The organism is Streptomyces sp. FIT100, assembly GCF_024584805.1.
Lineage (GTDB): Bacteria > Actinomycetota > Actinomycetes > Streptomycetales > Streptomycetaceae > Streptomyces.
Map to the genome: position 1 here is coordinate 3,407,833 of NZ_CP075715.1, position 55,317 is coordinate 3,463,149.

56 protein-coding genes and 2 pseudogenes (2 of these 58 cut by a window edge) are annotated in these 55,317 nt (G+C 71.2%); 26 read left to right on the top strand and 32 right to left on the bottom strand.

Going from position 1 to position 55,317, the window contains the following annotated elements; genetic code table 11:
• Together KK483_RS14925 and KK483_RS14930 are read right to left on the bottom strand one after the other, a co-directional pair.
• On the bottom strand, positions 1–540 hold the beginning of the coding sequence (locus tag KK483_RS14925) for an acyl-CoA dehydrogenase family protein (RefSeq protein WP_262005723.1). It extends 594 nt beyond the left edge of the window; 540 of the gene's 1,134 nt are visible here — the first part of the coding sequence; the start codon lies at positions 538–540; its stop codon lies off the left edge, out of view.
• A complete protein-coding gene (locus tag KK483_RS14930; RefSeq protein WP_262005724.1) occupies positions 540–1,736 on the bottom strand; it encodes an amidohydrolase family protein in 1,197 nt (398 codons plus the stop codon). Before KK483_RS14930 ends, KK483_RS14925 begins: the two co-directional genes overlap by 1 nt.
• A 124-nt stretch (positions 1,737–1,860) precedes the next feature.
• Between KK483_RS14930 and KK483_RS14935 the strand changes: the two genes are divergently transcribed.
• Entirely contained in the window at positions 1,861–3,474 is a 1,614-nt protein-coding gene (locus KK483_RS14935; RefSeq protein WP_262005725.1) for a class I adenylate-forming enzyme family protein, read from the top strand.
• Here the strand turns inward: KK483_RS14935 and KK483_RS14940 are convergent.
• Positions 3,410–4,342: pseudogene (locus KK483_RS14940) on the bottom strand (serine hydrolase domain-containing protein); the annotation flags it as partial. The gene KK483_RS14935 and the pseudogene KK483_RS14940 sit on opposite strands and share 65 nt — an antisense overlap.
• Positions 4,343–4,710: 368 nt before the next feature.
• Here KK483_RS14940 and KK483_RS14950 point away from each other — a divergent pair.
• Positions 4,711–5,274 (top strand): HD domain-containing protein, encoded by a 564-nt coding sequence (locus tag KK483_RS14950; protein ID WP_262005727.1) that lies wholly within the window; start codon positions 4,711–4,713, stop codon positions 5,272–5,274.
• Here the strand turns inward: KK483_RS14950 and KK483_RS14955 are convergent.
• Together KK483_RS14955 and KK483_RS14960 are read right to left on the bottom strand one after the other, a co-directional pair.
• Positions 5,262–5,729, bottom strand: coding sequence for an NUDIX hydrolase (locus tag KK483_RS14955; RefSeq protein ID WP_262005728.1), 468 nt, complete (start codon positions 5,727–5,729; stop codon positions 5,262–5,264). The two genes, KK483_RS14950 and KK483_RS14955, sit on opposite strands and share 13 nt — an antisense overlap.
• Positions 5,716–6,489, bottom strand: a complete 774-nt coding sequence (locus KK483_RS14960; RefSeq protein ID WP_262009500.1) for an XRE family transcriptional regulator — start codon at positions 6,487–6,489, stop codon at positions 5,716–5,718. Before KK483_RS14960 ends, KK483_RS14955 begins: the two co-directional genes overlap by 14 nt.
• Before the next feature lie 98 nt (positions 6,490–6,587).
• On the opposite strand from KK483_RS14960, the gene KK483_RS14965 reads away from it, so the two are divergent.
• From KK483_RS14965 to KK483_RS14985, 5 genes are all read left to right on the top strand, one after another.
• Positions 6,588–7,313, top strand: a complete 726-nt coding sequence (locus tag KK483_RS14965) for a haloacid dehalogenase-like hydrolase (RefSeq protein ID WP_262005729.1) — start codon at positions 6,588–6,590, stop codon at positions 7,311–7,313.
• Positions 7,314–7,386: 73 nt separating this feature from the next.
• Entirely contained in the window at positions 7,387–8,289 is a 903-nt protein-coding gene (locus KK483_RS14970) for a radical SAM protein (protein WP_262005730.1), read from the top strand.
• Positions 8,282–8,923 (top strand): hypothetical protein, encoded by a 642-nt coding sequence (locus tag KK483_RS14975; protein ID WP_262005731.1) that lies wholly within the window; start codon positions 8,282–8,284, stop codon positions 8,921–8,923. The genes KK483_RS14970 and KK483_RS14975 overlap by 8 nt, the downstream gene beginning before the upstream one ends.
• Entirely contained in the window at positions 8,841–9,518 is a 678-nt protein-coding gene (locus KK483_RS14980; protein ID WP_262005732.1) for a class I SAM-dependent methyltransferase, read from the top strand. Before KK483_RS14975 ends, KK483_RS14980 begins: the two co-directional genes overlap by 83 nt.
• Positions 9,515–10,102: a class IV adenylate cyclase gene (locus KK483_RS14985; protein WP_262005733.1), complete on the top strand. Its 588-nt coding sequence runs from the start codon at positions 9,515–9,517 to the stop codon at positions 10,100–10,102. The genes KK483_RS14980 and KK483_RS14985 overlap by 4 nt, the downstream gene beginning before the upstream one ends.
• A 732-nt stretch (positions 10,103–10,834) precedes the next feature.
• Here KK483_RS14985 and KK483_RS14990 read toward each other — a convergent pair.
• On the bottom strand, positions 10,835–11,347 hold the full coding sequence (locus KK483_RS14990) for an EF-hand domain-containing protein (protein ID WP_262005734.1): 513 nt from the start codon (positions 11,345–11,347) through the stop codon (positions 10,835–10,837).
• Positions 11,348–11,386: 39 nt separating this feature from the next.
• Positions 11,387–11,758: an STAS domain-containing protein gene (locus KK483_RS14995; RefSeq protein WP_262005735.1), complete on the bottom strand. Its 372-nt coding sequence runs from the start codon at positions 11,756–11,758 to the stop codon at positions 11,387–11,389.
• A 183-nt stretch (positions 11,759–11,941) separates the two neighbouring features.
• On the opposite strand from KK483_RS14995, the gene KK483_RS15000 reads away from it, so the two are divergent.
• Positions 11,942–12,526, top strand: coding sequence for an RNA polymerase sigma factor (locus KK483_RS15000; RefSeq protein WP_262005736.1), 585 nt, complete (start codon positions 11,942–11,944; stop codon positions 12,524–12,526).
• On the top strand, positions 12,523–13,914 hold the full coding sequence (locus KK483_RS15005) for a maleylpyruvate isomerase N-terminal domain-containing protein (protein WP_262005737.1): 1,392 nt from the start codon (positions 12,523–12,525) through the stop codon (positions 13,912–13,914). The genes KK483_RS15000 and KK483_RS15005 overlap by 4 nt, the downstream gene beginning before the upstream one ends.
• A gap of 7 nt (positions 13,915–13,921) precedes the next feature.
• On the opposite strand, the gene purU is transcribed toward KK483_RS15005, so the two are convergent.
• Together purU and KK483_RS15015 are read right to left on the bottom strand one after the other, a co-directional pair.
• A complete protein-coding gene (purU, locus tag KK483_RS15010) occupies positions 13,922–14,773 on the bottom strand; it encodes a formyltetrahydrofolate deformylase (protein WP_262005739.1) in 852 nt (283 codons plus the stop codon).
• A gap of 46 nt (positions 14,774–14,819) precedes the next feature.
• A complete protein-coding gene (locus tag KK483_RS15015; RefSeq protein WP_262009502.1) occupies positions 14,820–15,266 on the bottom strand; it encodes an SCO4402 family protein in 447 nt (148 codons plus the stop codon).
• A gap of 204 nt (positions 15,267–15,470) precedes the next feature.
• Between KK483_RS15015 and KK483_RS15020 the strand changes: the two genes are divergently transcribed.
• Positions 15,471–16,769: an ABC transporter substrate-binding protein gene (locus KK483_RS15020; protein ID WP_262005740.1), complete on the top strand. Its 1,299-nt coding sequence runs from the start codon at positions 15,471–15,473 to the stop codon at positions 16,767–16,769.
• A 460-nt stretch (positions 16,770–17,229) separates the two neighbouring features.
• Here the strand turns inward: KK483_RS15020 and KK483_RS15025 are convergent, their stop codons facing one another.
• Both KK483_RS15025 and KK483_RS15030 read right to left on the bottom strand, forming a co-directional pair.
• Entirely contained in the window at positions 17,230–18,684 is a 1,455-nt protein-coding gene (locus KK483_RS15025) for a hypothetical protein (protein ID WP_262005741.1), read from the bottom strand.
• 112 nt (positions 18,685–18,796) lie between these two features.
• Positions 18,797–20,182, bottom strand: a complete 1,386-nt coding sequence (locus KK483_RS15030; protein ID WP_262005742.1) for a transcriptional regulator — start codon at positions 20,180–20,182, stop codon at positions 18,797–18,799.
• Positions 20,183–20,509: 327 nt separating this feature from the next.
• Here KK483_RS15030 and KK483_RS15035 point away from each other — a divergent pair, with 327 nt between their 5' ends.
• The 4 genes from KK483_RS15035 to KK483_RS15050 all read left to right on the top strand — a co-directional run bounded on the left by KK483_RS15035 (position 20,510) and on the right by KK483_RS15050 (position 24,457).
• Positions 20,510–21,199, top strand: coding sequence for a bifunctional DNA primase/polymerase (locus KK483_RS15035; RefSeq protein WP_262009504.1), 690 nt, complete (start codon positions 20,510–20,512; stop codon positions 21,197–21,199).
• A gap of 45 nt (positions 21,200–21,244) precedes the next feature.
• The gene (locus KK483_RS15040; RefSeq protein WP_262005743.1) at positions 21,245–22,081 is read left to right on the top strand and encodes an ABC transporter ATP-binding protein; all 837 of its coding nucleotides are present in this window, start codon (positions 21,245–21,247) and stop codon (positions 22,079–22,081) included.
• Positions 22,078–23,667, top strand: coding sequence for a transporter (locus tag KK483_RS15045; RefSeq protein WP_262005744.1), 1,590 nt, complete (start codon positions 22,078–22,080; stop codon positions 23,665–23,667). Before KK483_RS15040 ends, KK483_RS15045 begins: the two co-directional genes overlap by 4 nt.
• Positions 23,668–24,004: 337 nt before the next feature.
• Positions 24,005–24,457: a subtilase-type protease inhibitor gene (locus KK483_RS15050; protein WP_262005745.1), complete on the top strand. Its 453-nt coding sequence runs from the start codon at positions 24,005–24,007 to the stop codon at positions 24,455–24,457.
• Positions 24,458–24,567: 110 nt separating this feature from the next.
• Here the strand turns inward: KK483_RS15050 and KK483_RS15055 are convergent, their stop codons facing one another.
• From KK483_RS15055 to KK483_RS15065, 3 genes are all read right to left on the bottom strand, one after another.
• On the bottom strand, positions 24,568–25,431 hold the full coding sequence (locus KK483_RS15055; RefSeq protein WP_262009506.1) for an alpha/beta fold hydrolase: 864 nt from the start codon (positions 25,429–25,431) through the stop codon (positions 24,568–24,570).
• A gap of 410 nt (positions 25,432–25,841) precedes the next feature.
• A complete protein-coding gene (locus KK483_RS15060) occupies positions 25,842–26,093 on the bottom strand; it encodes a hypothetical protein (protein ID WP_262005746.1) in 252 nt (83 codons plus the stop codon).
• A gap of 91 nt (positions 26,094–26,184) precedes the next feature.
• Positions 26,185–26,877, bottom strand: a complete 693-nt coding sequence (locus KK483_RS15065) for a metal-dependent transcriptional regulator (protein WP_242337910.1) — start codon at positions 26,875–26,877, stop codon at positions 26,185–26,187.
• Between the two features lie 175 nt (positions 26,878–27,052).
• Between KK483_RS15065 and KK483_RS15070 the strand changes: the two genes are divergently transcribed.
• Entirely contained in the window at positions 27,053–27,811 is a 759-nt protein-coding gene (locus KK483_RS15070) for an SIS domain-containing protein (protein WP_262005747.1), read from the top strand.
• A 166-nt stretch (positions 27,812–27,977) separates the two neighbouring features.
• Positions 27,978–28,150, top strand: a pseudogene (locus tag KK483_RS15075) (NADH:flavin oxidoreductase/NADH oxidase); the annotation flags it as partial.
• 67 nt (positions 28,151–28,217) lie between these two features.
• On the opposite strand, the gene KK483_RS15080 reads toward KK483_RS15075, so the two are convergent.
• From KK483_RS15080 to pdxH, 3 genes are all read right to left on the bottom strand, one after another.
• Complete coding sequence (locus KK483_RS15080; RefSeq protein WP_262005748.1) at positions 28,218–29,618, bottom strand: PAS domain-containing protein; 1,401 nt, start codon at positions 29,616–29,618, stop codon at positions 28,218–28,220.
• 450 nt (positions 29,619–30,068) lie between these two features.
• Positions 30,069–30,269, bottom strand: a complete 201-nt coding sequence (locus KK483_RS15085; RefSeq protein ID WP_262005749.1) for a hypothetical protein — start codon at positions 30,267–30,269, stop codon at positions 30,069–30,071.
• A gap of 171 nt (positions 30,270–30,440) precedes the next feature.
• Complete coding sequence (pdxH, locus tag KK483_RS15090) at positions 30,441–31,073, bottom strand: pyridoxamine 5'-phosphate oxidase (protein ID WP_262009508.1); 633 nt, start codon at positions 31,071–31,073, stop codon at positions 30,441–30,443.
• Between the two features lie 315 nt (positions 31,074–31,388).
• Here pdxH and KK483_RS15095 point away from each other — a divergent pair, with 315 nt between their 5' ends.
• On the top strand, positions 31,389–32,489 hold the full coding sequence (locus KK483_RS15095) for a citrate synthase 2 (RefSeq protein WP_262005750.1): 1,101 nt from the start codon (positions 31,389–31,391) through the stop codon (positions 32,487–32,489).
• Between the two features lie 57 nt (positions 32,490–32,546).
• Here the strand turns inward: KK483_RS15095 and KK483_RS15100 are convergent, their stop codons facing one another.
• Positions 32,547–32,960, bottom strand: coding sequence for an NUDIX hydrolase (locus KK483_RS15100; protein ID WP_262005751.1), 414 nt, complete (start codon positions 32,958–32,960; stop codon positions 32,547–32,549).
• Positions 32,957–33,616, bottom strand: coding sequence for an NUDIX hydrolase (locus KK483_RS15105; protein WP_262005752.1), 660 nt, complete (start codon positions 33,614–33,616; stop codon positions 32,957–32,959). The genes KK483_RS15100 and KK483_RS15105 overlap by 4 nt, the downstream gene beginning before the upstream one ends.
• 410 nt (positions 33,617–34,026) lie before the next feature.
• On the opposite strand from KK483_RS15105, the gene KK483_RS15110 reads away from it, so the two are divergent.
• The 7 genes from KK483_RS15110 (at position 34,027) to KK483_RS15140 (ending at position 39,314) form a co-directional block, all read left to right on the top strand.
• The gene (locus KK483_RS15110) at positions 34,027–34,536 is read left to right on the top strand and encodes a nucleoside-diphosphate kinase (protein WP_262005753.1); all 510 of its coding nucleotides are present in this window, start codon (positions 34,027–34,029) and stop codon (positions 34,534–34,536) included.
• A gap of 80 nt (positions 34,537–34,616) precedes the next feature.
• On the top strand, positions 34,617–34,916 hold the full coding sequence (locus KK483_RS15115; protein ID WP_262005754.1) for a hypothetical protein: 300 nt from the start codon (positions 34,617–34,619) through the stop codon (positions 34,914–34,916).
• Positions 34,917–35,077: 161 nt separating this feature from the next.
• Positions 35,078–35,662, top strand: a complete 585-nt coding sequence (locus KK483_RS15120; RefSeq protein WP_262005755.1) for a hypothetical protein — start codon at positions 35,078–35,080, stop codon at positions 35,660–35,662.
• A 41-nt stretch (positions 35,663–35,703) separates the two neighbouring features.
• The gene (locus KK483_RS15125) at positions 35,704–36,468 is read left to right on the top strand and encodes a hypothetical protein (protein ID WP_262005756.1); all 765 of its coding nucleotides are present in this window, start codon (positions 35,704–35,706) and stop codon (positions 36,466–36,468) included.
• A gap of 2 nt (positions 36,469–36,470) precedes the next feature.
• A complete protein-coding gene (locus tag KK483_RS15130; protein ID WP_262005757.1) occupies positions 36,471–37,865 on the top strand; it encodes a hypothetical protein in 1,395 nt (464 codons plus the stop codon).
• 60 nt (positions 37,866–37,925) lie between these two features.
• Complete coding sequence (locus tag KK483_RS15135) at positions 37,926–38,663, top strand: methyltransferase domain-containing protein (RefSeq protein ID WP_262005758.1); 738 nt, start codon at positions 37,926–37,928, stop codon at positions 38,661–38,663.
• A gap of 120 nt (positions 38,664–38,783) precedes the next feature.
• The gene (locus KK483_RS15140) at positions 38,784–39,314 is read left to right on the top strand and encodes an ATP-binding protein (protein ID WP_262005759.1); all 531 of its coding nucleotides are present in this window, start codon (positions 38,784–38,786) and stop codon (positions 39,312–39,314) included.
• Positions 39,315–39,325: 11 nt separating this feature from the next.
• Here the strand turns inward: KK483_RS15140 and KK483_RS15145 are convergent, their stop codons facing one another.
• From KK483_RS15145 to KK483_RS15190, 10 genes are all read right to left on the bottom strand, one after another.
• The gene (locus KK483_RS15145; RefSeq protein ID WP_262005760.1) at positions 39,326–39,913 is read right to left on the bottom strand and encodes a TetR/AcrR family transcriptional regulator; all 588 of its coding nucleotides are present in this window, start codon (positions 39,911–39,913) and stop codon (positions 39,326–39,328) included.
• Positions 39,901–40,635 (bottom strand): enoyl-CoA hydratase family protein, encoded by a 735-nt coding sequence (locus tag KK483_RS15150; RefSeq protein ID WP_262005761.1) that lies wholly within the window; start codon positions 40,633–40,635, stop codon positions 39,901–39,903. Before KK483_RS15150 ends, KK483_RS15145 begins: the two co-directional genes overlap by 13 nt.
• Positions 40,636–40,736: 101 nt before the next feature.
• A complete protein-coding gene (locus KK483_RS15155) occupies positions 40,737–41,918 on the bottom strand; it encodes a transposase (protein WP_262005762.1) in 1,182 nt (393 codons plus the stop codon).
• A gap of 80 nt (positions 41,919–41,998) precedes the next feature.
• A complete protein-coding gene (locus tag KK483_RS15160; protein ID WP_262005763.1) occupies positions 41,999–43,129 on the bottom strand; it encodes an acyl-CoA dehydrogenase family protein in 1,131 nt (376 codons plus the stop codon).
• The gene (locus KK483_RS15165) at positions 43,126–45,024 is read right to left on the bottom strand and encodes a biotin carboxylase N-terminal domain-containing protein (protein WP_262009510.1); all 1,899 of its coding nucleotides are present in this window, start codon (positions 45,022–45,024) and stop codon (positions 43,126–43,128) included. The genes KK483_RS15160 and KK483_RS15165 overlap by 4 nt, the downstream gene beginning before the upstream one ends.
• Positions 45,025–45,035: 11 nt before the next feature.
• A complete protein-coding gene (locus KK483_RS15170; protein ID WP_262005764.1) occupies positions 45,036–46,637 on the bottom strand; it encodes an acyl-CoA carboxylase subunit beta in 1,602 nt (533 codons plus the stop codon).
• Between the two features lie 67 nt (positions 46,638–46,704).
• Positions 46,705–48,348, bottom strand: a complete 1,644-nt coding sequence (locus KK483_RS15175; RefSeq protein WP_262009512.1) for an acyclic terpene utilization AtuA family protein — start codon at positions 48,346–48,348, stop codon at positions 46,705–46,707.
• 60 nt (positions 48,349–48,408) lie between these two features.
• Positions 48,409–49,197, bottom strand: a complete 789-nt coding sequence (locus tag KK483_RS15180; RefSeq protein ID WP_262005765.1) for a TIGR03084 family metal-binding protein — start codon at positions 49,195–49,197, stop codon at positions 48,409–48,411.
• Between the two features lie 89 nt (positions 49,198–49,286).
• A complete protein-coding gene (locus KK483_RS15185; protein WP_399016070.1) occupies positions 49,287–50,207 on the bottom strand; it encodes a DMT family transporter in 921 nt (306 codons plus the stop codon).
• 434 nt (positions 50,208–50,641) lie between these two features.
• A complete protein-coding gene (locus tag KK483_RS15190) occupies positions 50,642–51,184 on the bottom strand; it encodes a PepSY domain-containing protein (RefSeq protein ID WP_262005767.1) in 543 nt (180 codons plus the stop codon).
• A gap of 104 nt (positions 51,185–51,288) precedes the next feature.
• Here KK483_RS15190 and KK483_RS15195 point away from each other — a divergent pair, with 104 nt between their 5' ends.
• Together KK483_RS15195 and KK483_RS15200 are read left to right on the top strand one after the other, a co-directional pair.
• Positions 51,289–51,963, top strand: coding sequence for a response regulator transcription factor (locus tag KK483_RS15195; RefSeq protein WP_262005768.1), 675 nt, complete (start codon positions 51,289–51,291; stop codon positions 51,961–51,963).
• A gap of 10 nt (positions 51,964–51,973) precedes the next feature.
• Positions 51,974–53,413 carry a HAMP domain-containing sensor histidine kinase gene (locus KK483_RS15200; protein WP_262005769.1) on the top strand — a complete coding sequence of 480 codons (1,440 nt, stop codon included), beginning with the start codon at positions 51,974–51,976 and terminating at the stop codon, positions 53,411–53,413.
• On the opposite strand, the gene KK483_RS15205 is transcribed toward KK483_RS15200, so the two are convergent.
• The 3 genes in view from KK483_RS15205 to KK483_RS15215 are tightly spaced (at most 29 nt apart) and all read right to left on the bottom strand, a layout consistent with a single transcriptional unit that may run on beyond the window.
• Positions 53,410–54,069 carry an HAD family phosphatase gene (locus tag KK483_RS15205; RefSeq protein ID WP_262005770.1) on the bottom strand — a complete coding sequence of 220 codons (660 nt, stop codon included), beginning with the start codon at positions 54,067–54,069 and terminating at the stop codon, positions 53,410–53,412. The genes KK483_RS15200 and KK483_RS15205 overlap by 4 nt on opposite strands.
• Before the next feature lie 29 nt (positions 54,070–54,098).
• Positions 54,099–54,890 (bottom strand): GntR family transcriptional regulator, encoded by a 792-nt coding sequence (locus tag KK483_RS15210; RefSeq protein WP_262005771.1) that lies wholly within the window; start codon positions 54,888–54,890, stop codon positions 54,099–54,101.
• A protein-coding gene (locus KK483_RS15215; RefSeq protein ID WP_262005772.1) for a GntR family transcriptional regulator crosses the window boundary here: on the bottom strand, positions 54,887–55,317 show its 3' portion. The gene runs 112 nt beyond the window's last position; 431 of the gene's 543 nt are visible here — the last part of the coding sequence; its start codon lies beyond the right edge, outside the window — the gene reads right to left on this strand; its stop codon occupies positions 54,887–54,889. The genes KK483_RS15210 and KK483_RS15215 overlap by 4 nt, the downstream gene beginning before the upstream one ends.

Here is a 55,317-nt window from a genome sequence, read left to right on the forward strand (position 1 = left end):
GATCCCGCGGTGCTTCGGGGCGTCCGGGTCGGTGCGCACCAGCAGTTCGCACCAGTCGGCGACCTCGGCGTGCGAGGTCCATGTCTTCGACCCGGTCACCACATAGGTGTCGCCGTCCCGCACCGCCCGGGTCCGCAGCGAGGCGAGGTCGGAGCCCGCGTCGGGCTCGCTGAAGCCCTGGCACCAGATCTCCTCACCGCGCAGGATCGGTGCCAGCCAGCGTTCCCGCTGCTCCGGCGTCCCCTCGGCCGCGATCGTCGGACCGGCGTGCAGCAGCCCGACGAAGTTGGCCCCCACGTAGGGCGCTCCGGCCTTCTCCGTCTCCTCCAGGAAGATCAGCCGCTGGGTCGGGGACGCGTCCCAGTGGACATCGGCGTATCCGGCGTCGTGCAGCGCCCGCTGCCAGCCCGTGTCGTACACCCGGCGGCCGGGCCAGTCGTCGGGCGAGGGCTTCGGCGGCAGCTTCGGCAGGGCCACCGCGAGCCATTCGCGCAGTCCCGTCCTGAACGCCTCTTCCTCCTGCGTGTACGTCAGTTCCACTACGCGTCCAGGTCCAGGCCCAGCATCCGGATCGCGTTCCCGCGCATCAGCTTGTAGACCGTCTCGTCGTCGAGCCCGGCGACATGGTCGAGCGCGACCTCCTTCGTGTGCGGGAAGGTCGAGTCGACGTGCGGATAGTCGGTCTCGAAGGTGGCGTTGTCCCGGCCCACCACGTCCAGCGAGGCGACCCCGTGCTTGTCGCGGAAGAAGCAGCAGAAGATCTGCCGGTAGTAGTACGTGGACGGCGGCTCGGGGATGAGGTCCCGCACCCCGCCCCAGGCCCGGTGCTCCTCCCACACGTCGTCCGCGCGCTCCAGCGCGTACGGGATCCAGCCCATCTGGCCCTCGCTGTAGGCGAGCTTGAGCGCGGGGAACCTGACCAGGACCCCGCTGAAGAGGAAGTCCATCATCGAGGCCATGGCGTTGTTGAAGGACAGCGACGCCTGCACGGCGGGCGGGGCGTCCGGGGACGCGGCCGGCATCTGCGAGGACGAGCCGATGTGCATGTTGACGACCGTCCCGGTCTCCTGGCAGACCGCGAAGAACGGGTCCCAGTAGCCTGAGTGGATCGACGGCAGCCCGAGGTGGGTGGGGATCTCGCTGAAGGTGACGGCCCGGACCCCGCGCGCCGCGTTCCGCCGGATCTCGGCGACGGCGAGGTCGATGTCCCACAGCGGGATGATGCAGAGCGGGATGAGCCGGCCGCCGCTGTCGCCGCACCACTCCTCCACCATCCAGTCGTTGTACGCGCGGACGCAGGCGAGCGCGACCTCCTTGTCCTTGGCCTCGGCGAAGGTCTGGCCGCAGAAGCGGGGGAAGGTGGGGAAGCAGAGGGACGCCTCGACATGGTTGAGGTCCATATCCTCCAGCCTGGCCTTGGGGTCCCAGCAGCCGCGCCGCATCTCTGCCCGGGTGATGCCCTCCAGCGTCATGTCGTCGCGGTCGAAGCCGACGGCGGCGATGTTGCGCTTGTACGGGAACTTGAGGTCCTCGTAGATCCACCAGTCGGTCGGGGGACCGTCCGGGTCCATCGTGATCTGGTACTTGCCGCCGACGTACGCCAGCTCGCCGATCCCGGCGGTCAGCGGCTGCGGCCCGCGGTCCCGGTACTTCGCCGGCAGCCAGGTCTCGAAGAGATGCGCGGGCTCGATCACATGGTCGTCGACGCTGATGATCCGAGGCAGTTCCTGGTGCATCGCGGGCCTCCGCTTCTGACGGGTCGTCAGAAATCAGGCTAGCCCCGCACCCCTGGACCGACAAGGCGACCGGCCCTACGCTCTCCGCACGATCTGACTGCCCGTCAGCTCTATCGGAGGGGACATGACCGAGACCGCACACGCCCTGGGCGCCTCCCGCACCCTCTGGGAGCTCATCGACCGCCGCGCCGCGCTCACCCCCGACCGCACCGCGCTGATCCAGGACGACGGCAGGCGGCTGGCCTTCGGCGAGCTGCGCGACCGCTGCGAGCGGGTCGCCGCCGGGCTGTGCGCGATGGGCGTACGCCCGGGGACGGTCGTCGCCTGGCAGCTGCCCACCCGGATCGAGACCGTCCTGCTCAGCGGCGCGCTGGCCCGGATCGGCGCCGTGCAGTCCCCGATCATCCCGTTCTACCGGGACCGGGAGGTCGGCTTCGCGCTGCGCGAGTCGAAGGCGGAGTTCTTCGCGGTGCCGGGCACCTGGCGCGGCTTCGACCACGGGGAGATGGCGCGGCGGCTCGGCGCGCGCGGCGTCTTCGACGCGTACGCGTCACTGCCGGACGGCGATCCGGCCGTGCTGCCCCCGCCGCCGGACGGGGGGACCTCCCCGGCCGAAGGCCCGGGGGGAGGCCCTGGCGGAGGCCCTGGCGGAGGCGCGTCCGTGCGCTGGATCTACTGGACCTCCGGCACCACCTCCGACCCGAAGGGCGTGCTGCACACCGACCGCTCACTGATCGCCGGCGGCTCCTGCCTGGCACACGCGCTGCGGCTCACCCCGGACGACGTCGGCTCGATCGCGTTCCCCTTCGCCCACATCGGCGGGGCGGACTACCTGGTGATGCTGCTGCTGTACGGGTTCCCGGCCGTCCTCTTCGAGAAGTTCGCGCTCCCGGACGCGCTGGAGACGTACCGCAGGCACGGGGTCACGACGGCCGGCGGATCCACCGCCTTCTACGCGATGTTCCTGGCCGAACAGCGCAAACGGCCCGGGGAGCCGGTCGTCCCCAGCCTGCGGCTGCTGGCGGGCGGCGGCGCGGCGAAACCGCCCGAGCTGTACCACGCGATCGTCCGCGAGATGGGCGTGCAGCTCACCCACGGCTACGGCATGACCGAGGTGCCGATGATCACGATGGGCGACCCGGACGACACCCCCGAGAACCTCGCGACGACGGAGGGCCGGCCGCCGGAGGGCATGGAGATACGGATCGTCGACGGCGAGGTGCGGCTGCGGGGCGAGGCCGTCTGCCGCGGCTATCTGGACCCCGCGCAGAGCGCGGCGGTCTTCGATCCGGACGGCTTTCTGATCACCGGTGACCTCGGGCATCTGACCGAGTCCGGGCATCTCGTCCTCACCGGACGCCTCAAGGACGTCATCATCCGCAAAGGCGAGAACATCTCGGCCAAGGAGATCGAGGACCTGCTGCACGAGCACCCGGCGGTCGGGGAGGCGGCGGTCATCGGCCTGCCCGACCCCGAGCGCGGGGAGCGCGTCTGCGCGGTGCTCACGCCGCGCCCCGGTGCCGGCGCTCCGCCGGGGCTCGCTGACATCACGGCCTACCTGCGGGAGGCGGGCCTCGCCGTGCACAAGCTGCCGGAGCAGGTGGAGGTGATGGAGGCGCTGCCGCGGAACGAGGCCCTCCGGAAGGTCCTGAAGTACAAGCTGCGGGAGCGGTTCAGCGCGACTTCCGCACCGCTTCGGTCAGAGAATTTGCGCGCGCATCGTCGGACCCGCCCATGATGTGGTTCATCACGTACCCGAAGGCGATGCCGTGCTCCGGGTCGGCGAAGCCGAGTGAGCCGCCGCGACCGGTGTGACCGAAAGCGTTTGGGCCGGTCATGGGGTTGCCCTCCGTGGGCAGCATGTAGCCGGTGCTGAATCGGCTCGGGATCAGCATCACCTGGTCTTTCCCGCTTGCCTGTTCCTTGGCCGCCGATGCCAGGGTTTCCGGGGTGAGCAGGCGTACGCCGTCAACCTCGCCGATCAGCGCGGCGTACATGCGCGCGAGTGCGTGGGCGGTGCCAATGCCGTTGGAGGACGGGAGTTCCGCGGCCTGCACCTCAGCGGAGTCGAAGTCGATTGCTGCGGGGTCAGTGACCGCGAACGCCCGATTGCTGAAGGAGTTCGGGTCGCGCCAGGCGGCCACCTGTTCGCGGAGCTCCTCGGGAACGGACTCGACTGGGACGGTGGTGAGGTCGACGGCTGGCCGTCGGTACGCCATACGGCTGACTCGATTGCGTTCGCTCGCCGGCAAGCCAATGAAGAAGTCCAGATCCAGAGGGTCCGCGATCTCGTCGGCGAAGAAGCGGCCCGGCGAGCGGCCGGAAACTCGGCGGATCACCTCGCCGACCAGCCAGCCCCAGGTTCGGCCGTGGTACCCGTGTGCCTTGCCCGGCGTCCACAGCGGACGTTGTGCCGCCAGTGCAGCGGCCATGGGATTCCAGGCCAACGCCTCGGTCAACGGCAACGGTTGGTCCAGTGCGACCAGGCCGGCCTGGTGGGACAGGAGCCAGCGTACGGGGATGTCAGACTTGCCGTTCGCCGCGAACTCCGCCCAGTACTTTGCCACCGGTGCGTCGAGGTCCAGTCTGCCGCGCTCGGCCAGCATGCCTTCACGCCCGCGATCCACCAGCCGGAGCGCTTTGCCCTCTTCAACATCCCCATCTCCAGCAGGAAACCGGCGGTGCCCTTTGCCTGTTCGGTCGTCGTCTCGTCGGCCATGTCATGCCCTCCGGGGTCAACGGTGATCGCGTAGAACGTAGTGCACGGTGCCGAGTTCAGCCCGGGCCCCGGAGGAAATCCGGCCGTCGTCCAACAGGAGCACAGTGCGGTCGGTGAGTTCAGCCGCGATGTCCGGAGCTGCCTGTGCTCTCCCTCGGTCGGCTGTCGTTCGGGTCTTATCCTCCGGGAATGGCACGCCACAGGGACAAGAACCAGTACGACTGGCAACCACTCCTTCAGGGCATGTAGTGGGCCATGGACGAGGTGATGGTGGACTGGGCCAGGCGGGTCGCGGAGGCCGAGCTCGGTGGTGCGCTCCCTCGGCGGTGGGCGCACAGCCAAGGAGTCGCAGCCCGGGCGGCCGAGGTGGGCCGGATCCTGGGGAGGGAAGCCGACCTGCTGATCGCCGCCGCGACGCTGCATGATGTGGGGTACGCGCCGCGACTGGCCGCGACGGGGTTCCACCCGCTCGATGGCGCCCGGTTTCTTCGCGATCAGCACAGTGCGGAGGAGCGGCTGGTGCGGTTGGTGGCGAACCACTCGTTCGCATTGCTGGAGGCCGAGGAGCGCGGGCTGCGGGAGGAACTGGCAGCTGAGTTCCCGTTGTTGGAGGATCCTCTGCTGGTGGATGCGCTGGTCTACTGCGACATGACCACCACGCCCGACGGGCACCGGACCACCGAGCAGGAACGGGTCGCGGAGATCGTCGGTCGTTACGGGGCCGACGGCGTCGTCGGGCGGTTCATTTGTCGGGCGGCGCCGGAGATCTTCGCCGCCGTGGAGCGGGTGGAGGCGGCGTTGGCGGCTCAGCCGAGGTAGGGGTAGGTGCCGACGAGGTAGTCGCCGATCTGCTGGCGCATGCTGGGGTGGATGTCGAACTCGTCGAGGTCGGCCGGCTGGATGAAGCGGACGCCGTCGGCCTCGTCGTTGATGGTGGGCTCGCCGCCGACTGGGCGGCCGATGTAGGTGTTCTCGTACTGCTGGCGGATCTCGCCGTCGGTGTAGGCGACGATGTGGTTCGGGTTGGTGTAGACGCCGAGGAATCCGGTGATCTCGGCGATGATGCCGGTCTCCTCCAGGCATTCCCGTACCGCGCACTGAGCGGCGGTCTCGCCGATGTCCTGGGCTCCGCCCGGGAGGGCCCACTGGCCGGTGTCTCGGCGGCGCTGAAGCAGGATGGCGCCGCTGTCGTCGACGACGAGCAGGTTGCTGGCGGGGATGAGGGTGTTCGCCTTCGGAGCGGCGGGGTCGTTGTAGTACTCAGTCCTGCCCATGTGCGGCGGTCCCCTCCTGGTCGGGTGTCCAGGGCCGTGCGCTGGCCCAGACGGCTTCGAAGCTCTGAGCGTAGTTGGCGAACCATCCTGAGCCGTCAACTCTGTTGAGGTGGAGCAGGGGGTTGGCGCTGGCCGGCTGGCCCCACACGTGCGGGTTGACCAGCAGGTTGTCGTCGTAGCGGAACAGGGAGGTGTAGAGGGTGGTGTCGTGCAGTCGTACTTCGCATCCGGCCTCGGCCAGCAGGGGACGGTAGTACGTCAGGGATGCGCGGATCTTGGCAGCCAGGGTGTCACCGATTCCCTCTTCGCGGCCCCGGATGACCACTGCCTGACCTTCCGGGTCGCCGAAGCACAGCCGCACTCGGACCCCGTCGGTGGCGCGCTCGGCGAGCATCTTGGCGACGTGGGGGTTGGACTGCGCGAAGAAGGTGCCGGAGAAGACGAGAACGCCGATCTCCGCCTGGGCCTCCCGCAGCAGGGAGATCCACATGTCCCGCGGGACACTCGCACGGTTCTGATAGGTGCCGACGAGCTCGGTGCCTAAGCCGTCACCGGCCCGCGTGGCCCGTCGGGGCGGGGCGGGCCAGAGGAACGTCTCCTCCACTCTCAGATGGCGCGCGACCCGGTAGCGGTGCCGTGGGTGGGGAACGCGCCCGCCCAGCCACCGACTTACCGTCTTGGGGTCCACCTCGCAGACTTCCGCGAGCGATTCGGGTAAGACACCGCGCTGGGCGAGTACGGAGTGCAGTCGCTCGTTCACAGAGGTCATGGAAACGCTGCGCGACGTGATCGCGCAAGGACGTTACGGGACGTTCTCGCGGAACCGGGGGGGGCGCACCGGATGCCTACCCTGGCGGCATGCAGCTCATCGTTCTGTGGGACATCGACCACACCCTCATCGAGAACGCGGGGGTGAGCAAGGAGATCTACGCTGCCGCGTTCTCGGCCCTCGCTGGACGCCGACCAACGGGGCCGGCGCGGACGGAGGGGCGCACAGATCGCCTGATCATGCGCGACATGTTCCTTCGTGACGGGCTGCTCGAACCGGACTGGCCCGCGATCGAGGCCGCCCTTGCCCATGCCGGAGAGGAGCGCCTCGGCGATCTCCGGGTGCGGGGGACCGCTCTGCCGGGTGTACGTGAGGTTCTCAAGGCGGCCTCGGCACATGCGGACTGGGTGTCCTCGGTCCTCACCGGCAACATCGCCGCCAACGCCCGCGTGAAGCTGTCCGCTTTCGGCCTCGATGCCCTGCTGGACCTGTCTGCGGGCGCCTACGGCGCGGACGCAGAGCTCCGTCCCAACCTTGTAGCGGTTGCTCGTGAGCGGGCCCGACGGCTCTACGACGTCTCGGCCGATGTGCCCGCCGTGCTGGTGGGCGACACGCCGCGAGACGTCGAGGCCGCCCTCGCCACAGACTCCGGGATCATCGCAGTCGCCTCGGGTATCCACAGCGCCGAGGAACTGGCCGACGCCGGCGCGTCCGTGGTGCTGCCGGACCTGTCGGACACCGCAGAGCTTCTCGGGATTCTGGAGATCTTCGCGGCGTACAGGAAACGTCCTAGGACGTCCTCGGGCTGTCCCTAGACGCGGTGACGGGGTCCCCGGGTACCCGGCCACTATCAGGGCTCCCATCAGGCAACTAGCCCAAGGAGCTCACGTGATCGGGGAAGTGACCGCGATCCAGAAGATCCGGATGCTGTACCTCCAGCTGCTGTACCGCTGCAACTTCGAATGCGACCACTGCTTCCACGGCAAGAGGCTCCAGCACGCCGACGCCTTCACCGTCGAGCAGGCCGTCAGCCTTCTCACCCTGATGCGCGAGCAGTACGGCACTGAGGCCGTCACCCTGCTCGGCGGGGAGCCGTTCGTCTACAAGGACCTCGCCCAGGTCGTCCGGCACGCCAAGGAGGAACTGGGCCAGCAGGTCGAGATCTGCACCAACGGGTACCGGATCGAGCGCCGCCTGACCGAGATCGCTCCCCACCTGGACCTGCTGCGCGTCTCCTTGGAAGGGATCGGCTCGACCAACGACCGTATCCGCAAGGTCGGCAGCTATGAGAGCGCGCTCGAATCCCTGGCCCTCGCCCGACGACTCGGTGTCCCCACCGGAGTGACCATGACGGTCACCTCCCAGAACATCAACGAAGTGCTGCCCCTGGCACGTACCCTCACGCACTTCGGGGTGCGTCAGCTGAAGCTTCACCACCTGCGTGCGGTCGGCAACGCCGCGGAACATCCGGAACTGCTGATCACCGACCCGACCGCCTACAGCAGGCTCCGTGAGCAGCTCCATACCGCTGAACTGTTCATCGAGGTCATCGTCGACGAGGACCTGTCCGAGCACGGCGCCCCTGAGATCTGCGCGCCGGCCGACGGCCCGCGTGAGATCGAACGGATCGAGGCCGACCCGCGCGGCGCGCTCACCATGTCCTGCAAGGCCGTCGGCAAGGACTCGCACGCGTTCTGGTACGAGAAGTCCGCGAACCGCATCGTCCACCGGCCCTCCACCATGGACGAGCTCACGCTCGCGGTGCCGGACGTGGTGTACGCCCGTGCCTGACCACCCACTCTTCGAGAGCCTCGAAGGCTTACGAGGCACCGGTAAGTCGACCATCGCCCCGATGCTGGCCGAGGCCCGCCAGGCCGTCCTCCTCGCCACCGTGCCACCCGTCTTCCAGCCCCTGAGGCATGAGATGGACAAACGGAGGAATGTCGAGGCACGGATGTGCTTCTACCTCTCCGCGCTGTTCACCGCTGCCGACGAGATACGGCGCCACCTGACGGCCGGCGTCCCGGTCGTCGTGGAGAGCTATTTCGCCCGTTGCATGGCCAACCACCGCGCCCTCGGCGCCGGTCTCGGCATCACCTTGCCGCCCACCCTGCCCCAGCCCGTCACCTACCACCTTGTCTGCGCCGAGGGCGAGCGCCATCGCCGCCTCGCCGCGCGCTACAAGCCGGTCTCCCACTGGGACGCCCTCGTCGAGACCGTCACGGACCAGGTGACCGACGCTTACGCCCCGTTCCCGATGCATCGCGTGGACACCACGGACCTCAGCCCCGACGAGGTCCTCCAGGCGATCGTCGCCACCGACACGCAAGGAGCACACTCCCGTGCAGACACAGAGCCTGTGGGAGCACACCCTCACCTTCTTCCCCCAGTTCCTCGCCACGCTGAAAGAACGGGTCGCCCCTGACGCCACCGTCGCGGTCGTCGGCGCGAGCGACGGCAAGTTCGTCCTGCCGCTCGCCGCCGCCGGATATCGCGTCATCGCCATCGAACGCGACGCGCTCGTCCTTCACGGTGGCGAGATCAGCCTCCCGGGTGACAATCACACCCACGCGAGGGGCCTGATCGACCGGCTCAAGCTGGAAGAGCTCTACGACAAAGTGCGCGTAGTGGAAGAAGACTTCCTTCAGGGCGATCCCCTGAACATCTCATGCGACGCGATCTGGACGAGCTGTTCGTGGCACTACAGTGCCAACCATCACCGCCCGCTCGCCGAGTTCGTCGACCGTATGCAGCGTCTGGTCCGTCCCGGTGGTGTGTTCGGCGCGGAGTTCATGATGCCCGTCGAGAAGCGCCACCACCTGGTCGAGCACTACACCTCCCCCGAACGCCTGCGACACCACTTCATCGGCGACTGGGACGTGCTGCTGACCCTGCGCACGAACGAGTTCACCGAGCGAGCACACATCGGCCAGCCCCAGGATCACACCCACCGCATGGGCCTCCTCCTCGCGGCCCGTACGCCCACCCTCTCCCGCGCACTAGGAAAGAAGGACTCATGAAGCACGAGTACGAGGCGAAGTTCCTGGCCGTCGATGTCACCGGCCTCCAGGCCAAGCTCACCACCCTCGGCGCCGTCCAGGCGTTCCCGCGCACCCTCCTCACCCGCAAGATCTTCGAGAACGACGCCCTCGATGGCGGCGCGTGGCTCCGCCTGCGGGACGAGGGCACCCGCTCGACGCTCACGCTCAAGCGGGTCACCGATGCCACGACGATCGACGGCACGACCGAGGTCGAGACCGAGGTCACCGACCTGCACGCCATGGCCGACATCCTCCGCCACCTCGGTCTGACCGAGGTCCGCTATCAGGAGAACTACCGCGAGGAGTGGCGCCTGGGTGAGGTCGCCTTCGACTTCGACACCTGGCCCGACCTCCCCACCTTCCTGGAGATCGAGGGCCCCGACGAGGCGTCGGTCCGGCAGGCGGCGGCCCTGCTAGACCTCGACTACTCCGAGGCCCGGTTCGGCAGCGTCGACGAGATCTACAAGCGCGAGGCGGGCCGCGACATCCTCGCTGAGCCCACCCTCCTCTTCGCCGCCGCCGAAAAGCACGAGATCCCCTCCGCGACGGTCCGAGGCCGTTGATCCCGGAGGTGGACAAGTGATGCTTACCGAACTCGCCTTACCGCACAGGGTGATCCCCGGGATCGCCGATTTCGCCCGCGGCGGTCTCCCCGCGCCAGCGGCCACGGACGACGCCAACAAGTGGGTGAACGGCTCCTGCTGGCTTTACTGCGGACAGCAATGGACGCGTGTCATGTGGATTGGCCCCGCAAGCGTCGCCGGTGCGCAGGCACCCATGTACGCCTGCGGGCCCTGCGTCCGTGTGCTCCAGGAACGGGTCTGGCAGTTTATCCTCAGCAAGGATGAACTGGCTCGGCCTGACCGGCCGAGCGAGACCCGTGTGTTGGAACCACCCTCCGCACGGCGTACCGGTCGACATCGGGGCCAAAGCAGGTTCCTCCGCCGACGTTAAGCCCCCCTGGCCACTGGACAGCCCGGCCCAAGTCGCGTTGTTCTTGGCGAGGACGCGATCACAGCGGCCACGGAGGGCCGGTTCCTCCTTCCCGGAGGCCCGCTCGCGCTGCTCCTCGCCGAGCGGCTGATGCGGCTGGCATTTGGACAGGACCTGATCGGCCGGCCGCGTCGTATGCGCCAGGCGTTGCCCGTCCTCGACTTCGGGCGGGGACGGGCACCACTCGCCCCCTTATCCATGTCGACAGGGCGGATGCCACCGCTGGTTCGCCGCCTCCGCCTGCGACACCCTCGGCGCGGCGGGGCCCGCCACCCGTAGGCGGGCGCCAACCCCGCCGGAGGCTACGGCTCCGGGGTGACGTAGTACGCCGCAAAGGCCGCCAGGATCTCGGCCTCGCCGATGTGGCCGTCGCCGTCCGCGTCCAGGGCCGTGGCGACCGCGTCGCAGCGCGAGGGCTCGACGCCGAGGACGCGGAGGACTCGGGCCGCGTTGGCCGGGGTGACCCCGGCGCCGTCCTCGTCGGCGATGGCGACCACCGCGTGCAGGAAGGGCCTGGCGATCTCGGCGAAGCGGTGCGGGTTGTCGCGCAGCCGCTTCACCGCGCCGTCGACGAACTCCTGGCGATTGACGCGCTGGTCGCCGTCCACGTCCGCGATCCCCGCCATGCCCTGCCAGAACGCCTCCGCGCCCGAATAGAGGGCCTGCCCCTTGTCGGAGCGTGCGGTCGTGCCGAACTCGGCGAGCAGCGCCGCCGCTGCCCTGCTGAAGTCCTCACGGTCGATGTAGCCGTTGCCGTCCTGGTCGAACTCCGCGAACCGGTGGGCGATCTTGCGCTCGTACTCTGCGCTGTCCATGCGGGGAGGGTACGACGTGGGAGCCGCTTCGCGCTCCCGTTACGCGGAGAGGGGCTCCGCCTCCTCGTCGACGGCCGCGGTCACGTCCTCGTACACCTCGAACAGCCGGCGCACCCCCAGCGCGGCCAGCACCCGGTTCACATGCGAGCCCTCGACGGCGCCGCGGGCCGGGAGGATCAGCCGCAGCCGGCCCCGGCAGGAGCGCATCAGCCTGCGGGTCGATATGAGCACGCCGACGCCGCTGGAGTCGCAGAACAGCACCCCGGACAGGTCGAGGACCAGGTCCCGGCGGCCCATGGCGACCGCGTCATGGATCCGGCGGCGGACAACGGGCGAGCTGACCAGGTCGAGCTCGCCCCGTACGTGCAGCACGGTCCAGGCGCCCTGCTTGCCCTGTTCGACGTCGAGCATCACACATCCCGCGATCCGGAGGCTTGCCTTCCCAGCCGCCGCTGCCCAGCCACCGCGGCCTCAAACCCTTGCTGACGTACTTGCCGCAAAGGGGCGTGCGCCGGTGGCGCGGGCCACTACATTCGATGAGGACGAGGGCAGCAGGAGCAGGAGCGAGACACGCGGAGGGTTGGGGAGCGCCGGATGGCCAAGGACACACCACCCCGCTGGGACCGCAGGATGCAGCAGCGGCTGGCGCGGGGCGAGGCCGCCGCGCTCGGCGAGCTGTACGACCGGTTCGCCTCCCTCGTGCACAACCAGGCCTACCGGGTCCTCGACGACGACGACGCGGCCGACCAGGTCACCCGTGAAGTCTTCGGCTACGTCTGGGAGAACCCGGACGCCTACGACACCAAGCAGGGCTCCATGCGCGCCTGGATGGCCCGGCTCACCCACCGCCAGGCCCTGCACCGGCTGCGCGAGCAGGAGGCGGCGGCCCAGTCGGCGAGCGGCGCGGGATCGGCGGAGGAGCTGGAGCAGAAGATGCGCCGGGCGTCCGTCGCCGCCCGCGCCGACTACATCGTGACGTCGATGCCGGCGCCGCTGCGGGCCGCGCTGGAGCTCGCGTACCACCAGCGCAGGGACTACCGGCAGACCGCGGCGGACCTCGGCGTCACCGAGGACGAGGCACGGCGGCGGCTCAGGCTCGGCCTCCAGCTGCTGTCCACGGCCAACACCCGCGCACTCGTCGAGGGCGCGCCGCCGCCCGGATCCGGGCGCACGCCATGAACGGACCGCTGGGCGGCGGGCACGGCCCGGGCCCCGACGAGCCTTCGGAGCAGGGGCCGGGGGCCGCGCCGCGCATACCGGGACCGCGGGCGGCGGGTGACGACCTGTCGCCCCCGCCGGTGCTGCCCGACCCCGTACGGCCCGACCCCGTGCGGCCGGACTCCGTGCGGCCGGACCCCGTACGACAGGTCGGCCCCGTACGACCGGACCCCGTACGACAGGTCGGCCCCGTACGACCGGACCCCGTGCCGTCGGGCCAGGGGCCGTCCGGTGAGCCGGCCGCCGTCGGCCGGATGCCCCACGGCGTCCTGAAGTCCCTGCTCGGCGCATGGGCGCTGGCGGCCTGCTCGGCCGAGGAGACCACGGCGGTCGAGGAGCACCTCACCGAGTGCGCCCCGTGCGCGGACGAGGCGCTGCGGCTGCGCGACGCGGTCGCCCTGCTGCACGCGGACCGCGATCTGGACCTGGACCCGCTGCTGCGCTCCCGCGTGCTGGAGAACTGCCTGGGGCGCCGGCCCGCCCGTATCCCGATCCCCGCCTGGGCGACTCCGTACGACGCGGAGACGGCGCGGCTCGACGCGCTGCTGCGGGACATCGGCGACTCGGAGTGGCACACGCCGCTGCGGCTGAGGTGGTTCGACGGACAGGAGGCGGTGAGCCGCAAGACGACCGTCGCGGGCGTCATCGGCCATCTGATGTCCGTGGACGGGCTGGTCGCGTCGGCCCTCGGCCTCCAGGACCCGGCGGGCGAGGACGCGCCGCGCTCCCCGTCCGTGCGCACGGACCAGTACTGGCGCTCCACCCACTTCCCGCCGACCCGGCGGATCCGCGCGCCGTGGCGCGACCAGAGCCACGCGCTGGTGCGGACCGTGTCGTTCGCGGGCCGCGGGGTCTCCGAGCTGTCGGTGTCGTACGGCGACTTCGCGCTGCCGCTGCGGGACTCGCTGCTCGACCGGGCCTTCGAGTGCTGGGTGCACGCGGACGACATCGCGAACGCGGTGTCGTATCCGTACGACCCGCCGAGCCCCACGCATCTGCACCACATGATCGACCTCGCGGCCCGGCTGCTGCCCGCGGCGCTGGCCGCCCGGCGCCGTGCCGGTCTGGCGGGGCCGGCCCGCCATCTGGTCGCGGCGGGTTCCCCGGGCCGCTCGCTCCATCTGGAGGTCGAGGGCGCGGGCGGCGGCCACTGGTACATCGCGCTGGACTCCCCGGCCGCCCTCGGCGACCCGGCTCGCGCGGTGGCCCAGGTCGCCCTCGACTCCGTCGAGTTCTGCCAGCTCGTCGCGGGTCATGTCTCCCCGGTCGAGGCCGCGGCGGGCCAGGACGGCGACCGCGAGGCCATCCGCGACGTGCTCTTCGCGGCGGCTTCGCTGTCGCGTCTGTGACGGGCCCCTACGCGAAGACCACCGTGCGGCGGCCGTTCAGCAGGATGCGGTGCTCCGCGTGCCACTTCACCGCGCGCGCGAGCGCCTGGCACTCCACATCGCGCCCGACCGCCACGAGCTGGTCCGGCGTCACCTCGTGCCCCACCCGCTCGACCTCCTGCTCGATGATCGGGCCCTCGTCGAGGTCGGCCGTCACGTAGTGGGCGGTCGCGCCGATCAGCTTCACCCCGCGCGCGTGCGCCTGGTGGTAGGGCTTGGCACCCTTGAAGCTCGGCAGGAAGGAGTGGTGGATGTTGATGATCCGGCCGCTCAGCTGCTTGCACAGATCGTCCGACAGCACCTGCATGTAGCGGGCGAGGACGACCAGCTCGACGTTCTCCTCGCGCACCAGCTCCAGCAGCTCCGCCTCCGCCTGCGGCTTCGCGTCCTTCGTCACCGGGATGTGGCGGAAGGGGATGCCGTACGAGCCGACGAGCTCGGCGAAGTCGGTGTGGTTGGAGACGACGGCCGCGATGTCGACCGGCAGCGCGCCGATCCTGGAGCGGAAGAGGAGATCGTTCAGGCAGTGGCCGAACTTGCTGACCATCAGCACCACCCGCATCCGCTCGTCGGCGCGGTGGAGCTGCCAGTCCATCTGGAACGAGTCGCCGACGGCGGCGAAGCTGGCCCGCAGCTTCTCCACGGTCACGGGAGCCTCGGCCGAGAAGTGCACCCGCATGAAGAACAGACCCGTGTCCCGGTCTCCGAACTGCTGACTGTCCTCGATGTTGCAGCCGGTGATGAAGAGGTAGCTGGAGACGGCGTGCACAATGCCCTGCTTGTCCGGGCACGAGAGCGTGAGGACGTACTGGTCGGTCATCCTCGTAGGGTGCCACACCCCACGGGGACCGGCGGAGCCGTGTCCGTCAGGCGGACCGGGTCAGGATCCGCAGTACTTCCAGCGTCCGCGGCGCCGCGTCCGGGTCCTCCCCGTCGTTCGCCGCAAGCCGCACATGGGCCTCGCGCGCGGCCCGTACCGCCTCCGGCCAGCCGTGGTGCTCCATGTACGCCGACACCGGGGCGTCCGCGCCGACCTGGTGCATGATCCGCAGCACCCGCAGCACCGCGACGTCGACGAGAGCCGCCTCGCCCGAGTCCCGGAAGATCGTCCCGACGTACTTCTCGGCGGACCAGCTGTCCAGCCAGGTGTCCTCGACCAGCCGGTAGACGGCGTCGGTGACATCGCCGTACCCCTCGTGGCCCGCGAGCCAGGTCTCCTGATGGAAGACGGGGTCGGAAAGCATGTGCAGCGCCGAGCGCACGTTCAGGCGCCAGCGCCACCAGGGCATGTCATTGACAGGCATGCCGCCCATGGTGGAGGAGGGACGGCCGCGGCGGGAAGAGTTCATTGACGTTCACCTCGTGAGCTCGGTCCTTGTGAGCTCGCAGCTTGCGGAGGTCGATCGTACGTTCCCCACAAACCCGCGTTCTCCAGCCCCCGTAATTCACCCTCCCGTCACCGTTCGTTGAAGTTCCCACACTCCAGCGTTACCCGCGAAGCGGAAATGTGCGGTGGCATGACCGGATGGCGACGTTCCTCCTCCCCGCACTCCCTGCACTCCCTGCACTCCCTCAGGACCGCGGCGACCGCCGCCGTGTGCACGGCCACGGTTGCGGCGTCGCTGTCGGGGTGCGGCGTACTCCCCGGAACGACGGGCGGCTCCCGGGCACCCGTCACCGTGATGACCTTCGCGCCCGACGAGACCAAGGCGACCAACATGCCGGGCATGCCCGCCATGGCGCAGGCATTCGCCCGGTACGTCAACTCGCGCGGCGGCATCGACGGGCACCAGCTGCGCGTCCTGACCTGCAACGAGCGCAACACCAGCTCCGGCGCCGCGGCATGCGCCCGGCGCGCGGTCCGCGAGAACTCGATCGCCGTCGTCGGCTCGTACAGCCAGCACGGCCGGGCCTTCATGGCACCGCTCGAGGCGGCGGGCATCCCGTACATAGGCGGCTACGGGATCTCCGACGAGGAGTTCACCAGCTACCTCTCCTACCCCGTCAACGGCGGCCAGGCCGCGCTGCTCGCCGGCAACGGCCGGCAGCTGGCGGACGGCTGCCGCAAGGTCTCGCTGGTACGGCCGGACACGGTCGCCGGCGACGACCTGCCCGTGCTGCTGAACGCGGGGCTCGCCGAGGGCAACCGGAAGGCGTCGTCCGACATCAAGGCCGCCGAGGACTCGACCGAGTACTCGGCCAAGGCCGAGGAGGCGCTGGACGACGCGGGCGACGAGAACGGCTGTGTGACGGCGGTGCTCGGTGAACGGACCGAGACGTTCTTCGACTCCTTCCGGCGACTGCGGGAGGAGAGCGGCGGCGACGTCCGGGTCTCCTCCGTCCTCAGCTCCGTCGACCAGCCCCTCATCGACCGCACGGGCGGGGCGAGCGGCCCCTTCGAGGGCGCGCTGATGACCGGCTGGTACCCGAACGCCGGCGACGAACGGTGGGGGACGATGCGGAACGTGATCCGGGAGCACGCGTTCGGCGACAACCGGATCGACGCCGCGGACGCCGGTGTGCAGACGACATGGATCGCCTACACCGTGCTGAAGAAGGTCATCGAGACCCTCGACCGCCCCGAGATCACCTCCGGCGCCGTCACCCACGCCCTCGACACCGGCGTCCGCGTCGACACCGGCGGCCTGACCCCGTCCCTCCGCTGGCGCTACGCGGACATGCTGGGCACCCAGGACTTCCCGCGCGTGGTCAACCGCGGCGTGACGTTCCAGGTGGTCCGCGACGGCCGTCTGGTGGCACAGCGCGAGGGCTTCGTGAACGTGACCAGCACGATGCGGAACGCGCAGTCGGTGTAACGCCCCCGGCGGGGGGTGCGGTTGGCCGTGCGGTGTTGCCGCGTGTTGGGTTGGTGCCCGGTGTTTTTGTCCTCAAGCGCCGGACGGGCTGGGTGTGTTGGGGTTGCCCGGTGGCGGGTGGTTGCCGTCCGGGTGGCGCTGCGGGGCTCGTGTCCGGGACGGCATGCTGTGCTTTTCCGGGGGACACCCCCGGACCCCCGTACGGCACGCCGCCCGGGGTTGTGCAGGTGCCGTGCGTGTTGCGTGCCACAAATCACGCTTGAGTGTCCCGAACCCGACCCCTCCGCGCCCCCCGGACCAGGTCACCGGCCGTAGCCGACCCCGGTGGTCGGGTTTGTGGGCAGGCGTTCCGCAGGGGGCCCCAGGACGAAGTCCTAGGGGAAGGAACAGGTGGGCACAAACCACCCACCGGCCCGCAGGCCGGACGCCCCGCGCAAGGGGCCGGTGGGGCCGGGCCCCGTCAGAGCTGGGTGGCGCCGCGCTTCAGGAGGCCGTAGTCGGCCGCGATCGCGTTCCAGAGGGTCGACGCCTCACGCTTCGCCGTCGTCGCGTCGCCGCTCGCCCGGTTCCCCTGGGCCGTCTTGTTGGTCTGGCGGGCCGTGCCACCGGGGCAGCCCTTCTTGCCCTTGGTCTGGACGGCCCACTCCGCGTAGTAATCGTCTGCCGAGGCGGACGCCTTCCAGGCCCGGTTCAGCGCGTCGGTGAGCGCCGCGTGGTCCGGGAGCTCGTCGACGCTCAGGCCCGCCAGGCGGGTCACGAGGCCGCGGCGCTGCTCGGCGGCGTCGCGCAGGTCCGCCGCGGCCTGGTCCAGGTTCTTGCAGCTCTTGATCGACTCGACGGAGCGGATCACCGCGGCGCGGCTGTCGTTGCTGTCGGCGAGCAGCTTGTCGAGCGCCTCGGCCTGCGCCTTCGCCGGGTCGGCGGCGCCGTCGCCCGACGTGTCCGGTGCCGGCGAGTCCGCGGCGGCGACGGCCTGGTCGCCGGCCGGGGCTTTCTCGTCGTCGCCGCCGAACATCAGCGCGCTCGCGCCGAGTCCGAGCACGGCGCACCCGACCACGACCGCGACGATCAGCGGCATCCGCGAGGAGCGCCGCTCGGGCGTGTACGACTGCTGCGGCTGCACCGCCGACGGAGTGGACGGCGTGTACGACTGCTGCGGCTGCACCGCCGACGGAGCGGACGGCGTGTACGCGGCGGACGGCGCCGGCGGCACGGGCGGCAGGTACTGCGTGGACGCCGCGGCGGCCTCCGGCGCACCGCCGGCGTCGCTGCGGAAGAGGTTGTCGAACTCCGCGGGCGGCTGCCGGTCGCCCGGCGCGCCGGGCCGGATCCCGTACGGAGACCCGGGCGGCACCGGCGGAAGGTACTGGGTGGCCTCGGCGTCGCCGCCGGCGGGCGGCGCCGCGGCCGCGGGCCGCATCCCGAGGAACTGGGTCGACTCGGCGGGGTTCTCCGGCGGCAGCGCCCCGGGACCGCCGTGCGGAACGGGCGCGATGTACTGCGTGGCGTCGGCGTCGCCCGGCGCCGCCGGGTGGGCCTGCACCGGCACCGGGTGGGCCTGCACCGGCGGCAGCGGCTGCGCGGCGGGCGGCTGCTGCCCGTACTGGGCGTACTGGCCGGGCAGTTGGGCCGTCGCCCCGCCGTCGTACGGCGGCAGCGGCTGGGCGTACGGCGAGTGCTGCCCCGGGTCCGGAAGCGGCTGGGACTGCGGCATCGGCTGCTGGGGCAGCTGCTGCTGCGCGCCCTGCTCGGGCCCCCAGGGCGCACCCCAGGGCGCCCCGCCCGCCGGAGCGACCTGCTCCTCGCTCACTCCGGGTATCCAGGGCCCACTGCCGTCCGCGGGCAGCACGACACCTTCGTGGGCGGGCCGCGCCGCCGGAAGCCGCGTCTCGTCACCCTGTCCGCTGTGCGTCACCGGGACTCCTACACGTAAACCTACGGAATCGTCGGTTCACGCTACCGGGTGTACGAACGCCTCCGCACACCCTGTGGCCCCCGTAACACGAACGCGGCCCGGAACGCTGTTCCTACGCCGCCGCCTGGACCTCCACGCGAGCGCTGAACTCCCGGACCGCGGGCTCCGCCGCGTACGGCTCCAGCCGCTGCTGGAGGTCCTCCAGATACTCCGCGCCACGGCTCGACCGGAGCGTCCCCAGCAGCTCGACCGCCCGGGTGCCCGTGTGGCAGGCCGCCTCCACCTCGCGCTGCTGGACCTGGGCCGTCGCCAGCAGCACCAGACCGATCGCGCGGCGGCGCGCCCGGGACTCCGGGTGGCCGTCGAGCGAGTCGGCGGCGCACCGGGCCGCCGCCTCTGACTCGCCCAGGTCGCGGTGGCAGTGCGCGAGCTCGTCGGCGAGATACGCCTGGTCGAAATGGGCGATCCAGGAGGGATCGTCCCCGGAGTCCGGGTCGGCCCGGTCCAGCGCCGCCAGCGCCTTCCCGGCGACCTCGTGGCAGGCCCGTGCGTCGCCCAGCAGCGCATGGCCGCGCGCCTCGGCCGCGTGGAACATGGCCTGCGCCCGCGGCGTCACCCGCCCCCGCGCGCCCTCCTGCGCCGCCCGTGCCAGCTGCGCGATCTCCCGGGGGTTGCCGAGCTGCGCCGCGAGGTGGCTCATGGAGGCGGCCAGCACATAGCCCCCGTACGCCCGGTCGTCGGCCGCCTGCGCGAGGCGCAGCGCCTGGATGTAGTAGCGCTGGGCGAGTCCCGGCTGGCCGGTGTCCACCGCCATGTACCCCGCGAGCTCCGTGAGCCGGGCGACCGCCGCGAAGAGTTCACGGCCCACCGGTTCCCGGTACGAGCCCGAAAGCAGCCCGGACACCACGCTGTTGAGGTAGTGGACGACGACGGGCCGCACATGCCCGGATCCGAAGCGGTGGTCCAGCGCCTTGAGCGCCTCCGTCATCGCCCGGACCGCCTCGACGTCCGACGCCCCGACGCGCGCCCCGGCGGTCCGCTCCACCTGTGTGTCCGCCGCCGTGATCAGCCAGTCGCGGCTGGGCTCGACGAGCGCGGAGGCCGCGACCGTCGAGCCGGACAGGAAGTCGCGCCGGCCCACGTCGCTGCGCCACAGCTCGCAGACCTGCTCGATCGCCCCGAGCACGGTCGGCGCGAACTGGAGCCCGACGCCCGTCGCCAGGTTCTTCCCGTTGGCCATGCCGATCTCGTCGACCGTGACGGTGCGCCCCAACTTGCGGCCCAGCGCCTCGGCGATGATCCCCGGCGCCCGCCCGCGCGGCTGCTGGCCACGCAGCCACCGCGCCACGGACGTCTTGTCGTAGCGCAGATCGAGCCCGCGCTCCGCGCCGACCATGTTGACCCTGCGGGCCAGTCCGGCGTTGGAACACGCCGCTTCCTGGATGAGCGCCTGCAGCCGTTCGTTCGGCTGGCGGGCGACGAGTGGCCTCGCTGCCATGGATACCCCCTGCACCGGTCCCCACTGTTCGTGATCTTCCCTCGATCACTTCCCGGCGGTTGTCCGGAGAATGCCGATGAGCTCGGACGATTACGGGTGAATGCCGCTTCCCCGCTGGACGGGTGGGTCCGTACCCCCGTCGTCCGCCCGAAGGGCGGGCTCGGACCCACTCGTCCAGGGCTACCCTCCTGTCGCGCCGCCTCCGCACGCGCGCCCCCACCCGTGCACCCGTGCGCCCCGTTTGCAGGAACGATGGACCGCGCTCCGGCTCGTGCGCGCCCGTAACCCGTACTGGCGACGGGAGTTGAGCTCATCGTGGACGAGACCATGGAAGACGCCATCGAAGAGGCCACCGGCCTCCCGGAGTCCGTGCAGATCCCCCGGCAGCGCGGCGAGCAGCTGCTGGACAGCGCCGCGCGCTATGCGGAGGAGCGCCACTGGGACGTGTTCCCGGGCACCTGGCTGGAGGTCGTCGACCGCGTCGAGCGGTGCTCCTGCGGTGCGCCCGCGTGCGTGGCGCCGGGGGCGCACGCGGCCCGACCCGACTGGGCGAACCAGGCGACCGGCAGCGCCGCCGGCGCGCGCCGTATGTGGGCGAAGCAGCCGAAGGCGTCGATCCTGCTGCCCACGGGGCGGACCTTCGACGCGCTGGAGGTGCCCGAGTCCGCCGGATGTCTCGCGCTGGCCCGGATGGAGCGGATGGATCTCACCCTCGGCCCGGTGACCTGCACCCCGGACCGGCGGATGCTGTTCTTCGTGCTGCCGGGCGCGGCGCTGAAGGTCCCCGGTCTGGTGCGGAAGTTGGGCTGGTCGACCAGCTCGGTCGATCTGGTGGCGCGGGGCGACGGCCAGTACGTCGCGGCGCCGCCGACGCGCGTCGGCGGCCAGGGCGCGGTGCAGTGGGTGCGCAGGCCGACCGCGGCCAATCGCTGGCTGCCGGACGCGGAGGAGCTCATCAGCCCGCTCGCGTACGCCTGCGGGCGGGAGGCGGCCGCCCAGCGGGCACGCCGATCGTAGTGTTGCTCCCGTACAAACACGGGGACGACGGAAGGCGGCAGCACCATGCCGGACCAGACATCGGTTCACAGCGGCACAGACGGCCGAGGGGCGGGCGGCGCACCGGAGTCGGCGCCGCCCGCCGTCCGCGTCGAGGGGCTGTGGAAGCGGTTCGGTGAGCAGATCGCGGTCGCGGGCATCGATCTGACCCTTCCGGCGGGCCGGTTCATCGGCCTGGTCGGGCCGAACGGCGCCGGAAAGACGACGACGCTGTCGATGGTGACCGGGCTGCTCCGCCCGGACCAGGGGCGCGTCGAGGTCGCCGGTCACGACGTATGGCGGGACCCGGTCGAGGTCAAGGCCCTGATCGGCGTACTGCCCGAGGGGCTGCGGCTCTTCGAGCGGCTGTCGGGGCGCGAACTGCTCGCCTACACGGGCCGGCTGCGGGGGCTGCCGGGCGACGAGGTCGACAAGCGCGCCGCGCAGCTGCTCGACGTACTGGACCTGGCGGGGGCGCAGCACAAACTGGTCGTCGACTACTCGACCGGTATGCGCAAGAAGATCGGCCTGGCGGCGGCGCTGCTGCACAACCCCCGGGTGCTGTTCCTCGACGAACCGTTCGAGGGCGTCGACCCGGTCTCGGCACAGACGATCCGCGGCGTCCTCGAGCGGTACACCGCGTCCGGTGCGACGGTCGTCTTCTCCAGCCATGTGATGGAGCTGGTGGAGTCGCTGTGCGACTGGGTGGCGGTGATGGCGGCGGGCCGGATCCGGGCGCAGGGCACGCTGGAGGAGGTGCGCGGTTCGGCGCCGTCGCTCCAGAGCGCGTTCCTGGAGCTGGTCGGGGCGAATGGCCGTGACGCGGGCGAGTCGCTGGACTGGCTGGGCGGCGGTGCGCGATGAGCGGGTCGTTGACCTCCGTCGTCGTACGGCTGAAGCTGTCGCTGCTGGCCAACGGACTGCGCCAGTCGTCGGGGCGTACCGCGGCCTTTGTCGCCTCGGCGGTCGTGGCGCTGCTCTTCGCGGCGGGGCAGCTGGTGGGGCTGGTCCTGCTGCGCGGGGCGCAGAGCGCGGCCACGGTGGTGGTGCTGCTCATCGGGCTTGTGGCGCTGGGCTGGGCGTTCATGCCGCTGTTCTTCCCGAGCGGTGACGAGACGCTCGACCCGACCCGGCTGGTGATGCTGCCGCTGCGGCCGCGGCCGCTGGTCGCCGCGCTGCTGGTGGCCTCTGTGGTGGGCATCGGCCCGCTTTTCACGCTCTGTCTGGCGGTGGGCGGCGCGCTGGCGCTGGCGCACGGGGCGGTGGCGGTGCTGGTCGCGGTGGTGGCCGTGCCGCTGGCGCTGCTCGTATGCGTGGCGCTGGCGCGGGCGGTCGCCGCAGCCAACATCCGGCTGCTTACCTCGCGCCGGGGCCGGGACCTCGCGGTGCTCAGCGGTCTGGTGATCGCGGTGGGCATCCAGTTCGTGAACTTCGGCGCCCAGCGGCTGGGCAGGGCGGGCGGGCTGGAAGCGCTGGAGCCGGTGGCGCAGTGGGTGCGATGGGTACCGCCGGCGTCGGCGCTCGGGGCGGTCGACTCGGCCGGTTCCGGCGCGTACGGCACGGCGCTCGCACAGCTCGCGCTGTCCGCGGTGGCGCTCGGGGGGCTGCTGTACGCGTGGCAGCACAGCCTGACGCGGCTGATGACGGCCCCGGACGGTTCGACGCTCGCGGCCGCCTCGAAGCCGACGCGCGGGACGTCTTCGACGGGGCTGCACCGACTGCTGCCGGGCGGCCGCACGGGCACGGTCATGCAGCGCAGCCTGCGCTACGTCTGGCGGGACCCGAAGACCAAGGCGGCCTGGGTGACGGCGCTGGTCATCGGTCTGATCGTGCCGCTCTTCAACGCCCTTCAGGGCACCGGCTCGATCTACTTCGCCTGTTTCGCGTCCGGGATGCTCGGCATCCAGATGTACAACCAGTTCGGGCAGGACACCTCGGCGTTCTGGATGGTCGCCCAGACCATCTCCACGCCCCGTGACGCCTATCTGGAGCTGCGCGCCCGTGCGCTGGCGCTGCTGCTGATAACGCTCCCGTACACACTCCTGGTCACCGTCGCGACGGCGGCACTGCTGGGCAACTGGGCGGCGCTTCCGGAGGCCCTCGGGCTCGCGCTGGCGCTGCTGGGCGCGATGCTGGCGACGGGGGCGGTGGCGTCGGCACGGTTCCCGTACTCGATCCCGCAGGGCAGCGCGAAGAACGTCGCGCCGGGGCAGGGCGGTCTCGCCTGGATCTCCATCCTCGGCGGAATGATCGCCTCCGCCGTGCTGTGCGCACCGTTGATCGTGCTCACCGTCTGGCTGAACGCCACCGATGCCGAGTCGGCGCTGTGGACCCTACTGCCGATCGGGATCGCATACGGAGCTGTCGTGGCGTGGGGCGGGCTGCGGGTGGCCGCGCCGCAGACGGCGGGGCGCCTTCCGGAGATCCTCGCTGCGGTCAGCAAAGGCTGACGACGGGCCCGGGGCGCCTCGACCGGACGCCGGCCCCGGCGGGCGCCCGGTGGTTTCCAGTCGAAGGGGCGTACGGACCAGTGGTCCGGAATGGAACAACTTCCGGAAAGCAGCAGGTCAGCGCTTTGCTTCCGGCTGCACCACCCAGGAGCGTCCATATGCTGGACGACTCGCCATGCAGCCCACGCACCCCTTCCGAACAGCCCGAACGACCATTCGGTTCCTCTTTTGGATCGTGTGCGGCTGGAAACGGGTGATGAACGTGCGATCACCGTCCGCATCAGTAAGACTCCCGAACGCAATCGCACCCGCACACATCTCCAAAGGAGATTCACTCATGCGTTACCTGCTCACCACACTCGGAGCGGCAGCCTCCACCGCTGCTCTGCTCCTGACCACGACGGGCTCGGCTCAGGCGGCGGCGCCCGCGGCGCAGCACGTCGGGCCGGCCGCGCTCTACGCCCCCTCGGCGCTGGTGCTCACGCTCGGCCACGGCGACGAGGCCGCGACGGCGACCGTCGAGCGAGCGGTGACCCTGAGCTGCACACCCGCGCCGGCCGGCAGCCACCCGTCGCCCGAGTCGGCGTGCCAGGAGCTGGCGGCGGTGGGCGGCCAGTTCGGCCTGCTCTCCAGAACGTCCGACAGCCCGTGCACCCGCCAGTGGGACCCGGTCACGATCACCGCGAACGGCGTCTGGAAGGGCAAGCAGGTCGGTTGGTCGGCCACGTACGGCAACGCGTGCGAGATGACGGCGAGCCTGACCGAGGGTGGCTCGGTCTTCGCCTTCTGAGTTCTCCTCGCCTCCCCGCGATGCGGCGGACCGGGCCGATGACGGCGGCCCGGTCCGCCGCGCTCATGCGGGCGGAACGCTCATACGGGCGGAACGGGGAGCGCGGAACCTCAGGAGGTCAGGACACCGTCCAGGAACGGCTCGATCGCGGCGCGCCAGGCTGCGGGCTGGTCGTAGTGGACGAGATGGCCCGCGTCCGCCACTTCCGCATACGCCCCGCGGGGCAGCACCCGGACCATCTCCTGGGCCTCCGCGCGGCCCAGCTCGCCGTCGAGGCCGCGGACGACGAGGGTGGGGCACTGGACCTGGGCGAGGGAGTCCCAGTGGGCGTCGTGGACCCAGGTCTCGCGCGAGACGAGCATCTGGCGGCGGGAGAAGACGGGCCGCCAGCCGTCCAGGCCCTCGGCCATCACCTCCGCGAAGAACTCGCCCCGCGCGGGATTCGGCCGCTCCACCCAGGGATCGTCCTCGCCGAACCACTTGCGGACGTCCGCGAGGGTCGCGAAGGGGACGGGCCAGGAGCGGAACCAGTCCTCCCACTCGCGCTGGGAGGCGGCGCCGAGCGCGGAGGCCCGCATGTCGCAGATGACCAGGGCCTGGACGAGGTCGGGACGCTCGGCTGCCAGCTGCCAGGCGGTGAGGGCGCCCATGGAGTGGCCGATGAGGATCACCGGGGCGAGGTCCAGCCGCTCGACCGCCGCCGCGGCGTCCGCGACATACGCCTCCCGTGTGAAGGACCCGTCCGCCGGCTTCTCGCTGCGGCCGTGGCCGCGCTGGTCGAGCGCGACCGCACGGTGCCGCTCGGCGAGCCAGCGAGCCGTGGAGGCCCAGTGGGAGGCGCGGCCCATCAGCCCATGGAGCAGTAAGACTCCCGGGGAACGGTCCGTGTCACTCCGCCCCTTCGGCGGGTCGGCGAACTCCCAGGCAGCGAGGCGTACGCCGGCCGCTCCTGTCACGTCGATGCGCCGCACCATGGTCCTGGCACCCCCTTCTGTCCTGCGGATCTCGCCACTCTCGGAAGCGATGGAGAAGTGATCGACAAGCGATCGAGTCACGCCAGACTATCGAACCTCTATTCGAAAATCGGGGCCACGCGCCCAAGACCCCTCGTTCGAGTGACCACACTCAAGGATTGACGGCCTCCGCCGAGGGGAGATCTTCTGCGGGAGGCGGGCCGCTCGGGGAAACCGGTCCGTGGGGAGTGACCCTGGGAGCTCGGGGCTCCGGGTCGCACAGGGGAGGACAGGCCCCGGTGCCCTTGGGCGCCGGGGCCCTCCATATGTCCGTACGGCATCGCCCACCCCCAGCCATATGCCTCAGCCACAGCGTGGCACGCGAATCGCCCGGGCGCTGCCATTCCGCACGGAAAGCGGATTCCACGCCCCTACGTGGCCGGAGTGGCACGGCTGCCTTCGTCGCCGGAGTGGCACGGCTGCTGCTCCGCGGGCTCCTCCTGCGGATCCACCAGGCTCCTGCCGCGGCTCACCGGGGTCCTGCCGCGGCTCACCGGGGTCCAGCCGCGGCTCACCGGGGTCCAGCCGCGGCTCACCGGGGTCCTGCCGCGGCTCGCCGGGGTCCAGCTGTGGTCCTGCCGCGGTCCGGACCACGGCCCGATCGCGGCCCGGAAAAGGCGCACGCCCGCACCGCGAGAGCGGTACGGGCGCGTCGGACTACGCCGGGGGAGGGCCGGGAACGGCTGCCGGAAGAGGCGGCTTCCCGGCCCGGCCTCAGCGCTTGGCCACGAACACATGGGAGGCGACATCCGCCTCCAGCTCCGCCGCCTCGCCGCTGCTGCCCACGAGCACCCCGCCCGCGGACTCCGTCACGCTCACGACCGAGCCCGGCTGCACGCCGGCCCGCCGCAGCGTGTACATCAGCTGGGCGTCGGTCTGGATCGGCTCACCGATGCGCCGGACGACGACCGTCTTGCCCTCCGTGCCCGCGTCGAGCTCGGCCAGACTCACCATGGAGTCGTCGAGGAACGGGTCGGCCTCCGCCTTCTCGCCCAGCTCCTCCAGGCCCGGGATCGGGTTCCCGTACGGAGACTCGGTCGGGTGGCGCAGCAGCTCCAGCACCCGCCGCTCGACGGCCTCGCTCATCACGTGCTCCCAGCGGCACGCCTCGGCGTGGACCTGCTCCCACTCCAGGCCGATCACGTCGACCAGGAGGCACTCGGCCAGCCGGTGCTTGCGCATCACGCGCGTCGCGAGCCGCCGGCCCTCCTCGGTGAGCTCCAGATGCCGGTCGCCCGCGACCGTCACCAGGCCGTCGCGCTCCATGCGCGCCACGGTCTGGCTGACCGTCGGACCGCTCTGGTCGAGCCGCTCCGCGATCCGGGCGCGCATGGGGACCACGCCTTCCTCTTCGAGCTCGAGGATGGTGCGGAGGTACATCTCCGTGGTGTCGATCAGTCCGGACATACGTGCCCCTCGATGCTGTGACATAAAGAATCGTGCGATGGCCCTGGCTCAATTCTGACGCATCGCACTGACAACCGGGCCCCACCGTGAGAAGCCCCGTACCGAGCCCGTATTGACAGAGCAATGGTCCAGACCGCACGGTGATCCGCGACACGACGAGAAGGGGGCCTCGGCAATGGGCGAGAACACGCTGGCGGGTCAGTTCTTCGATGCCGCGATCGGCCTGCTGGAGCGCGTACGCGACGAGGAGGCCGCCAGCATCGCGGCCGCCGGAACGGCCATCGCGGACACCGTCGCCGCGGGCGGCCGGCTCTTCGCCTTCGGCGCGGGCCATTCCTCGCTGGCCGCGCAGGAGGTCGTCTACCGCGCGGGCGGCCTGGCCCTGATGAACCTGCTCGCGGTACCCGGAGTCGTCGGCGTCGACGTCATGCCCGCCACGCTCGGCTCCGCGCTGGAGCGCGTGGACGGCCTCGCGAGCGCGGTCCTCGACACCAGCCCCGTCCGCTCCGGCGACCTGCTGATCATCGTCTCCCTCTCCGGCCGCAACGCGCTTCCCGTCGAGATGGCCATGAACGCGCGGGCCCTGGGCCTCACGGTGATCGGCGTGACGTCGGTCGCGTACGCCACGGGAGGTACCTCCTCGCGGCACGCCTCCGGCACGTACCTCAAGGACCACTGCGACATCGTCCTCGACTCCAAGATCGCGATCGGTGACGCGGAGCTTACGGCCGAGGGCGTCGCGGCCCCGTTCGCCCCGGCGTCGACGGTCGTCACCAGCGCGCTGATGCAGGCGACGATGGCGGCCGCGGTGGGCGAGCTGGCCGGACGGGGCATCGAGCCGCCGCTGCTGCGCTCCGGCAACGTCGACGGCGGCCACGAGTGGAACGGCCGGGTGATGTCGGAGTACGCGGACCGGATCTTCTACCGCCGCTGATCCCCGCTGCCGCGGGAGGGACCGGGCGTGCGGCCGAGCCCGCGCAGCCACGGCTCCGCGAACGCGGGCTCCTCGGCCATCAGGCTCCCGATCCGGTTCCGGGCCGCGCGCTCCCGCCCGTACCGTCACGAGCGCGACCGCCTCGGCACGTCCCGCCCGGTCCGCCGTGAGGGCACTGTTCGAGCCGTACACCTTCGGCAGCCGACGATCCCGAACCGGGTCTGGACGGCGCCCATGTGCCGGTACGGCGCCGAGGCGTCCGCCCCGGACGCGGGCGTCCCCAACGACTGGTACTTCGCCCCATACGCCGCCCGCGCGGCCGGCGGCACCGGACTGATCCCGGGCCCTCTCGTCGTGCTGCGCGACCGGGAGCGGCCGGGGAGTGGCCGTGTGCGACGACGGCACGTCACTCCTCGCCCCGCACCCCGGCCAGGTCCAGTGCCGCGGCCACGCGCGTCGCCACGCACTCCGCGTAGACGGCGTCGGGACGTTCGAAGGCCGGGCGGTTCGCGGCGCGCAGGAAGGTGAGAACGCCGAGGGTGCGGCCGCGGCTGCGCAGGACCGTGCACAGGGCGTGGACCGCGTCGCGCGGCCACTGGCGTTCGGCCGCCCATGCCGCGGGGCCGGCCGCGCCCGCCCTGCCGCCCGCGCTCGCACGGACCGCGCCGGTCCGGTCCATCGCCTGCAACGCCGGATGCCCCGGGGCGTAGCGCACCGGAATCCCCGCGCCCGCCACCCGCGCCACCGGGCCGAGCGCGCCCGAGGGAGTCGCCGCCGCGCGGACCAGCCGGTCCCCGCCCGGCGCGACCACATCGACCAGCGCATGGTCCGCGAAGCCCGCAAGGGCGAAGTCCACCTGCGCCGTCGCCGCCTCCATCGGATCCTCGCACTCGGCCGCTGCCCGCGCCGCCCGGTGAAGCTGGCTGAAGCGGAACCGCAACCGGTCCGCGTCCCGCTCCGCCAGCTTCTGCTCGGTCACGTCCTGGAACAGCCAGCCGACGCCCAGCGGCACGGGCTCCTCCGCGAGCGGCGACGCCAGGCGCAGGAATCCGCTGCGCCAGCAGCGCCTGCGCTCCCCCTCCTCCGCGCGCACCGCCACCCACAGATCGGCGAGCCCCTCGGGCGCGCCCTGCGCGAGCACATGGTGCAGCGCACCCTCCAGCTCCTCCGCGCCCTGCACGACCAGCTCGCCCAGCGGCCGGCCGAGCAGTGCCGTACGCCCGCCGGAGCCCAGCATCCGGGCCGCGTTCGCGTTGACGACCGCCGGGCGCAGATCGACGTCGACGAGGACGACACCCCACGAGGCGTCCTCGAACAGCGCCTCGCTCAGCGCGATCGAACGCTCCAGGTCGATCTGCGCGTGCACCTCGCTGAAGGCGCAGTACACCCCGGCGGGCTTCCCGTCCGCACCACGCACCCCGGCCGACTGCGTCCGTACGAGCACCCGCCCGCCGTCCTTGCGCAGCAGCGCGAACTCATGGACCTGCCGCCCCGGCACGTGCATCGCGCCCATCAGCCGTCCGTGCACCTCGTCCGCGTCCGCGGCCCGCACGGCCCAGCCCGCGAACCCGCGCCGGCCGACGGCCTCCTCCGGGGACCAGCCGAGGATCCGCTCGGCCTCCCGGTTCCAGTGCGTGATCACACCGCCCGCGTCGAACGCGCACAGCGCCGCGTCCATCCCGTCCAGCAACGCGGCCAGCAGATCCGACCCGGGCCCGTCCCGCTCCGGATCCCGGTCCCGCTCCCGGTTCGGCTCCGGCTCGTCGGGTCCGGGAGCATGGGCTGTCTCACTCCTGGACGCACTCATCCCGGCACCCCCTGCAGGACGTGTACTCACGTGCAGGCGCACGCTCCGCCATTCAACTGGAACGTGACGCAGGACACATGAATTTCCCGGAAATCGTTGCAGCTCAAAAAAGGGTTGAGCATGCCCGCGTAGGTTCCTAGTGTGTGACGCACGTGGAAAGGAGGTGGTTCGGAAGTGATTTCTTACCGGACGAGCGAGGTGGCTGCGGGCTGACGGCCCGTCGTCGCACTCTGTGCACCTCGGCAGGCCGTCTGCCGAAATCCAAGCAGTCACCGACCCGCGGGCTCGCCGGTACGTCCGGCCGGCTTCCTCTTCGGAGGAGACCTGAGCCCGCGGGTTTCTGCGTTTCTCGGAGGACCCGGGCTCACGCCCGGCCGAGGCTGCCGGTGCGCAGGGCGCGGGACTCCCCCATCCGCAGGACGCCCGCAGCGGCCGCGAGGAGCAGGGCGCTCAGGGCGGCGAGGGCGACGAGCCCGGCCGGGGCGGGGCCAGGTCGGTGAGGGTACGGGCCTCCAGGAGGGCACCGCGGACCACGAGCAGGCTGCCGGTGCTGTCGGGCACGGCACGCGGCTCGCGGCTGCGGCCGAAGCGGGCGGTGCTGGTGGTGGACCGGGGGGTGCTGGTGGTGGCCCGGAGCGCACGGTGCGGCATGTGCAGTTCCCGGTCACGGGCGTCCCGGCGGACGTGGAGACGGCGCTGGAGCAGGTGCGGGCGCTGGCCGGCGGGTCGCCCGCGGGGCCGGCGGGGCAGCGGTCCGCCTCGCCGAGAGGTCGGCGCCGTGCGGTCATAGCGCCGACCGCCGACCGGCCGGAGCGCCGGAGGTCAGGGCGCCAGGCGCTCGATTCGCCAACCCGTGGGCTCGTCCGCTGCGCGTACGTAGCGGAGCCGGTCGTGCAGCCGGTTCTCATGGCCCTGCCAGAACTCGACCGTCTCCGGGGTGACGCGGTAGCCGCCCCACTCCGGCGGGACCGGCACCTGCTCGCCCTCCGGGTAGCGGGCGGCGAGCTCCTCGTAACGGCCCGTCAGCTCCGCGCGGGAGGCGATCACGGAGGACTGGGGGCTGGCCCAGGCGCCGAGCTGGGAGCCGTGGGGGCGGGTGCGGAAGTACGCCGCCGTCTCGTCGCGGCCGACGCGGGCGGCCGTGCCGGTCACGATGATCTGGCGGGTCAGCGGGTGCCAGGGGAAGAGCAGCGAGATGTGGGGGTTGGCGTCGAGCTCGCGGCCCTTGCGTGAGGTGTAGTTCGTGTAGAAGACGAAGCCGCGGTGGTCGAAGTGCTTGAGCAGCACCGTGCGGGAGGACGGCCGGCCGTCGGGGGTCGCCGTGGAGACGATCATGGCGTTCGGCTCGTGCAGGTGGCCGGTCGCGGCGTCCTTGAACCAGTGGACGAACTGTTCCATCGGCTCGGGGGGCAGGTCCGCGTCGTCGAGCGGGGTCGAGCGGTAGTGCTCGCGCATGGCGGCGGGATCGAGGGCGTCGTCGGTCACGGGATCATCCTGCCCCAGGGCCCGGGGGGCCGGGGGCCGGGGACCACGCCCGTCCGGGGGCCGGAGTCTGCCCGGCACCGAGTGCCGTTAACCCTTCGGGACCGGATCGGCGCAGTGTGCCGGATGTCACGCTTCCCCGCATCAGTGGAACCGGCCAAAATCATGGGCTGGGCCGCTGTGGCCTCCCTACGACGCGGATGGGGTGACCACCCGCCGCTCGGGGCATCACCGGGGTGACCCACCCGGGCCGAAGCTTTTCTCGCACACATCATGAGGAGCCGCCTGATGTCCGATTTCGTACCCGGACTTGAGGGAGTCATCGCGTTCGAGACGGAGATCGCGGAACCCGACAAGGAAGGCGGCGCGCTCCGCTACCGCGGCGTCGACGTCGAGGATCTCGTCGGCCATGTCTCGTTCGGGAACGTGTGGGGCCTGCTGGTCGACGGGGCGTTCAACCCCGGGCTGCCGGCCGCCGAGCCGTTCCCGATCCCGGTCCACTCCGGTGACATCCGTGTCGACGTCCAGTCGGCGCTCGCCATGCTCGCGCCGGTGTGGGGCCTGAAACCGCTCCTTGACATCGACGAGGCGCAGGCCCGGGAGGACCTCGCACGGGCCGCCGTCATGGCGCTGTCGTACGTGGCACAGAGTGCCCGCGGGCAGGGGCTGCCGATGGTGCCGCAGCGCGAGATCGACAAGGCGCAGTCGGTCGTCGAGCGGTTCATGATCCGCTGGCGCGGCGAGCCGGACCCGAAGCACGTCAAGGCCGTTGACGCCTACTGGACGTCGGCCGCCGAGCACGGCATGAACGCCTCCACCTTCACCGCCCGGGTCATCGCCTCGACCGGTGCCGACGTCGCCGCCGCGCTCTCGGGTGCGGTCGGCGCCATGTCCGGCCCGCTGCACGGCGGTGCGCCGTCCCGTGTGCTCGGCATGATCGAGGAGATCGAGCGGACCGGCGACGCGACGGCGTACGTCAAGCAGGCGCTGGACAACGGCGAGCGTCTGATGGGCTTCGGCCACCGTGTGTACCGGGCCGAGGACCCGCGCGCCCGCGTCCTGCGGCGCACGGCGAAGGAGTTGGGCGCGCCGCGCTTCGAGGTGGCGGAGGCGCTGGAGAAGGCCGCGCTGGAGGAGCTGCACGCGCGCCGTCCTGACCGGGTCCTGGCGACCAACGTCGAGTTCTGGGCGGCGATCATGCTGGACTTCGCCGAGGTCCCTGCACACATGTTCACCTCGATGTTCACCTGCGCCCGCACGGCCGGCTGGTCGGCGCACATCCTGGAGCAGAAGCGCACCGGCCGTCTGGTGCGCCCCTCGGCCCGGTACGTCGGCCCGGGCAGCCGCGACCCGCGCGAGATCGAGGGCTACGCCGACATCGTCGGCTGAGTTCGGATCGTCGGGCCGCCCGCCCGCGCACTCCGCGTGGGGCGGGCGGCGCGCTGATCAGGAAACCAAGGCGGCGTCGAGGTAGTCCTGTACCGGCTCGAACAGTCCGTACGGCACGTACTGCGAGATCTCGCCATGAGCGACCCAAGCCAGTTCGGCCAATTCCTCGGTGTCAGCGACATGGGCGGTACCGCCCACCACCTCGCAAGCCGTGTACGACATCAGTCGCCCTGTCTTCGGGTGGACACGCTCGCCGAGCAGCTTCACGGCGGCCACGTCCAGGCCGGTCTCCTCCCGGGTTTCGCGCACGGCGGCGTCTTCGCGTGCCTCGTCGGGCTCGACTTCACCGGCCGGGAATTGCCAGGACAGCTGCCCTTCGTTGACCCGGCGGCGGACCATGAGCACACGCCCCTGTTGGACGACGATGGCCGCGGCGATGTCCGGTCGTTCCTCCGCGTTCTGCTGCGTCACGTCTGCTCCTCCAGGACTGCCAGGATGGGTGGAAAGATCGTATCGACGGGGATGAAGCGGGCTACCGCGTTTCTGGGAACCCACATGACGTCGACGTTCTCCACCGCGTCCGTGTTGGTTGCCTCCCCCGCCAGGTACTCGCAGAGGAAGTACTCGCACAGCACCCCCGTAACGGGATGCACGCGGTTGCCGACGTGCCGCCGGACCGCACAGTGGACACCTGTCTCATCCAGCGTTTCCCGCACTGTGATGGTCTCCCCCTTCGCGCCCGGCTTGATGACCCCGGCCGGGAACTGCCATGTGATTCCGGCAGCGTCGACGTCTCTTCGGCACACCAGCAGGACGTCGCTCTCGCGGATGACCACAGCGATGGCTACGCGGAGTGCCTGCGCGCCGACGGGCGCCTGCTCTATTGATGCCCGATCCCTCGTCATCATGAGCGCGAAACGCTGTCGTGCCGCGGCGGAAGCCTGTTCATGAGCGGTGTCGAGTAGCTGTTGCATCTCCCCGCGGGGCACCACGTTTTCGTCGGCGTGCCAGGCAGCCACAGTCCTCACCCCGATGCCCAATTTCGCGGCGAACTGCTCGTTGCTCAGACGTAGGGCGGACTGCAGTAGGCAGGCGTACCGACCGGTCCAGCGCTCGATCGCGTCCACGAACCTGTTCCTTCCTCACCGCCACTATCGGTACAGGAACCCGTGCACTGAAAGTGCACTCCCACCGCACTGGCGCTTCATGGTTGTACGGGGAAAGCCCCGGAAGAATCTCTGTCACCAGGGCCGAGGAATCGCCTGACACCGGCTGAGTCCCTGGAAGGCGTGTACGAGGCGCGGAGGCGCCGGATGACCACGAGGAGATCCTAAATGCGCGTCCCCGATGGATAGCAGTTAGAGGGAAGTTGGCCGAATCGGACCTCTCAGCTTGGCAGGGTGGGCCGTACGGCTTCGGGTGTTCATCAGTCCCGGCCGGTCCGCACGTCCGAACCGCACCGCTGACGCCGGTAACCTCAACGAATGATGGCTGATCCGCCGTCATGTTCGGTTGCCAGCAATGCGAAAGGGAGTCAATGGCCGAGGTTCAGGCACACACTGTCGAGCGCACGCTCGTCCTGCTCAAGCCCGATGCGCTGACGCGTGGCCTGGCAGGAAGAATCATCGCTCGATTCGAGGATGCTGCACTGAAGATCGTCGGTACGAAGATGAAGTGGATGGACGAGGAGTTCACGCGTCGTCACTACTTCGATTTGGAAGAACGGTTGGGTGCGGAGGTCTACAACGTCACCGCGACATTCATGCAGCAGGGACCGGTCGTTGCCCTGGTGCTGGAAGGCTTCGACGCCATCGCCACCGTCCGCAAGATCGTCGGTAGCACGTACCCCAACCAGGCTCCGGCAGGCACGGTGCGAGGCGACTTCTCTCACTACAGCGCGGCAGCCAGCATCGCCTCGGGCAAGGCAGTCGCAAACCTCGTGCACGCCTCCGGCAACGCCGAGGAGGCCAAGCAGGAGGTGGAGCTGTGGTTCGACAAGGACGAGCTACAGGACTACAAGACGCTGGCCGAGATCTACACGTACTAGCAGCGGGTCACTGCGTCACCACGGGGACACCCGGGCGTTGATCACCACTGGGGCACGACCGTCTGATCCGAGAGAGAACTATGACCAACCCGACCCGCTTGGCCTCCACCAACGAACTGGAGTCGATCTTCCAGCGTGAGCTGGCGACCGATCAGTGGGCGGCCACCGAGACCGCGTACGCCCTGGCCGTGCGCCATCGCGACCTGGGCGACTGGCCCACGGCGCGCGAGTGGGCCCAGCAGTGCCTGCGTCTACTGGAGGCCTTCCCCAGCGAGACGGAAGAGCAGGTCGCCACCGGCCGCACGTCGGTCGGAGGCGTCCAGCTCCCGACCTACCTGCACTCCGGAGTCGTCGGGGAGCGCTTCGGCACCCTCGGCTGACACTCGCCGACACACCGGGGTGGTGCGGCCGACACCCGCATCAGCCGCACCACCCCGCACTCGACCACCAATCCCATAGCGATCGCCCGACCGGACAGGCCCCCGCACGGCAGGGTCCGGCTGGCTTCGCCATGCCCGAAACGAGGAGAGGCAGCAGCCCCGTGGCCATCGAGATCGAGATGCGTGCCCGCTTCACCAAGGAGGTCCGCGACCAACTCGTCACCCGCCTGAAGGCGGACGGGGAGGACCTGGGCCTCGACGACAAGCACATCTACTTCTACGTGCTCCCCGACCAGCTACTGAAGGTCACCGACAACACCGCCGCCCGCACCGCCAAGATCACTCTCAAGGGGAGCAAGATCGGGCAGGGCGCAGCCTTCGCAGAGACCGAGTTCCCCATCGCCCCCGCCGACGTTCCCTCTGCGGTGAAAGTGTTCAACGCCCTCGGGTTCGAGACGGCGATGCACGAGGCGTTCAACTTCCGTCACAACTTCCGCTTCGACGAGATCGAGATCGCGGTCAAGTGGAGTGAGGTGTGGGGCTACCACGCCGAGTTCGAGGTCCTACTGGAGGACGGCGCCTCGGACGCCGCCCGTGCCCAAGCCGAAGGCAGGATCACCGACGTCGCCACGGCACTCGGGGTGACCTTGATGACGGAACAGGAGCTGGCTGACTTCACGGCCGCCTTCGACACCGCAGAGAGGGAGCGCAAGGAGCGCGAACAGCAGGCCGCGCCGATCCGGTAGGCAAACATCACCGCGGAGACCACCGAGGGGGTGGGCACGAAATGAGCACGACCCCATTGACCGCAAGTCTTTTCGACCTGGCTGCCCGAGGGCAGCTCCCGCTCCACCAGCACATGGACCACGCCACCATCGCATGGGTCAGCGACAACCGGCCCGACCTCCCGCCGACGCCGACGCCGCCCTTGCGCCCGCACTCGAAGGAGCTCCTCGCACACAGCGGGCTGTCCACCCGGTGGTGGGCCGACCCCCGCCTGTACACGTCACTCCACGGCGTCCGGCACGCCATGAGGACGGCGGCACTAGCCGCCGTCCTCGCCGAGGCAAACGGCCTCGACGACGCCGACACCGCCACAGTGATCCTCGCCGCCGCCATACACGACTGCCAGCGTCGCCACGACAAGGACGACCGCGGGCACGGTGCCCGCGCAGCCGTCTGGCTCGCCGCGAACGCCGACGCCGTCTGGGGCCACTTCGGCCTCACCGCCGCACCGCGGCGCATCGTGCAGGCGGCCACGGCCGTCCGACTGCACGACATCCCGTACGAGGCGTTCACCGGCGCCGACAAGTCCGACCACGCCCGGGCCCAGCGCATAACCGACGTGGTCAAGGCGGCCGACGCCCTGGACCGCTACCGCCTGCCGAAACTGAAGTGGTGGCCGGACGCCCAGTACGTCCGCGAACCCGCCTTCGACCAGTTGCGCGGCCTCGCCTTCGACCTGGTCCTGGTCTCCGAGCGGGCCTACCTCGGCGGGGCCAGCGGCACCGCGGCCGTTCGCTACGCGCTCGCCGAGAAGGGCCTCCTCTGACCATGGACTTCATCGACGCCTACCATCTGTGGGCCGACGCCCACGCGTTCTTCGACTCCGCTCTCATCCCCGGTCCTGCCGACCACACCGACCCCCTCGCGGCCCAGGTCGCGGGCTGGGACAAACGGCTCTCCGAGGAGACCCCGAACGGTCACCTCCTGCGGGAGAACGCCCTCTTCGAGGCCCTGAGCGGCAGCGGCAAGCTGCACCTGTTGCACGTCACCCACGCCCTGGAGGAAATCAGCCGGCAGGGAGTGCTCTACCCGTCGGGCGGCTGCCTCGTCGGGAGCATCTACTGCGCGCCGCTCACCGCGACCAACCAGGGCTTCCGCATGCACAACCTGGGCTCCTACGTCCTGACCAAGGAAGCACCGGCCTTCCTGGCCAATCTCGGGGTCACCGATCGCGTTCCCACGCCGCTGATCTTCGAGATCCACACTCCACCGCAGGCGTACCGTGGGCTTGCCGGCGTGGACTACCTGCGGCTCGGCCTCATCCACCTGAAGATCTACAGCCACCTCGAATACCTGCTGAGCAAGAACGAGCGGCACCAGCTGCGCGAGACCGTCGTCAGCCGGGTCAAGAACTCGGCCGCGTTCCTCGCCACCGCTGCCGCTGTCGCCTACCAGCGCACCCAGGTCGACGCCGAGCCGTTCCTGAAGCTGCTCGACGAGACGATCCCTCGCCTGCCGATCCTCGGCTACCTGTACTTCGAGGTGGTTGCCGAGTACCTGATGCTCCACTCGAGCTCCCACCACACCCGGCGCCTGGCCGAGCTCGGCGAATTGAACAACTGGCTGTACAAGGAGATGCTCTTCGCCTCCTTCCCCGCCATGGCCGGCAAGTTCGACCTCGCGAGGTTCCGCCCCCGCCCGAAGCAGTTGGCCGCGCTTATGCGCCGAGTCGACCCGACCATCGACACCATCCACGCGAGCGCCTACCTGGTCGAGCGGATCAGCTACCTTGTCGCCGCCCGCCTCTTCGCGCACGGCGACGCCCCCGAAGCCTGGCACCACACGCACTGGGAGTTCGACTCCCTGGCCGCCCAGCTCGGACCGCTCCTCGGCCACCTGATCCACCGGGAACTGCGCACCTTCGGCCGCTACCCCGACTTCTACTTCTACTTCGACCAGCACAAGGCACTGCAAGCCTGGAACTACTGGAACCACATGGACATCGTCGCCCCGTTCAACGGCACGATGCCCAAGGGCGAGATCGGCATCAACCCGGCCTACCCCAACCTCGACTACCGCGTATGGCGCGCTGAGCAGGACGATGCCGACCACCTCCACCCGGCCGAAGAACTCACGCTGACCATCGCCCCGCGTCTGGTGGACATCAAGTACACCCTGATGCGCAACAACCAGTGGATCGCCCCCGCGCCCAGCGTCGCCTGATTACCGCCGCCGCCGCGGCCCACCCCACCCCCGAGCAACCTCACACGCAGGAGATTCGTGATGAGTTCCTCCGGCATGCCCTCCGTCGACATCCTCGGCAAGCAGATCGCCTCCGTCCTGGCCGACCCGGCCATCACCCACGGCCTGGCCCGCACCCTCAGGGCCGCGGCCAGGGAGATCGAACTCCAGCGCAGCCACCGCACCAGCCGACGCTCATGGCCCAACGGCCGGATCAACGGCAAACCCACCAAGATCCAGATCGGCGGCGGCGCCCACCGCATCGACGGATTCTTCAACATCGACCTCGTCCCGCCTGCCGACCTGCTCTGGGACATCCGCGAGGGCGTCCCCCTCCAGAGCGACAGCGCGAACCAGATCTTCTCCGAGCACTTCCTGGAGCACATCGACTACCCGCGCTCAGCCAAGCACTTCGTCCACGAGGCCCATCGCGTCCTCGTACCGGGCGGCCGGATCATCACCGGCGTCCCTGACGCCGCTTTCGCCCTGAGTCACTACCCCGGCCCCCTGGACTCGTCCGACGAGACAATCGAGCGCTGGTACACCAAGCGCGACTGTCGTGGTGACATCAACACGCGGCTCGACCTCGTCAACCTCGTCTTCCGCGACCAGGACGACGACCCGACGTACACCCCGCACCTGTGGGCCTATGACCACGAGAAGCTCGACCAGCTCTTCACCGAGGCCGGCTTCAACACTGTCGAGCCCTGTACGTTCGACCCCACCATCGCCAACCCGAAGCGCCGCTGGGGCAGCGTCTACGTCGTCGCCACGAAGTAGCCGCACAAGCAACCCGCGAGTCAGGAACGCCTCGTCCCCAACTCCTCCGGACTCACGGGCCTCCACTTACGCCAGGGCGCCACGCATCCGCCCGGCCACGCCGCCGAGGTAGCCACCCGCATGAACCAGATCCCACAGTCGATCAGCGAACTGACGCTCGTCGCCACACCCAGCGCCGTCGCCTGGGCTCGGCGCCATACCGTCAACGTCCTCAGGCGTTGGCGCTTCTCTGCCGAGGCCATCGAAGTCGCCCGACTCCTCGTATCGGGATTGACCACCAACGCCATCCAGCACACCAAATTGACTGAGACATCTGAAACAGCCGCCGTTGAATCCGCCCGCCCCGGCACGATCGTTCTCAGCCTCTGGCCCACCGACGGCGGCATCGTGCTCGCGGTTAGCGATCCGGACCCCCGACCGCCGTTAGCCCGCACCGACGATGCCAGCGCCACCGGGGGCCGTGGACTCATCCTCGTCCAGGCGATGGCGAGTCGCTGGGGCTACTACCAGCCGGGACGCCGAGCAGGAAAGGTCGTCTGGGCGGAGGTTCTCGCTCATCCCAGCGCCGCGGTCGGCGAGTCAGGCGCTGGCCATCCCCAGTCAGTCCGTGTGATCATCAGGCGTGTTCTGACGGGTCTGCGCGAGCTCTAGCTCGGTCTCATTCAGCCCAGCGCTTCGTCCAGCAGCCGCCCCCACAGCGCCACCACCCGCCCGCGCCGCATCCCGTCGTCCGTCAGCAGGTTCGCCAGCCCGAGGCCCCGGGCCATGTCGAGCAGGCCCTGGACGGTCTCCCGCACCCCCGGCATGGACTCGTCCGCGCCGAGCAGTTCGACGGCTATCCGGTGGGTCTCGCGGCCGACGCGGGTTTCCAGTTCGGTGACCCGGGCGCGCAGCTGATCCGCGTGGGGGGCGTTGGACGCCGCGACCCACAGGTGCAGCGCGGCGCGGAAGAGCGGGCCGGTGTAGAGGTCGACCAGGGCTTCGACCACGGCCGCGCGGCTCTGCACCGGCAGGGCGCGCAGGGCGGAGGAGCGTTCTTCCGCGACGTATTCGACGGCGGCCGTGAAGAGGTCCTCCCTGGTCGGGAAGTGGTGCTGTGCCGCGCCCCGTGAGACCCCGGCCCGCTCGGCGACCACCGAGACGGTCGAGCCCGCCCAGCCGTGTTCGGCGAGGCAGGCCACCGCGGCCTCCAGGAGCCGCTGCCGGGTGGCCCGGCTGCGGTCCTGCTTCGGGGCGGTCACAACAGCCATGCAGGATCCCGTCGTTCGAGGAAGGCGGTCATCCCCTCGCGCGCCTCCGCCGAGGCGAAGAGCGACGCCGAGCGCTGTACGAGATCCTCCGCGTCGCGGTCGAAGGTCTCCCGCACCCTAGCCGTGAGCAGCTGTTTCGTCGCGTCCAGGGCCACCGGGGAGGCCCTGCGCAGGCCGTCGAGCACGGGCGCGAGCGCCGTGTCCACATCGTCCGCGACGGTGGTCAGAAGTCCGATGCGGGCCGCCTCCGCCGCGTCGAAGCGCTCTCCGCCCAGGTAGTAGCGGGCCGCCGCGCGCGGCTCCAGGCGGGGCAGCAGCGGCAGTGAGATGACGGCGGGGGCGACCCCGATCCGCACCTCCGTGAAGGCGAAGTCCGAGTCCGCCGACGCGGCGGCGATGTCGCAGGCGCCGACGAGCCCGATGCCTCCGGCCCGCACCCGGCCCGCGATCCGGGCCACCACCGGCTTGGGCAGCTCGACGATCTGCCGCAGCAGTGCGACGAACGTGTACGGGTTCGGCGGCTCCTTCAGGTCGGCGCCCGCGCTGAAGGTGCCTCCGGTGTGGGTCAGGACCACGGCCCGTACGGCCGGGTCCTTCGTGCAGGTGGTCAGCGCGTCGGCCAGCTCGCCGACGAGCCGCGCCGAGAGGGCGTTGCGGTTCGCCGGCGAGTCCAGCGTCAGGGTGGTGACGCCCCGCTCGGACGCCGTGCCGATCAGGCTCACGCGTTCTCCCTTTCGCAGTCGCGTAGTTCGCGGCGGAGGAAGCCCTTGTACTTGTTGGCACCCACCACTCCTCCAAGGGGGTGGAGCCCTTCCCTCACGGGTTAGGTTTTCTGCTTCGCTGACGACTGCCTCTCAGGAGTGCTCCGTTGAGGTCTTACACCGTCTCCACAGACTGTCACCGCCAGCCCGGCGGCCAGAATGTTCTTTGCTGCGTTCACGTCGCGGTCGTGGACTGCTCCGCAGTCGCACGTCCACTCGCGAACGTTCAGCGGGAGGCTGTCCCGGATGGTGCCGCACGCGGAGCACAGCTTGGAGGAAGGGAACCAGTGGTCGATGGCCACCAGTGTCCGCCCGTACCAGGCGCACTTGTACTCCAGCATGGAGCGCAACTCGGTCCAGCTCGCGTCCGAGATGGCGCGGGCCAGACTGCCGTTCTTCAGCATGTTCCGAACGGTCAGGTCCTCGATCACGATCGTTTGGTTCTCACGAACGAGCCGAGTGGTCAGCTTGTGCAGGAAATCGCGGCGGCGGTCAGCGATCCGCGCGTGGACACGGGCGACCTTGCGCCGTGCCTTCTCCCCGTTTGCCGATCCCTTCTCCTTGCGGGACAGTTTCCGCTGTGCGCGGGCAAGTCGGGCCCGGTCCCGGCGTTCATGCCGGGGGTTGGCGACCTTCTCCCCAGTGGAGAGAGTCACGAGCGAGGTCACACCCACGTCGATCCCTACCGTCTGACCAGCGGCCGGAAGCGGTTTCACAGACTCGTCCTCGCATAGCATCGAGACGAACCAACGCCCAGCGCTGTCCTGCGACACGGTGACCGTGGTTGGCTCGACCCCCTCAGGCAGAGGCCGGGACCACACGATCTCCAGCGGCTCCGCCATCTTGGCCAGCGTGAGCTTCCCGTCCAGGTGCTTGAACGCGGAGCGGGTGTACTCCGCCGAGCGCCGGGTCCTCTTCTTCGACTTGTAGCGGGGGTACTTCGCACGGCCCTCGAAGAAACTGGAGAACGCCCCTTGCAGGTGCCGCAATGCCTGCTGCAACGGCACCGACGAAACCTCGGAGAGGAACGCCAGTTCCGGTGTCTTCTTCCATTCCGTGAGCATCGCGGAGGTGGCGTTGTAGTTCACCCGCTCCTGCCGTTGGAACCACGCCACAGTGCGGGCCTCCAGCGCCAGGTTATAGACCTTCCGCACACAACCGAACGTACGCAGCAGCTCGACCGCCTGTGCATCCGTCGGGTGAAAGCGGTACTTGAAAGCCCGCTTTACATGCCCGGTCCTCATGCCTCACAAACTATCGTGTAGCCGGTAAGTCATCAACCTGTTACGGAAGTTCGCGGCACCCCAGGCGCGCTTCGATCCTGTCAGTACGACTTGGGGAGACCCAGGGACTGATGGGATACGTAGTTGAGGATCATCTCCCGGCTGACCGGGGCGATCCTGGCGACGCGGGCGGCGGTGACGAGCGCGGCGAGACCGTACTCGCGGGTGAGGCCGTTGCCGCCGAGGGTGTGGACGGCCTGGTCGACGGCTCTGACGCAGGCTTCGGCCGCCGCGTACTTGGCCATGTTCGCGGCCTCGCCTGCGGCGATGTCGTCGCCCGCGTCGTAGAGCGCGGCGGCCTTCTGCATCATCAGGCGGGCGAGTTCGAGCTCGATGTGCGCCTGGGCGAGGGGGTGGGCGATGGCCTGGTGCGCGCCGATGGGGGCCTTCCAGACCTGGCGGGTCCGCGCGTAGTCGACGGCGCGGGCGAGGGCGTAGCGGCCCATGCCGATGGCGAAGGCGGCGGTCATGATCCGCTCGGGGTTGAGCCCGGCGAAGAGCTGGAGCAGCCCGGCGTCCTCGTCACCGACGAGCGCGTCGGCGGGGAGGGCGACGTCGTCGAGCACGAGCTCGAACTGCTTCTCGTGGGCGTGCAGTTCCATGTCGATCTGGGAGCGTGTGAAGCCGGGGGTGTCTCGCGGGACGATGAACAGGCAGGGCTTGAGGCTGCCCGTACGCGCGTCCTCCGTGCGGCCGACGATGAGCGTCGCCTCGGCGATGTCGACGCCGGAGATGAAGACCTTGCGGCCGGTGAGGATCCAGCCCCCGTCGTCGGCGCGGCGGGCGGTGGTCGTGATGCGGTGGGAGTTGGAGCCGGCGTCGGGCTCGGTGATGCCGAAGGCCATGGTGACACTGCCGTCGGCGAGACCGGGGAGCCAGCGGCGCTTCTGCTCGTCCGTGCCGAAGCGGGCGATGACGGTGCCGCAGATGGCGGGTGAGACGACCATCATGAGCAGCGGGCAGCCGGCCGCGCCGAGCTCCTCCAGAACGAGGGAGAGCTCGGCCATGCCGCCGCCTCCGCCGCCGTACGCCTCGGGCAGGTTGACGCCGAGATAGCCCAGCTTGGCGGCCTCGGCCCACAGCTCCTCCCGGTCGTGGCCGCGGCCGTGGCGCTGCCCGAGGGCGGAGACGGCGGCGCGCAGGGCGGTGTGTTCTTCGCTCTCGAAGTTCATGGGGTGTGCTCCTCCGGTACGGCGGCGGCCGGTGCCGCCGCGGCTTGTACGACGGCGAGAAGGGCACCGACCTCGACCTGGTGGCCGGGGGCGGCGTGGAGCGCGGTGAGCGTGCCGGGGGCGGGAGCGCAGATGCGGTGCTCCATCTTCATCGCCTCCAGCCAGACGAGCGGCTGTCCTGCGGTGACGGCGGCGCCGGGGGCGAGGCCCTCGGCGACGCGTACGACGGTGCCGGGCATGGGCGCGAGCAGTGAACCGGGCTCGTGCCGGTCGGCGGGGTCGGGGAAGCGGGGCAGCGCGGTCAGGGCGGTGTTGCCGACGTACACCCGGTCGCCGTACACGGCGACGTCGAACTTGCGCTGCACGCCGTCGACTTCGAGGACGACGAGATCCGCGCGGGCGTGCACGACCACGACGCCTTCGGCGGCGAGGCCGTCCCGGGTGTGGCGGTAGCGGACCTCGTGCTCGGCGCCGTCGGCGTCGGTGCGGTAGCGCTTGGTCTGCGGCTGCGAGTGCAGATTGCGCCAGCCGCCGAAGCGGGAGCGCCCGTGGGCGTCGGCGAGCGCGGCGACCAGTGGCGCGTACGGCTCCGGGGCCGCGCCCGTCAGCTCCGGCAGGTGGCGGGCGTAGAAGCCGGTGTCCATGCGGGCGGCGGCGAACTCGGGGTGGCGCAGGGACCGTACGAGCAGCTCACGGTTGGTGGCCGGGCCGTGGACGCGGGCCCGCTCAAGGGCGCCGGCCAGCTTGCGCAGCGCCTCGGCGCGGGTGGGTGCCCAGGCGACCGCCTTGGCCAGCATCGGGTCGTAGTGGACGCCGATCGTGTCGCCGTCGCCGTATCCGGTGTCCAGGCGCAGGCCGGGTGCCTCGGGCACCGACAGCCGGTGCAGGGTGCCGGTCTGCGGGGCCCAGTCGCGGGACGGGTCCTCTGCGTAGAGGCGGGCCTCGACCGCGTGGCCGGCCGGGGAGGGGGGTTCGCCGTCCAGGGCCTCCCCCTCCGCGAGCCGGATCTGGAGGGCGACCAGGTCGAGGCCGAAGACGGCCTCGGTGACGGGGTGTTCGACCTGGAGGCGGGTGTTCATCTCCAGGAAGTGGGCCCTGCCGTCGGCGACCAGGAACTCCACCGTGCCCGCGCCGCGGTACCGCGTCGCGCGGGCCGCGCGCACCGCCAGGTCGCGCAGGGTGCCGGCGAGCTCGGGGCCGAGGCCGGGCGCCGGGGACTCCTCGATGACCTTCTGGTGGCGGCGCTGGAGGGAGCAGTCGCGGGTGCCGAGCGTCCAGACGGTCCCGTGCGCGTCGGCGAGGATCTGCACCTCCACATGGCGCCCGCCCTCCACGTACGGCTCGACGAAGACCTCCCCGTCGCCGAAGGCGCTCAGCGCCTCGGCCCGCGCGGCCGCCAACGCACCGTCCAGCCCGGCGAGTTCGCGTACGACGCGCATGCCGCGCCCGCCGCCGCCCGCCGCCGCCTTGACCAGGACCGGGAGGTCGTCGGCGTCGATGCCGTCCACGGCGAGGGGCGCGATGCCCATGAGCTCCTTGGCCCGGGTCTTGGATGCCATCGCCTCGATGGCCTCCGGCGGCGGCCCGATCCAGACGAGCCCCGCACCGGCGACCGCGCGCGCGAAGTCCGCGTTCTCGGAGAGGAATCCGTAGCCGGGGTGCACGGCGTCCGCCCCCGCCGCGAGCGCCGCCTTCACGATCAGGTCGCCGCGCAGGTACGTGTCCGCGGGCGCGGCCCCGGGCAGGCGTACGGCCGTGTCCGCCTCGCGTACGTGCAGCGCGCCCGCGTCGGCGTCCGAGTGCACCGCGACCGTCGCGATGCCCAGGTCACGGCAGGTGCGGAAGATCCGGCAGGCGATCTCGCCCCGGTTGGCGACCAGCACGGACTGGATCATCATGGGGTCCCTCACATCCTGAAGACGCCGAAGCCGCCGCGGGCGCCTTCGACCGGGGCCGTGTGGATGGCGGACAGGCACAGCCCGAGGACGGTGCGCGTGTCCCGCGGGTCGATGACGCCGTCGTCGTAGAGCCGCCCGGACAGGAACATCGGCAGCGACTCCGTCTCGATCTGCTGCTCCACCATCGCGCGCAGGCCGGCGTCGGCCTTGTCGTCGTAGGGCTGTCCCTTCGCCGCGGCCGAGGCGCGGGCGACGATCGACAGGACGCCGGCGAGCTGCTGCGGGCCCATCACGGCCGACTTGGCGCTGGGCCAGGCGAAGAGGAAGCGCGGGTCGTAGGCCCGTCCGCACATGCCGTAGTGCCCGGCGCCGTAGGACGCGCCCATGAGGACGGACAGATGCGGGACCTTGGAGTTCGCCACCGCGTTGATCATCATCGCGCCGTGCTTGATGATGCCGCCCTGCTCGTACTCCTTGCCGACCATGTAGCCGGTGGTGTTGTGGAGGAAGAGGAGCGGGATCGCACGCTGGTTGGCGAGCTGGATGAACTGGGCGGCCTTCTGCGACTCCGCGGAGAAGAGGACGCCCTGGGCGTTGGCCAGGACGCCGAGGGGCCGGCCGTGCAGCCGCGCCCAGCCGGTGACCAGGCTCGTCCCGTACAGGGGCTTGAACTCGTCGAAGTCCGAGCCGTCGACGATCCGGGCGATGACCTCGCGCGGGTCGAAGGGTGTCTTGAGGTCCTCGGGAACGATGCCGAGGAGCTCCTCCTCGGCGTACTTCGGCCCGGTCGCGGGGACGAGCGGATCCGGGTGCGCCTTGCGGTGGTTGAGCCGGGCGACGATCCGGCGGGCGTGGCGGATCGCGTCGGGCTCGTCGGCGGCGTAGTGGTCGGCGAGCCCGGACGTACGGGCGTGCATCTCGGCGCCGCCGAGCGACTCGTCGTCGCTCTCCTCGCCGGTCGCCATCCTGACGAGCGGCGGTCCGCCGAGGAAAACCTTCGACCGCTCCTTGATCATGACGGTGTGGTCGGACATGCCGGGCACGTACGCACCGCCGGCCGTCGAATTGCCGAAGACGACGGCGACGGTGGGGATCCCGGCCGCGGAGAGCCGGGTCAGATCGCGGAAGAGCGCCCCGCCCGGGATGAAGATCTCCTTCTGGGACGGCAGATCCGCGCCGCCGGACTCGACGAGGCTGATGACGGGGAGGCGGTTGGCGAACGCGATCTCGTTGGCCCGCAGCGCCTTCTTCAGGGTCCAGGGGTTGCTCGCTCCACCGCGTACGGTCGGGTCGTTCGCGGTGATCAGGCACTCGACGCCCTCGACAACGCCGATGCCGGTGACGATCGACGCGCCCACGGGGTAGTCGCTCCCCCAGGCCGCGAGCGGCGACAGCTCAAGGAACGGCGTGTCGGGATCGAGGAGCAGCTCGATCCGCTCGCGGGCGAGGAGTTTGCCGCGCTTGCGGTGCCGGGCGGTGTACTTCTCTCCGCCGCCCGCGAGCGCCTTGGCGTGCTCGGCGTGGAGGGCGTCGAGCTTGGCGAGCATGGCGGTGCGGCGGGCGGCGTAGTCGCCGGACGCGGTGTCGAGCGTGCTGGCGATGACGGTCATGGGGTCACCTCTTCCTTGAAGCCCGAAGGAACCGGGTGCCGGGCGGGGAGAAGGCCGGCGGGAGCCTTCACAGCAGCCCTTCCGGCACATCCACGTGGCGTGCCCGCAGCCACTCCCCCACCCCCTTCCCCTGCGCGTCGAAGCGCGCCTGCGCCGCCACGCCCTCCCCCAGCAGCCCCTGGACCACGAAGTTCAGCGCCCGCAGGTTGGGCAGGACGTGCCGTACGACGCCCAGTTCCGCGGTCTCGGGCAGGAGTTCGCGGAAGCGGTCCACGGTCAGCTCGTGTGCGAGCCACCGCCACGCCTCCTCCGTCCGCACCCATACGCCGACGTTCACGTCCCCGCCCTTGTCGCCGCTGCGGGCGCCCGCGACCAGGCCGAGCGGTGCGCGCCGCACCGGCCCGCCCGACGGGTACGGCTCGGGCAGGGCCGGCTCGGGGACCGGCTCCAGCGGCCGGGTGGCCACCGCCGCAGGGACGGTGGTCCGTGATCCGTCCGGCAGTACGGCGATGTGCTGCACCGACGCCGCGTCGACGTACGCCGCCTCGAAGACCCCGTACGGCGCGCCCTTCCCGGGCGGCGCCGTGACATGGAAGCCGGGGTAGCTGCCGAGCGCGAGCTCGATCGCCGCGCCGCTGACGACCCGGCCCACGGCCTGCGCGTCCGGGTCCCGCACGACCAGGCGCAGCAGCGCGCTCGCCGTCTCCTGCGTGCCGGCGTCCGGCCGGTCGGTGCGGGCGAGCTCCCAGCGGACGTCCTGGGGGCGGGACTCGGCCCGTACGAAGGCGTCCTCCACCTGTCCCCGTACCAGCTGCGCCTTCGCCTCCACGTCGAGCCCGGTCAGCACGAACACGACCTCGTTGCGCCAGCCGCCCAGCCTGCTGAGCCCGGTCTTGAGCGTGGGGGGCGGGGCCTCGCCGCGCACGGCCGGGATGCGGACGCGGTCCGGCCCGTCCTGCGCCGGCCGCACGGAGTCGAGGCGGGCGGTGGTGTCGGGGCCGGCGTAGCGGGCGCCGGCCGTCTCGTAGAGCAGTTGTGCGGTGACCGTGCCGACGTCGACGAACCCGCCGGTGCCGTCGTGCTTGGTGATGACGGACGAGCCGTCGGCGTGCAGCTCGGCGACCGGGAAGCCGGGGCGCCGAAGGCGGGCCGTGTCGTGCCCGGGACCGGTGGAGAAGGCGTAGTTCCCGCCCGTGGCCTGTGTGCCGCACTCCAGCACGTGCCCGGCGATCATCGCGCCCGCGAGCTTGTCGTACTCCTGCGGCCGCCAGCCGAAGTGCCACTGCGCGGGGCCGGTGACGAGGGCCGCGTCCGTGACCCGGCCGGTGACGACGACGTCCGCTCCGGCGTGCAGGCAGGCCGCGATCCCGCCGCCGCCGAGGTAGGCGTTGGCGGCGAGCGCGCCCGGGAAGCGGGCGGTGAGGTCGTCGCCCTCGACGTGTGCGACCCGTACGGGCACGCCGGCCCGGTCGGCGAGCGTGCGTACGGCGTCGGCCAGCCCGGCGGGGTTGAGCCCGCCCGCGTTGGCGACGATCCGCACCCCGCGCTCGTGCGCGAGCCCGAGGCACTCCTCCAGCTGCCGCAGGAACGTCTTGGCGTAGCCGAGGCGCGGGTCCTTCGCCCGGTCGCGGCCGAGGATGAGCATGGTCAGCTCGGCGAGGTAGTCACCGGTGAGGACGTCCAGCGGGCCGCCGGTGAGCATCTCGCGCATCGCGTCGAAGCGGTCGCCGTAGAAGCCGGAGGCGTTGCCGATGCGCAGGGGCCGCACGCGTCACGCCCCCTTGGGCGGGCGGCCCGCACCCGCCGGTCCCGCGAAGGACTGCGCGATGTCCAGCCACCGGTCGGCTTCCGCGCCCTCGGCCCGCACGGCGAGGTCGTCGCGGTGCGCGCGCTGGGTGACCAGCAGGCAGAAGTCCAGTGCGGGCCCGGTGATCCTCTGGGCGGCGTCCTCGGGCCCGTACGTCCAGCTCTCCCCGGCAGGCCCGGTGAGCTCCACCCGGAACTCCTCCTTCGGCGCCTCGATGCCGCGCACGAAGTAGGCGTAGTCGCGGGCGCGCACCCCGATGTGGGCGATGTGCCGCAGCCGTGCGGTCGGTTCGCGTACGGCGCCGAGCGCGTCGGCCACGTCCTGGCCGTGCGCCCAGGTCTCCATGAGCCGTGCGGTGGCCATCGACGTGGCGCCCATCGGCGGCCCGTACCAGGGGAACCGGGCTCCGGCGGGCGCGGTGCGCAGGGCGTCCTGGAGCCGGTCGCGGCCGACGCGCCAGCGGGCGAGCAGCTCGCGGGGCGGCTGCTCCGCGCCGGCGTCGGCGGCCCGGTCGACGAAGGAGCCGGGCGCGGCGAGGGCCCGCTCCGTCTCCTTCGCGAACGCCGCGGCGTCGGTGACGGCGAGCAGCGCGACCTCGTCGGTCCAGGCGAGGTGGGCGATCTGGTGGGCGACGGTCCAGCCGAGCGCGGGCGTCGCGACCGCCCACCGCCCGGCGTTCAACCCGGCGACGAGGCCGTCGAGTTCCTCGCTCTCCGCACGCAAGTCGTCGAGTACGACGGCGGGGTCGGACACGGTGCGCTCCCCTCGGGACACGGCGTGGTGTCCCGGAGCATGGCAGTGCGCACAGAAACAAGCAAGCGTGCTTGCTTTGCTTTCCCGCTCTACTTTCCCGATACTCCCGCCGCCTGGGTCCTCACGGCACCCATGCTGGCCGCGACGACGAGCGCGATCGCGGCCGCGTCGGCGGCGGAGAGCGCCTGGTGCAGGATGAGGAATCCCGCCGTGGCCGCTATCGCGGGCTCCAGACTCATCAGGACCGCGAAGGTCGGGGCCGGCAGCCGGCGCAGGGCGAGCAGCTCCAGCGTGTACGGCAGGACGGACGACATCAGCGCGACCGCGAGGCCGAGTCCGATCGTGGACGGCACGAGCAGCTTGTCCCCCGCCTCGACGATGCCGAACGGCAGGCTGAGCAGCGCGCCGACCGCCATGGCGAGGGCGAGCCCGTCGGCCTGCGGGAAGCGGCGCCCGGTGCGGGCGCTGAAGACGATGTACGTGGCCCACATCGCGCCCGCGCCGAGCGCGAAGGCGGCGCCCACGGGGTCGAGCCGGTCGAAGCCGCCGCCGCTCAGCAGCACGACGCCGCCGAGCGCGAGTCCGGCCCACAGCACATTGATCAGCCGCCGCGACACGATGACGGAGAGCGCGAGCGGTCCGAGCACCTCCAGGGTGACGGCGGCGCCCAGCGGGATACGGTCCGCGGCCTGGTAGAAGAGCATGTTCATACCGCTCATGGCGGCGCCGAAGGCGAGGACGGTGCCCCAGTCGGCGCGCGAGTGGCCGCGCAGCCGCGGCCGGCAGACCAGCAGCAGCACGAGGGCGGCGAGCACGAGCCGCAGTGTGACGACACCGAGCGCGCCCGCGCGGGGCATCAGCAGCACCGCGACAGCGGCGCCGAACTGCACCGAGAGTCCGCCCGCGACGACGAGCGCGACGGGCCCGAGCGGGTGCCCCCCGCGCCGTGCGCGCCCACCGCCGTCGGGTGCGCCCACCGCGTCGGGCAGCGCGCCTGCGGCTTCGGGCAGGGCGACGACGGAGGCGGCCGCCTGCTCGGCGCCGGCACTCGCGTGCGCACTCGCACCACGGGACCCGCTCACGGTTTCCACCCTCAGCCTCTCGTCCACCCGATTAAACTTCGAGTCCAAAATACTGGACCCGTTGCACCTCGGTCCACTCGGGCCCACACCTCGGCCCACGCCTCGGTCGCCCTTGCTCCCCAGTTCACGCTACGGCCGGTGCGCGCCCACGGTGCCGGTCCACCTCCCTTGGCGCTGGACGGCGCCGCACCCGGCGGCGGGGGCGCCGGCCGTGCCGGCGCGCGAGCCGAGCGAGCGGGGCCGAGCGAGCAGGGCCGACCCCGTCCGCGACCCGTACGCACGAGCAAAGCGCAGGAGACCGGCGGTCGTCCGCCGGTCTCCTGTGTGCTGCGGGTGGTGCGACTGCTCCGCGGATCAGCGAATCAGTCGTCGTAGTGGTCGTCGACATCGGCGACGGCCACCACGGGCCGGGCGTCCGCCGCCGGGTGCGTCCTCGCGTCGACGACGAGGTCGTGCTCGCGGCCCGCGGCGTCGCGGACCTCGACGTCCCAGCGGTAGCGGCCGTCGTCCTCGCTGAAGTCGATGGAGGTGACCTTGCCGGGTACCGCCTTGAGCGCGGCCGCCGCGGCCTGCCCGGCGGTGGTCTTGGCGCTGCGCAGGGCCCCGCGGTCGCCGTTGTCGCCGTCCCGGTCGAGGGCGACGTGGCGGACCGTGCCGTCGGGGCGGACGACGATGTCGTACCAGCGGTTGTCCTTGCCGAGGACGTCGACCTCCCAGCCGCGGGAGTGGTCGGCGCGGTCGACGGAGTCCACGACGCCGGGAACCTTCTTCAGCGCGGCCGCCGCGGCCTCGGCGGCGGTGACACCATTCGGCGCGGCCACGGGGGCGGGGGCCGCGGAGGCGTAGCCGATCCCGCCGACGAGGGCGGCGGCGGCGACGGTCCCGATGACGAAAGTGCGCTTCATGGTGTTTCTCCCTTGTGCTGTCGTACGGGTGGTTTCGACGGGATTCACTGTGCGGGAGCGAACCTGAAGGCATCCTGAAGATTCCCTTTTGAGATAATTCGTTCATGCGCCTGCTGATCGTGGAGGATGAGAAGCGGCTCGCCCAGTCCCTGGCCGCGGGACTGACCGCCGAGGGCTACGACGTGGACGTGGTGCACGACGGCCTGGACGGCCTGGGCAAGGCGGCCGCCGGCGGCTACGACCTGATCGTCCTCGACGTCATGCTCCCCGGCATGGACGGCTTCCGGGTGTGCCGCACCCTGCGCGGCGCAGGCGACGACGTACCGATCCTGATGCTCACGGCCATGGACGGGGAGTACGACGAGGCCGAGGGCCTGGACACCGGCGCCGACGACTACCTCACCAAACCGTTCTCGTACGTCGTGCTCAACGCCCGGATCAAGGCGCTGCTGCGCCGGCACGGCCGCACCGAGCCCCCGTCCGTCCTCACCGTCGGCGGCCTGACGGTGGACACCGCGGCCCGACGGGTCCACCGGGACGGCACCGAAGTCGTGCTCACGGCCAGGGAGTTCGCCGTACTGGAGGATCTGGCGCAGCAGCCCGGCACGGCCCTCAGCAAGCGCGACATCCTCGACCACATCTGGGACAGCGCCTACGACGGCGATCCCAACATCGTCGAGGTCTACATCAGTGCCCTGCGCCGCAAGCTCGGCGCGGCGTACATCCAGACCGTACGCGGCACCGGATACCGGCTGGTCGAACCGAGGCGCGAACCATGAAGCACGAAACATGAAGCGCAAACTGGCCTCCGTACGGGCCAGGACCACCATCGCCGCCACCGCCGTCGTCACCGCGGCGCTGGTCGCGGCCGGGATCGCCGTACTGCTGGTGCTGCGCTCGAACCTCACCGGCGAGGCCGACCGCCTCGCCGACGAGGCCGCACGCCAGGTCGCCGTCCAGATCGCGGCAGGGGCCCCGTACGGCGAACTGCGCCTGCCGGACGGCGAGGACAACCCGGTGCAGGTCGTGGACCGGGACGGCCGGCTGCTCGCGGCGACCCCCGGTCTGACGCGGATCAGCGGTACGGGCGTCCCCGGCGTCACCCCCGTGCCGCCTCCGCCGTCGGACAGGGACGACGACAGCGATGCCGACGACCCGCGCGCCGGCCAGGTCGGCAAGGACGTGTGGCACGGCGCGGGCAGCGCCACGGTCGACGGCGAGACGCACCCGTACCGCTTCGCCAGGATCGAGGCCACCGACCCGCGCGACGAGACCGTCCTCGTCTACGCGGGCGCACCCCTCGACGCGGGCGAGGACGCGCTGCACGCCGCGGGCGCCGCCATGCTCACCGGACTTCCGGTCCTGCTCGCCGTGGTCGCGGGGTCCACCTGGCGGGTCACCCGCCGCGCCCTGCGCCCCGTCGAGGCGATCCGCGCCGAAATGGCCGCGATCACCGCCTCCCAGGACCTGAGCAGACGCGTCCCCCAGCCCGACTCCCACGACGAGGTCGCACGGCTCGCCCGGACGACCAACGACACACTGGCCGCGCTGGAACAGTCCGTCCTGCGCCAGCGGCGCTTCGTGGCCGACGCCTCGCACGAACTGCGCAGCCCCATCGCCTCCCTGCGCACCCAGCTCGAGGTCGGCGCCGCCCACCCGCACCTCCTCGACATCGAGGGGGCGGTCGCGGACACCGTCCGGCTGCAGCAGCTCGCCGCCGATCTGCTGCTCCTGGCCCGGCTGGAGGCGGGCGAGCGGCTCCGCGTCACCCCCGTCGACCTCAGCGCCCTGGTCCGTACGGAACTCTCACGGCGCACGGGCGACCGCCACCCCGTCCACGCCCACATCGAGGACGGCGTCGAGGTGCTCGGCTCCCGCGGACACCTGGCACGGGTGGTCGGCAACCTCGTCGACAACGCACAGCGCCACACCCGCACGGCGGTGACGGTCTCGGTACGCGGGAACGGCACCCGGGCCGTCGTCGAGGTGGCCGACGACGGCGACGGCGTACCGGAGTCCGAGCGCGAGCGGATCTTCCAGCCCTTCGTACGCCTCGACGAGGCCCGCAGCCGCGACGACGGCGGCGCCGGCCTGGGCCTCGCCCTCGCCCGCGACATCGCCGTCCGCCACGGCGGCACCGTGACGGTCCACACCGCCGACCCGAACGGCGCGCTCTTCGCACTGCGGCTGCCTGCGCCTGCGCAGGGTCCTGGCGAACGCCCTGCCTAGGCCCGCACGGCCCCCAGCAGCGCCGGCAGCCGGCGCATGTCGTCGAACACCACCGTGCCCGGCCCCTCCAGCCGGCCCGCCGGAGTCAGCCCGCCGCAGTACCCGAAGGCCCGCATCCCGGCGGCACGGGCGGCCTGCACACCGTACGCACTGTCCTCGACCACGGCACACCGGTCCGGGTCCACCCCCATGGAGCGGGCGGCGTGCAGGAAGAGATCCGGGGCGGGCTTGCCCCGGGACACGTCGGCGGCGCTGAAGACGCGGCCCTCGAAGCGCTCGGTCAGCGCGGTGAGTTGCAGGCTGTTCCGGATGGCGTCGTGATCGCCGTTCGAGGCCACGCAGAACGGCGCGGTGAGGGCGTCCAGCGCCTCCGCGACGCCGTCGACGGCGGTCAGTCCGGCGGCCAGGGCCTCCTCGTACAGATGCTCGTACTGCCGCTGCCAGCCCTTCTCGAGGCGCCGCCCGAGGCGTTCCTCGACGGCCGCCGTATAGACCTCGGTCGACGACCCCACGAAGAGCTCCACGATCTCGGCCTCGGTGAAGCCGCACCCGAGCTCGCCGGTGATCACGGCGTCGACCTTGACGCATATCCGCTCGCTGTCGACGAGGACGCCGTCGCAGTCGAAGATGACCAGTTCCACAGGGGGCGATGTCATGAGCGGCAGCTTACGGACCGCCCCGCGGTTCACCCCGCGGTTCGATCCGGCGTGAACTCGTAGCGCAGTTCATAGAGATGCCCCGCCTTCACCATCACGGTGGCCTCGATCGGGCGATCGCCGTCGCTGCGGACGACCCGAAGCGTGCGCAGCACAGGCAGGTTCCCTGGAAGGACGAGGGCCACGCACTGATCCTGGGTGGGCACGCGCGCCGATACGTGATCCACACTCACGCGCGGCGGAAACCCGAGCTCGGCCAGCAGCGCGGGCGTTCCGCCTTGAATCTTGCGGCGCTGCGCGATGGGGGTGCCGTGGGCGATGTCCGTCGGGTAGTACGACGCGACCAGCTCGGCCGGCTCGTCATCGAGGGTGAGGAGCTGACGCCGCAGCAAGGCGGTTGCCCCCTCTGGGAGACCCAGGGCTGCCGACACGTCGGCAGGCGGGACCACCTCGGCCACTTCCAGCAGTGTGCTGCGCGCCCGTACGCCGTTCCGCCCTTCCTCCGTGAGCCATCGGTACGGCTCCCCCGCGTGCGCGGGTGCCATGTACGCGGCCGGGCGCATGGTCCGCTGCCGATGCTCGCGCACGGTGACAGCCGCCCCCGCGCGCCCGACGACCAGCCGTTCGTCCTTGAGCAACTGGAGTGCCTTCTGCACAGTGGCGCTGGACGCGTCGAAGCGCCCCTTGAGCTGTGCGGTCGAGGGAAGGCTGGCACCCGGCGCCAGGTCGCCGCACATGATCTCGTCCCGCAGATCGGCGGCGATCCGTTCATGCAGGGGGCGGCGGTCGAACGCGCCGGTGTCGGTGCGGGGCACGGTCATCCGATCCTGATCTCGTAGCGGAGGCGCTGGCGATGGGCGGGCATGGTCATGAGATCCAACTGGATCGGACGGTCCTCGGCGTCCAGGGTGAGCCGGCTCAGCCGGAGTACGGGCTCGTCCGGGTCGATGCGGAGGGTTTCGCACTCTCCGGCGCTGGGTGCCCGGGCCGTCACGTCCTCCCGTACGCGTACTCCGACATGACCCAGTTCGGCGAGCAACGTGACCGCTCCACCGCGGATCTTGGCCGTACCGGCCAGCCGGGTGCCACGGGCGATTCGCACGGGATAGAACGTGTCAGTCAACTCGCATGGCTCGCCATCGAGTTCGATCACACGGCGACGCACGACCACCAGCTCACCCCCGGACACCCCGAGCAGTTCCGCCACGGCCGGCGGAGCGGGCACTTCCCCGGCATGGGTGATGCGCT

Bases quoted from the DNA above. Each gene is read 5' to 3' on its own strand.
- KK483_RS15050 (WP_262005745.1), top strand. From the start codon at position 24,005: ATGCGTTACCTGCTCACCACACTCGGAGCGGCAGCCTCCACCGCTGCT.
- KK483_RS15030 (WP_262005742.1), bottom strand. From the start codon at position 20,182: ATGGCAGCGAGGCCACTCGTCGCCCGCCAGCCGAACGAACGGCTGCAG.
- KK483_RS15020 (WP_262005740.1), top strand. From the start codon at position 15,471: ATGACCGGATGGCGACGTTCCTCCTCCCCGCACTCCCTGCACTCCCTG.
- KK483_RS15070 (WP_262005747.1), top strand. From the start codon at position 27,053: ATGGGCGAGAACACGCTGGCGGGTCAGTTCTTCGATGCCGCGATCGGC.
- KK483_RS14995 (WP_262005735.1), bottom strand. From the start codon at position 11,758: ATGCTCGACGTCGAACAGGGCAAGCAGGGCGCCTGGACCGTGCTGCAC.
- KK483_RS15190 (WP_262005767.1), bottom strand. From the start codon at position 51,184: ATGAAGCGCACTTTCGTCATCGGGACCGTCGCCGCCGCCGCCCTCGTC.
- KK483_RS15065 (WP_242337910.1), bottom strand. From the start codon at position 26,877: ATGTCCGGACTGATCGACACCACGGAGATGTACCTCCGCACCATCCTC.
- KK483_RS15145 (WP_262005760.1), bottom strand. From the start codon at position 39,913: ATGGCTGTTGTGACCGCCCCGAAGCAGGACCGCAGCCGGGCCACCCGG.
- KK483_RS15085 (WP_262005749.1), bottom strand. From the start codon at position 30,269: ATGCCGCACCGTGCGCTCCGGGCCACCACCAGCACCCCCCGGTCCACC.
- KK483_RS15125 (WP_262005756.1), top strand. From the start codon at position 35,704: ATGAGCACGACCCCATTGACCGCAAGTCTTTTCGACCTGGCTGCCCGA.
- KK483_RS14990 (WP_262005734.1), bottom strand. From the start codon at position 11,347: ATGGACAGCGCAGAGTACGAGCGCAAGATCGCCCACCGGTTCGCGGAG.
- KK483_RS15015 (WP_262009502.1), bottom strand. From the start codon at position 15,266: ATGGGCGGCATGCCTGTCAATGACATGCCCTGGTGGCGCTGGCGCCTG.
- KK483_RS15045 (WP_262005744.1), top strand. From the start codon at position 22,078: ATGAGCGGGTCGTTGACCTCCGTCGTCGTACGGCTGAAGCTGTCGCTG.
- KK483_RS15205 (WP_262005770.1), bottom strand. From the start codon at position 54,069: ATGACATCGCCCCCTGTGGAACTGGTCATCTTCGACTGCGACGGCGTC.
- KK483_RS15165 (WP_262009510.1), bottom strand. From the start codon at position 45,024: ATGATCCAGTCCGTGCTGGTCGCCAACCGGGGCGAGATCGCCTGCCGG.
- KK483_RS15135 (WP_262005758.1), top strand. From the start codon at position 37,926: ATGAGTTCCTCCGGCATGCCCTCCGTCGACATCCTCGGCAAGCAGATC.
- KK483_RS15175 (WP_262009512.1), bottom strand. From the start codon at position 48,348: ATGCGCGAGATGCTCACCGGCGGCCCGCTGGACGTCCTCACCGGTGAC.
- pdxH (WP_262009508.1), bottom strand. From the start codon at position 31,073: ATGCGCGAGCACTACCGCTCGACCCCGCTCGACGACGCGGACCTGCCC.
- KK483_RS15000 (WP_262005736.1), top strand. From the start codon at position 11,942: ATGGCCAAGGACACACCACCCCGCTGGGACCGCAGGATGCAGCAGCGG.
- KK483_RS15130 (WP_262005757.1), top strand. From the start codon at position 36,471: ATGGACTTCATCGACGCCTACCATCTGTGGGCCGACGCCCACGCGTTC.
- KK483_RS15160 (WP_262005763.1), bottom strand. From the start codon at position 43,129: ATGAACTTCGAGAGCGAAGAACACACCGCCCTGCGCGCCGCCGTCTCC.
- KK483_RS15115 (WP_262005754.1), top strand. From the start codon at position 34,617: ATGACCAACCCGACCCGCTTGGCCTCCACCAACGAACTGGAGTCGATC.
- KK483_RS14955 (WP_262005728.1), bottom strand. From the start codon at position 5,729: ATGGGCAGGACTGAGTACTACAACGACCCCGCCGCTCCGAAGGCGAAC.
- purU (WP_262005739.1), bottom strand. From the start codon at position 14,773: ATGACCGACCAGTACGTCCTCACGCTCTCGTGCCCGGACAAGCAGGGC.
- KK483_RS15005 (WP_262005737.1), top strand. From the start codon at position 12,523: ATGAACGGACCGCTGGGCGGCGGGCACGGCCCGGGCCCCGACGAGCCT.
- KK483_RS15080 (WP_262005748.1), bottom strand. From the start codon at position 29,618: ATGAGTGCGTCCAGGAGTGAGACAGCCCATGCTCCCGGACCCGACGAG.
- KK483_RS15095 (WP_262005750.1), top strand. From the start codon at position 31,389: ATGTCCGATTTCGTACCCGGACTTGAGGGAGTCATCGCGTTCGAGACG.
- KK483_RS15210 (WP_262005771.1), bottom strand. From the start codon at position 54,890: ATGACCGTGCCCCGCACCGACACCGGCGCGTTCGACCGCCGCCCCCTG.
- KK483_RS15110 (WP_262005753.1), top strand. From the start codon at position 34,027: ATGGCCGAGGTTCAGGCACACACTGTCGAGCGCACGCTCGTCCTGCTC.
- KK483_RS15035 (WP_262009504.1), top strand. From the start codon at position 20,510: ATGGAAGACGCCATCGAAGAGGCCACCGGCCTCCCGGAGTCCGTGCAG.
- KK483_RS14950 (WP_262005727.1), top strand. From the start codon at position 4,711: ATGGACGAGGTGATGGTGGACTGGGCCAGGCGGGTCGCGGAGGCCGAG.
- KK483_RS15040 (WP_262005743.1), top strand. From the start codon at position 21,245: ATGCCGGACCAGACATCGGTTCACAGCGGCACAGACGGCCGAGGGGCG.
- KK483_RS15155 (WP_262005762.1), bottom strand. From the start codon at position 41,918: ATGAGGACCGGGCATGTAAAGCGGGCTTTCAAGTACCGCTTTCACCCG.
- KK483_RS14965 (WP_262005729.1), top strand. From the start codon at position 6,588: ATGCAGCTCATCGTTCTGTGGGACATCGACCACACCCTCATCGAGAAC.
- KK483_RS15170 (WP_262005764.1), bottom strand. From the start codon at position 46,637: ATGACCGTCATCGCCAGCACGCTCGACACCGCGTCCGGCGACTACGCC.
- KK483_RS15055 (WP_262009506.1), bottom strand. From the start codon at position 25,431: ATGGTGCGGCGCATCGACGTGACAGGAGCGGCCGGCGTACGCCTCGCT.
- KK483_RS15195 (WP_262005768.1), top strand. From the start codon at position 51,289: ATGCGCCTGCTGATCGTGGAGGATGAGAAGCGGCTCGCCCAGTCCCTG.
- KK483_RS14935 (WP_262005725.1), top strand. From the start codon at position 1,861: ATGACCGAGACCGCACACGCCCTGGGCGCCTCCCGCACCCTCTGGGAG.
- KK483_RS15140 (WP_262005759.1), top strand. From the start codon at position 38,784: ATGAACCAGATCCCACAGTCGATCAGCGAACTGACGCTCGTCGCCACA.
- KK483_RS14985 (WP_262005733.1), top strand. From the start codon at position 9,515: ATGAAGCACGAGTACGAGGCGAAGTTCCTGGCCGTCGATGTCACCGGC.
- KK483_RS15200 (WP_262005769.1), top strand. From the start codon at position 51,974: ATGAAGCGCAAACTGGCCTCCGTACGGGCCAGGACCACCATCGCCGCC.
- KK483_RS14930 (WP_262005724.1), bottom strand. From the start codon at position 1,736: ATGCACCAGGAACTGCCTCGGATCATCAGCGTCGACGACCATGTGATC.